This window comes from Achromobacter sp. FW305-C-30-7, assembly GCF_058783105.1.
In genome coordinates this window covers 165,964-223,257 of sequence record NZ_JBYSYI010000008.1, presented here as the reverse complement: position 1 = coordinate 223,257, position 57,294 = coordinate 165,964, and the positions used below count along the sequence as shown (strand labels likewise).

46 protein-coding genes (1 of these 46 only partly in view) are annotated in these 57,294 nt (G+C 67.4%); 25 read left to right on the top strand and 21 right to left on the bottom strand.

What is annotated here, in order from left to right:
• Positions 1-114: 114 nt before the first annotated feature.
• The 4 genes from AC3WOB_RS24420 to AC3WOB_RS24405 all read left to right on the top strand — a co-directional run bounded on the left by AC3WOB_RS24420 (position 115) and on the right by AC3WOB_RS24405 (position 5,166).
• A complete protein-coding gene (locus AC3WOB_RS24420) occupies positions 115-1,506 on the top strand; it encodes an FAD-binding oxidoreductase (protein ID WP_492276421.1) in 1,392 nt (463 codons plus the stop codon).
• 123 nt (positions 1,507-1,629) lie between these two features.
• Complete coding sequence (locus AC3WOB_RS24415; RefSeq protein WP_492276420.1) at positions 1,630-2,547, top strand: polysaccharide deacetylase family protein; 918 nt, start codon at positions 1,630-1,632, stop codon at positions 2,545-2,547.
• A gap of 138 nt (positions 2,548-2,685) precedes the next feature.
• Positions 2,686-4,083, top strand: coding sequence for an HdeD family acid-resistance protein (locus AC3WOB_RS24410; RefSeq protein ID WP_492276419.1), 1,398 nt, complete (start codon positions 2,686-2,688; stop codon positions 4,081-4,083).
• Between the two features lie 33 nt (positions 4,084-4,116).
• Positions 4,117-5,166, top strand: coding sequence for an Lnb N-terminal periplasmic domain-containing protein (locus AC3WOB_RS24405; protein ID WP_492276418.1), 1,050 nt, complete (start codon positions 4,117-4,119; stop codon positions 5,164-5,166).
• On the opposite strand, the gene AC3WOB_RS24400 is transcribed toward AC3WOB_RS24405, so the two are convergent.
• Together AC3WOB_RS24400 and AC3WOB_RS24395 are read right to left on the bottom strand one after the other, a co-directional pair.
• Positions 5,115-6,710, bottom strand: a complete 1,596-nt coding sequence (locus tag AC3WOB_RS24400) for an FAD-dependent monooxygenase (RefSeq protein WP_492276417.1) — start codon at positions 6,708-6,710, stop codon at positions 5,115-5,117. The genes AC3WOB_RS24405 and AC3WOB_RS24400 overlap by 52 nt on opposite strands.
• Before the next feature lie 159 nt (positions 6,711-6,869).
• Positions 6,870-7,775 carry a LysR family transcriptional regulator gene (locus AC3WOB_RS24395; RefSeq protein ID WP_492276416.1) on the bottom strand — a complete coding sequence of 302 codons (906 nt, stop codon included), beginning with the start codon at positions 7,773-7,775 and terminating at the stop codon, positions 6,870-6,872.
• A 112-nt stretch (positions 7,776-7,887) separates the two neighbouring features.
• On the opposite strand from AC3WOB_RS24395, the gene AC3WOB_RS24390 reads away from it, so the two are divergent.
• Genes AC3WOB_RS24390 through AC3WOB_RS24380 form a run of 3 tightly spaced genes read left to right on the top strand, consistent with a single transcriptional unit; the run spans position 7,888 to position 11,008 of the window.
• Entirely contained in the window at positions 7,888-9,570 is a 1,683-nt protein-coding gene (locus AC3WOB_RS24390) for an alkaline phosphatase family protein (RefSeq protein ID WP_492276415.1), read from the top strand.
• Between the two features lie 10 nt (positions 9,571-9,580).
• On the top strand, positions 9,581-10,033 hold the full coding sequence (locus AC3WOB_RS24385; protein ID WP_054456254.1) for a cupin domain-containing protein: 453 nt from the start codon (positions 9,581-9,583) through the stop codon (positions 10,031-10,033).
• A 3-nt stretch (positions 10,034-10,036) separates the two neighbouring features.
• Positions 10,037-11,008 (top strand): Bug family tripartite tricarboxylate transporter substrate binding protein, encoded by a 972-nt coding sequence (locus AC3WOB_RS24380; RefSeq protein ID WP_492276414.1) that lies wholly within the window; start codon positions 10,037-10,039, stop codon positions 11,006-11,008.
• A gap of 116 nt (positions 11,009-11,124) precedes the next feature.
• Here AC3WOB_RS24380 and AC3WOB_RS24375 read toward each other — a convergent pair whose 3' ends face one another.
• The 6 genes from AC3WOB_RS24375 to purL all read right to left on the bottom strand — a co-directional run bounded on the left by AC3WOB_RS24375 (position 11,125) and on the right by purL (position 21,897).
• Positions 11,125-12,423 (bottom strand): acyl-CoA thioester hydrolase/BAAT C-terminal domain-containing protein, encoded by a 1,299-nt coding sequence (locus AC3WOB_RS24375; protein ID WP_492276413.1) that lies wholly within the window; start codon positions 12,421-12,423, stop codon positions 11,125-11,127.
• A gap of 9 nt (positions 12,424-12,432) precedes the next feature.
• Entirely contained in the window at positions 12,433-13,419 is a 987-nt protein-coding gene (locus AC3WOB_RS24370; protein WP_013394472.1) for a Bug family tripartite tricarboxylate transporter substrate binding protein, read from the bottom strand.
• 239 nt (positions 13,420-13,658) lie between these two features.
• Complete coding sequence (locus AC3WOB_RS24365; RefSeq protein ID WP_013394473.1) at positions 13,659-14,216, bottom strand: DUF1415 domain-containing protein; 558 nt, start codon at positions 14,214-14,216, stop codon at positions 13,659-13,661.
• 71 nt (positions 14,217-14,287) lie between these two features.
• The gene (locus AC3WOB_RS24360) at positions 14,288-15,760 is read right to left on the bottom strand and encodes a M20 family metallopeptidase (protein ID WP_207464252.1); all 1,473 of its coding nucleotides are present in this window, start codon (positions 15,758-15,760) and stop codon (positions 14,288-14,290) included.
• Positions 15,761-16,014: 254 nt separating this feature from the next.
• Positions 16,015-17,640 (bottom strand): methyl-accepting chemotaxis protein, encoded by a 1,626-nt coding sequence (locus AC3WOB_RS24355; RefSeq protein ID WP_013394475.1) that lies wholly within the window; start codon positions 17,638-17,640, stop codon positions 16,015-16,017.
• 207 nt (positions 17,641-17,847) lie between these two features.
• Complete coding sequence (gene purL, locus AC3WOB_RS24350) at positions 17,848-21,897, bottom strand: phosphoribosylformylglycinamidine synthase (protein WP_492276412.1); 4,050 nt, start codon at positions 21,895-21,897, stop codon at positions 17,848-17,850.
• A 355-nt stretch (positions 21,898-22,252) separates the two neighbouring features.
• On the opposite strand from purL, the gene AC3WOB_RS24345 reads away from it, so the two are divergent.
• The 3 genes from AC3WOB_RS24345 (at position 22,253) to AC3WOB_RS24335 (ending at position 25,201) form a co-directional block, all read left to right on the top strand.
• Positions 22,253-22,792 carry a TRAP transporter small permease gene (locus AC3WOB_RS24345; protein WP_492276411.1) on the top strand — a complete coding sequence of 180 codons (540 nt, stop codon included), beginning with the start codon at positions 22,253-22,255 and terminating at the stop codon, positions 22,790-22,792.
• A complete protein-coding gene (locus AC3WOB_RS24340) occupies positions 22,789-24,087 on the top strand; it encodes a TRAP transporter large permease (RefSeq protein WP_013394481.1) in 1,299 nt (432 codons plus the stop codon). Before AC3WOB_RS24345 ends, AC3WOB_RS24340 begins: the two co-directional genes overlap by 4 nt.
• An 85-nt stretch (positions 24,088-24,172) precedes the next feature.
• Positions 24,173-25,201, top strand: coding sequence for a DctP family TRAP transporter solute-binding subunit (locus AC3WOB_RS24335; RefSeq protein ID WP_013394482.1), 1,029 nt, complete (start codon positions 24,173-24,175; stop codon positions 25,199-25,201).
• Between the two features lie 162 nt (positions 25,202-25,363).
• Here AC3WOB_RS24335 and greB read toward each other — a convergent pair whose 3' ends face one another.
• From greB to AC3WOB_RS24320, 3 genes are all read right to left on the bottom strand, one after another.
• Positions 25,364-25,915 carry a transcription elongation factor GreB gene (gene greB, locus AC3WOB_RS24330; protein ID WP_492276410.1) on the bottom strand — a complete coding sequence of 184 codons (552 nt, stop codon included), beginning with the start codon at positions 25,913-25,915 and terminating at the stop codon, positions 25,364-25,366.
• A 71-nt stretch (positions 25,916-25,986) separates the two neighbouring features.
• Positions 25,987-26,832, bottom strand: a complete 846-nt coding sequence (locus AC3WOB_RS24325; protein ID WP_013394484.1) for a 3',5'-nucleoside bisphosphate phosphatase — start codon at positions 26,830-26,832, stop codon at positions 25,987-25,989.
• A 66-nt stretch (positions 26,833-26,898) separates the two neighbouring features.
• Positions 26,899-27,834, bottom strand: a complete 936-nt coding sequence (locus AC3WOB_RS24320) for an alpha/beta fold hydrolase (RefSeq protein WP_492276409.1) — start codon at positions 27,832-27,834, stop codon at positions 26,899-26,901.
• A 295-nt stretch (positions 27,835-28,129) separates the two neighbouring features.
• On the opposite strand from AC3WOB_RS24320, the gene cfa reads away from it, so the two are divergent.
• The gene (gene cfa, locus AC3WOB_RS24315) at positions 28,130-29,311 is read left to right on the top strand and encodes a cyclopropane fatty acyl phospholipid synthase (RefSeq protein WP_492276408.1); all 1,182 of its coding nucleotides are present in this window, start codon (positions 28,130-28,132) and stop codon (positions 29,309-29,311) included.
• 69 nt (positions 29,312-29,380) lie between these two features.
• On the opposite strand, the gene AC3WOB_RS24310 is transcribed toward cfa, so the two are convergent.
• Complete coding sequence (locus AC3WOB_RS24310; RefSeq protein ID WP_492276407.1) at positions 29,381-30,985, bottom strand: GMC family oxidoreductase; 1,605 nt, start codon at positions 30,983-30,985, stop codon at positions 29,381-29,383.
• 223 nt (positions 30,986-31,208) lie between these two features.
• On the opposite strand from AC3WOB_RS24310, the gene AC3WOB_RS24305 reads away from it, so the two are divergent.
• The 3 genes from AC3WOB_RS24305 to nirD all read left to right on the top strand — a co-directional run bounded on the left by AC3WOB_RS24305 (position 31,209) and on the right by nirD (position 35,325).
• Positions 31,209-32,096 (top strand): LysR family transcriptional regulator, encoded by an 888-nt coding sequence (locus tag AC3WOB_RS24305; protein WP_492276406.1) that lies wholly within the window; start codon positions 31,209-31,211, stop codon positions 32,094-32,096.
• 329 nt (positions 32,097-32,425) lie between these two features.
• A complete protein-coding gene (nirB, locus tag AC3WOB_RS24300; RefSeq protein ID WP_492276405.1) occupies positions 32,426-34,975 on the top strand; it encodes a nitrite reductase large subunit NirB in 2,550 nt (849 codons plus the stop codon).
• Entirely contained in the window at positions 34,975-35,325 is a 351-nt protein-coding gene (nirD, locus tag AC3WOB_RS24295) for a nitrite reductase small subunit NirD (protein ID WP_013394490.1), read from the top strand. Before nirB ends, nirD begins: the two co-directional genes overlap by 1 nt.
• Positions 35,326-35,342: 17 nt before the next feature.
• On the opposite strand, the gene AC3WOB_RS24290 is transcribed toward nirD, so the two are convergent.
• Positions 35,343-37,403: a transcriptional regulator gene (locus tag AC3WOB_RS24290; protein WP_492276404.1), complete on the bottom strand. Its 2,061-nt coding sequence runs from the start codon at positions 37,401-37,403 to the stop codon at positions 35,343-35,345.
• 125 nt (positions 37,404-37,528) lie between these two features.
• Between AC3WOB_RS24290 and AC3WOB_RS24285 the strand changes: the two genes are divergently transcribed.
• Positions 37,529-38,377, top strand: a complete 849-nt coding sequence (locus tag AC3WOB_RS24285) for a class I SAM-dependent methyltransferase (RefSeq protein WP_207464267.1) — start codon at positions 37,529-37,531, stop codon at positions 38,375-38,377.
• A 219-nt stretch (positions 38,378-38,596) separates the two neighbouring features.
• Here the strand turns inward: AC3WOB_RS24285 and AC3WOB_RS24280 are convergent, their stop codons facing one another.
• The 7 genes from AC3WOB_RS24280 to AC3WOB_RS24250 form a co-directional block, all read right to left on the bottom strand.
• Entirely contained in the window at positions 38,597-39,457 is an 861-nt protein-coding gene (locus tag AC3WOB_RS24280) for a D-amino acid aminotransferase (RefSeq protein ID WP_492276403.1), read from the bottom strand.
• Between the two features lie 24 nt (positions 39,458-39,481).
• Positions 39,482-40,210: an amino acid ABC transporter ATP-binding protein gene (locus AC3WOB_RS24275; protein ID WP_013394494.1), complete on the bottom strand. Its 729-nt coding sequence runs from the start codon at positions 40,208-40,210 to the stop codon at positions 39,482-39,484.
• Between the two features lie 33 nt (positions 40,211-40,243).
• On the bottom strand, positions 40,244-40,927 hold the full coding sequence (locus AC3WOB_RS24270; RefSeq protein ID WP_013394495.1) for an amino acid ABC transporter permease: 684 nt from the start codon (positions 40,925-40,927) through the stop codon (positions 40,244-40,246).
• Complete coding sequence (locus tag AC3WOB_RS24265; RefSeq protein ID WP_492276402.1) at positions 40,924-41,679, bottom strand: amino acid ABC transporter permease; 756 nt, start codon at positions 41,677-41,679, stop codon at positions 40,924-40,926. The genes AC3WOB_RS24270 and AC3WOB_RS24265 overlap by 4 nt, the downstream gene beginning before the upstream one ends.
• Positions 41,680-41,760: 81 nt before the next feature.
• Positions 41,761-42,669, bottom strand: coding sequence for a transporter substrate-binding domain-containing protein (locus AC3WOB_RS24260; RefSeq protein WP_492276401.1), 909 nt, complete (start codon positions 42,667-42,669; stop codon positions 41,761-41,763).
• 22 nt (positions 42,670-42,691) lie between these two features.
• The gene (locus AC3WOB_RS24255) at positions 42,692-43,591 is read right to left on the bottom strand and encodes a LysR family transcriptional regulator (RefSeq protein WP_492276400.1); all 900 of its coding nucleotides are present in this window, start codon (positions 43,589-43,591) and stop codon (positions 42,692-42,694) included.
• A 114-nt stretch (positions 43,592-43,705) separates the two neighbouring features.
• Positions 43,706-44,767: a LacI family DNA-binding transcriptional regulator gene (locus AC3WOB_RS24250; protein ID WP_013394499.1), complete on the bottom strand. Its 1,062-nt coding sequence runs from the start codon at positions 44,765-44,767 to the stop codon at positions 43,706-43,708.
• Positions 44,768-44,879: 112 nt separating this feature from the next.
• Between AC3WOB_RS24250 and AC3WOB_RS24245 the strand changes: the two genes are divergently transcribed.
• From AC3WOB_RS24245 to AC3WOB_RS24220, 6 genes are all read left to right on the top strand, one after another.
• On the top strand, positions 44,880-45,899 hold the full coding sequence (locus AC3WOB_RS24245) for a TRAP transporter substrate-binding protein (RefSeq protein ID WP_013394500.1): 1,020 nt from the start codon (positions 44,880-44,882) through the stop codon (positions 45,897-45,899).
• 9 nt (positions 45,900-45,908) lie between these two features.
• On the top strand, positions 45,909-47,789 hold the full coding sequence (locus AC3WOB_RS24240; protein WP_013394501.1) for a TRAP transporter large permease: 1,881 nt from the start codon (positions 45,909-45,911) through the stop codon (positions 47,787-47,789).
• A 68-nt stretch (positions 47,790-47,857) separates the two neighbouring features.
• Positions 47,858-48,397 (top strand): VOC family protein, encoded by a 540-nt coding sequence (locus tag AC3WOB_RS24235; RefSeq protein WP_013394502.1) that lies wholly within the window; start codon positions 47,858-47,860, stop codon positions 48,395-48,397.
• Between the two features lie 21 nt (positions 48,398-48,418).
• On the top strand, positions 48,419-49,696 hold the full coding sequence (locus AC3WOB_RS24230; protein WP_492276399.1) for a ribulose-bisphosphate carboxylase large subunit family protein: 1,278 nt from the start codon (positions 48,419-48,421) through the stop codon (positions 49,694-49,696).
• Positions 49,693-51,054 (top strand): four-carbon acid sugar kinase family protein, encoded by a 1,362-nt coding sequence (locus tag AC3WOB_RS24225; RefSeq protein ID WP_492276398.1) that lies wholly within the window; start codon positions 49,693-49,695, stop codon positions 51,052-51,054. The genes AC3WOB_RS24230 and AC3WOB_RS24225 overlap by 4 nt, the downstream gene beginning before the upstream one ends.
• 75 nt (positions 51,055-51,129) lie before the next feature.
• A complete protein-coding gene (locus tag AC3WOB_RS24220) occupies positions 51,130-52,029 on the top strand; it encodes a TonB family protein (protein ID WP_492276397.1) in 900 nt (299 codons plus the stop codon).
• A gap of 77 nt (positions 52,030-52,106) precedes the next feature.
• Here AC3WOB_RS24220 and AC3WOB_RS24215 read toward each other — a convergent pair whose 3' ends face one another.
• Positions 52,107-52,829 (bottom strand): GntR family transcriptional regulator, encoded by a 723-nt coding sequence (locus AC3WOB_RS24215; protein WP_492276396.1) that lies wholly within the window; start codon positions 52,827-52,829, stop codon positions 52,107-52,109.
• Between the two features lie 111 nt (positions 52,830-52,940).
• Between AC3WOB_RS24215 and AC3WOB_RS24210 the strand changes: the two genes are divergently transcribed.
• The 4 genes from AC3WOB_RS24210 to AC3WOB_RS24195 all read left to right on the top strand — a co-directional run.
• The gene (locus AC3WOB_RS24210) at positions 52,941-53,954 is read left to right on the top strand and encodes an Ldh family oxidoreductase (RefSeq protein WP_492276395.1); all 1,014 of its coding nucleotides are present in this window, start codon (positions 52,941-52,943) and stop codon (positions 53,952-53,954) included.
• Between the two features lie 30 nt (positions 53,955-53,984).
• Positions 53,985-55,211, top strand: coding sequence for an iron-containing alcohol dehydrogenase (locus AC3WOB_RS24205; protein ID WP_492276394.1), 1,227 nt, complete (start codon positions 53,985-53,987; stop codon positions 55,209-55,211).
• 31 nt (positions 55,212-55,242) lie between these two features.
• Positions 55,243-56,691, top strand: a complete 1,449-nt coding sequence (locus tag AC3WOB_RS24200; RefSeq protein WP_492276393.1) for an NAD-dependent succinate-semialdehyde dehydrogenase — start codon at positions 55,243-55,245, stop codon at positions 56,689-56,691.
• Between the two features lie 70 nt (positions 56,692-56,761).
• Positions 56,762-57,294, top strand: the 5' portion of a protein-coding gene (locus AC3WOB_RS24195) for an isocitrate/isopropylmalate dehydrogenase family protein (RefSeq protein WP_492276392.1). 556 nt of this gene lie beyond the right edge of the window; 533 of the gene's 1,089 nt are visible here — the first part of the coding sequence; the start codon lies at positions 56,762-56,764; the stop codon falls past the right edge of the window.

The following is a 57,294-nucleotide window of genomic DNA, read 5'->3' as shown; positions in this document are numbered from 1 at the left end:
CTCATGCAGGAGGCATATCCATGCCGCGCCCGAACCCCTAGGCGGCCAGGGCCTGCTCCGCAGGCCCCAGTTTCAGAGGTTGTTCACGAAGCTGCACCTTCAAGGAGGTGTGTGATGAGCAAACTTTCCGATAGCGCCCTGGATGATCTGAAAGCCTCAGCCCGAGGCCAGGTCCTCAGCCCGGGCGACCCCGGCTACGACGACGCCCGAAAAATCTGGAATGCGATGATAGACCGCCGGCCGGCGGTGATCTTCCGCTGCGCGGGCGCGGCCGACGTGCGGCGCGCCGTGGATTTCGCGCGCGACAACGGCCTGGCCCTGTCCGTGCGCGGCGGCGGCCACAATATCGCAGGCACCGCCGTGTGCGATGACGGGATGATGATCGACCTGTCGCCGATGAAGTCGGTGCGCGTCGATCCCCTGCGGGCCCGGGCCTATGTGGAGCCCGGCGCCACCCTGGCCGATTTCGACCACGAAGCCCAGGCTTACGGCCTGGCGACGCCGCTGGGCGTTAATTCCACCACTGGCGTCGCGGGCCTGACGCTGGGCGGCGGCTTCGGCTGGCTGACCCGCAGGTTCGGCATGAGCATCGACAATCTGCTCTCGGCCGACGTTGTCACCGCGGACGGCAAACTGCTGCACGCCAGCGAGCAGGACAACCCGGACCTGTTCTGGGCGATCCGGGGCGGCGGTGGCAATTTCGGCGTGGTCACCATGTTCGAATTCCAGCTGCATCCCGTCGGCCCCGAAGTCTATGGCGGCCTGGTAGTGCTGCCGCTGGAACAGGGCAAGGAAGCGCTGTCGAAGTACCGCGATGCGCTGGCATCCATGCCGCAGGAGCTGACGGTCTGGGCGGTGCTGCGGCTGGCGCCCCCGTTGCCCTTCCTGCCGCAAGCCGTGCACGGCAAGCCCATGGTCGCCTTCGCCCTGTGCTATTCGGGCGATCCAGCCCAGGGGCCGGCCGCGGTCGAAGTGGTGCGCGGCTTCGGCACGCCCTATGGCGAGCATCTGGGTCCGATGCCGTACTCGGCCTGGCAAAAGGCCTTCGATCCGCTGCTGACGCCCGGAGCTCGCAACTACTGGAAGTCGCACAACCTGGGCGGCCTGGAAGACGGGCTGATAGACGCCATCGTCGCAGCGGTGGAAAACCTGCCGTCGCCGCAATGCGAGATCTTCCTGGGCTACATCGGCGGCGTGGCCGGTGGGGTGCCTGTGTCCGCCATGGCCTATCCGCACCGCTCGGCGCAATTCGCCATGAACGTGCACGGCCGCTGGGACTTCCCGGAAGAGGACGAGCGCTGCGTCGCGTGGGCTCGGACGCTGTTCCGCACCACCGAGCCCTATGCGCAGGAAGGGGTGTACGTGAACTTCCTGACGCAGGATGAACCCGAACGTCTGGGCGCCGCCTACGGGCCGAACTTCGACCGGCTGGTCCAGGTGAAGACCCGCTACGACCCACACAATCTGTTCCGGCATAACCAGAACATCAGGCCGGCCGCGCCTTGAACTGACCGGATCGCCAGCCTGGCATGGCTGCTATCCTGTTGCCCCGGCATCCGCCGGGGCACGGGCTGTCCTGGTCCGACTCCTGGCGCGCGTGGCAACTACACCTGAGGTTTGATTCGCTGCATGGCTTTCCGCTACTCCCTTCCCCGCATTTTCACTGTCTGCTTCTCTCTCTGGGCGTCGTGGTGCTCTGCGCAGACCGTGGCCCTGACCTTCGATGATGGACTCAACCCGGATAAACAGCCCAAGGCCGCCGAATGGAACGCTCAACTGCTGGGGGCCCTGCAAAAGCACGGCATCCAGTCCGCGCTGTTTCCGGCGCTGAGCAGCATAGGCGGCGCCAACGGACTCGGGCTGGTGGAGGAATGGTCGCGGGCGGGGCACTGGGTCGGAAACCATACGGCCAGCCACCCCAGCCTGGACGATCCCAAGCTGTCGCTGGAAGCGTTCATTGCCGATGTCGAAACGGCCGATGCCGCCCTCAAGCGCTTGCCTGGATTCGTGCCCATGCTGCGGTTCCCCTACCTGAGAGAAGGCGATACGCAAGCCAAGCGCGACGGCATGCGGGACTGGATGGCCCGCAACGGCTACAGGAACGGACTGGTATCCATAGACGCCAGCGACTGGTACTACAGCCGCGTCTACGCCGATCATCTGAAGGCGGGCGATGCGGCCAAGGCCCAGGACGTGAAGCAGCGTTACGTCCGCCATCTGCTCGACCGCGCGGCCTATTACGACGGGCTGGCCCGCCAGCTGCTGGGCCGCAGCCCCAAGCATGTCATGCTGCTGCACACCAACCCGCTCAATGCCGAAGCCCTGCCAGACGTAATTGCCGCCCTGACCGAACAAGGCTGGACCATCACCTCGGCGAGCGCCGCGTTTGAAGATCCGCTGTATGCGCAGGCGCCCGCTACGCTTCCTGCCGGCGAAAGCATCGTCTGGGCGCTGGCCAAGGCCCGCAACCTGTCAGACCTGCGCTATCCGGCAGAAGGCTCCGAGTATGAGGAGCCGCTGTTGCGGGACGCCGGACTGCTGCCCTGAGCGGGATAGACCGGAGACTATTTTTTCGCGGCGGCGGACCTCGCCGCCGCATTCGACGCCGGAAAATTTGTTAACGTGGTCAGCAAACCAAAAAACTAAGCGCTGTCGCTTGTACGCGGGAGAGGAGAATCAAGGGCAATGGCTAATCTTGTTTTGTTGCTGCTGGGCGTGGACTATCTGCGCAAACGCGCTCGCGGCCTGTACGTCATCGGCGGCCTGCTCTTGCTGACAGGCGTCACGCTGTTCATCGACGCGCTCGACAATGCCGTCTACTTCCCGCTGAACTTCTTCGCGGCGCTGATGGTCATCGAGGCCCTGGCCACGCTGATGATCGCCAAGTCCGGGGTGGGCGGGCAGCGGGTGCTGCGCTACGCCAAGGGCGCCATCGTGCTGACCGCCGGCACCCTGGTCCTGGTCGGCCACCATCACGGGCATTTCGTGCTGTCCATGCTGTTCGGCCTGATGTTCCTGGTGGACGGACTGATCCAGTGCATGGCCGCCTATGTGGTGCGCTACGAGCGCTGGCGCTACGTGTTCGCCTCGGGCGTGGCGGAAATCCTGCTGGCCGTCTTCTTCTTCCAGCCCTACCCCACCCATTACGTCGGCACGGTGCCGTACTGCCTGGGGCTGTTCCTGGCGTTCACGGGCCTGCGGCTGCTGTCGCTGGCGCGGCGCGTCCGTCACCTGGATTCCAACCCGGCGCTGGACGTCAATCCACACCCAGACTTCATGCCCACGCGCGCCGATGTCCACGCGCAGAAGGTATTCGACGGCCCGCCCCTGGAATCCGAGCGCGCGCTGACCGTGCACGTCTGGACGCCCTCGGGGTCCGCCAAGAACGAAACGCGCAACTACCCCGTGGTGAACCGCTACATCGCCGCCGTCGACATCAATGGCGTGGTGTCCACCGGCCACGCGGCGCTGGAATCGCCGGAAGGCGTGTACATCAGCCTGTATCCGGCCCAGGAGATCGACCACTCTCCGGAACAGTTCGGCACCTTGCTGCGCGCCACGGCCGAGAACAACGTGCCGGGCGTGTTCCAGCCCGACTACGCCACCGAGTCCAAGGCCTGGACGCCGTCGACGATGCGGGTGCGCATCCGCAACTACGACGCGGCCAAGCTACAGGCATTCTGGGACGAGTACCGCAAGACCACGACCTACAACCTGACCCACCGGAACTGCTCCAGCTCCGTGTCCAGCGCGCTGGAAGCGGCGCTGGACGGCGTGGTCGGCCGCCTGCATGGCCCAAACGCCGGATGGCGGGTGCTGCTGCGCCTGCTGCTGACGCCGGAACTGTGGGTGGCGGCGCAGATCCGCAAGCGCGCGTTGACCATGGCCTGGACCCCGGGCCTGACGCTGGACTATGCGCGCGCGCTAAGCATGCTGGCCGACCCGCGCCCGTTCGGCTGGTGGAAGATGTCGCAGGACGCGCTGCGCCAGATCGCCCGCATGCGCGCCGGCTGGCGCAAGCAGGACCGCAACGCGCATGCCCGCAACGCCGAGCAGGCCGAATCTTCGCAAGGGGCGCAATGAGAGGCGCGGCCCCGCCTTGCGCATGAAGACGCCATGATTCCGCAGATCGTGATCGGGCTGGTCATACTGGCCAGCGCTGCCTGGGGCGCGGCAGCCCTCTGGTTCCAGTCGCCGTTCGCCGGCCGCGCGCGCGCCGTCTTGCCAACGGCCTGGCTGGCGCTCGCGGTGGCGGCGCTGATCGGCCTGTTTACCGGACAGCCCTGGCCCGCCTGGCTGTACGGCGTTTTGCTGCTGGCCCTGCTGGCGTGGTGGCGCCTGGGCGTGCGCGCGTCGAACGAACGCCAGTGGATGCCGGAAGTGGCGCGCCAGACCGAGGGAACTGTCGAAGGCCACATCGTCACCCTGCGCAACGTGCGCAACTTCGACTGGCGCACGCGCAGCGACTACGACGTACGCTGGGAAACCCGTTCCTACGACCTGTCGCGCCTGGACGCGGTGGACCTGGCGCTGTCGTATTGGGGCCGCCCGGCCATCGCCCACGCCATGGTGTCGTTCGGCTTTGCCGACGGCCAGCACGTGGTGTTCTCGGTAGAGATCCGCCGCAAGCTGCATGACGTGTTCTCGGAAATCGGCGGCTTCTTCCGCCAGTACGAACTGTCGGTGCTGGCCTCGACCGAGGAAGACAGCCTGCGCGTGCGCACCAATGTGCGCGGCGAGGAAGGCTATCTGTACCGCGTGCACATGCCGGAAGGCGCGGCCCGCAAGCTGTTCCTGTCCTATGTGGACACGGCCACGCGGCTGGTGAAGAAGCCGCGCTTCTACAACACGCTGACGGGCAACTGCACCACCATCGTGTACCGGCTGGCCGACCAGATCGTGCCGGGCCTGCCGCTGGATTACCGCGTGCTGTTCTCGGGCTATCTGCCCGAATACCTGTACCGCCTGGACGCGCTGGAAGGCGCGGACAGCCCTCAGGCCTACCGGCAGGCCGGCCACTACACGCAACGCGCCCGCGCGACGCTCGATGCGGCGCAGTTCTCGCGCAATATCCGGCGCGGCGTGCCGGGCGTACCGCAGGCGGCCGGCCCCGGTCAGGATGACGCGGGCGTACCCGGCGCGGGCGCGCGCAACAGTGCTACGTAAGCCCCCAGGGTCTCCACGTGACGTTCTTCCGCGCGCAGCCCGATGTGGCCGTCCGCCCTGACGACCAGCAACAGGACATGCCTCACGCCCAGCCGTCCGGCCATCGAGGGATCCAGGTAGCCGTCCACGCCGTCGACATCCGCGTTCGCCGTCAGCGCCATCACGGCTTCGACGATAGCGCCATCGGATAAGGGCTCTACGGCGGCGCGCAGCTGATCGAGCACCTCCCTGGGCGTGCGCGGACCGCCAAGAATGAAGACCGTGTGGCCTTTGCGGTTGGTGTGGTCGTGCAACATCCCCTCGCCTCCCGCCGCAAGACGGATCGGGATCTGGTCCGGTAGCCGCTGCCCCGGCGAAACGGGGTCGTGCCGGTCTCCCATGACGATGGGAGAATTGGCGTAGTCGATGTCCAGCTCGGCCTCGGCCACCGCCTCGTGATGCTGCGAAGCGCCGTCCTCGAAGGCCTTGCGGATGGCGGCATTGCGCTCGCGCAACACGTCCGGATCGGTGGCCAACTGCGCGCTTTCGGCCTCGTCGCCCGATGCCAGCACGCGCTGCGCGGCGGGACGGCGCTCCGCCTGGTAGCTGTCGAGCAGCCAGTCCGAGCACTGCCCGCCGCACACCAGCGCCAGCTTCCAGGCCAGATTGACGGCGTCGTGCAGGCCGGTGTTCATACCGTGGCCCTGGGCCGGACTGCAGGTATGCGCGGCGTCTCCGGCCAACAGGACGCGGCCGGCCCGGAACTGCCGCGCGACTTTCGTGTAGCAGCGGAAGCGCGCCGGATGGGCAACGTCCTCGAAGCGGGCTTCGGGCAGATAGCGCCGCAGCGTGGACAAGGCATCGGCCACCAGATCGGAGTCTTCGGCGCTGGGCCGCAGATACACGCGCCAACGCTGGCCGGGCAGCGCCGTCAGGATGACCGGGATGCGGTCCAGGTACGCATAGTTGGCTTCAAAAATCTCGGGCCAGCCGCTGACCGCGGCATCGAACACGGCCCACGGCTGGCTGATGTCGTGGCCGTCCTGTTCGATGCCGGCCAGTGTGCGCACCGTGCTTTGGTGGCCGTCGCAACCTATCACCCATTGGGCCAGGACTTCGATCTCGCCGGCCGGCTGTTCGATCCTGGCCAGCATGCCGTCCGGCCGTTCCTGCAAGTCCACCAGCTTGCTTGCCCGCTGCACGCCGCCGCCGTGGCTGGCCAGGTAGTCGGCAAGAATGGTCTCGGTGACCTCTTCCGAAATCCCGATGTTGTAGGGATAGCGGCTACCGCAAAGGTCCAGATCGATTTCGCCCAGCACCTTGCCGTCGGCGTGGATGCGCGCGCCGCGCTGCTTCACGCCTGCCCTCAGCAGGGGTTCCACGATGCCCAGCGAATCGAATATCTCCAGCGAACGGGGATGGACCACCGTTGCGCGGTCCCATTCCAACGGCCGTTCGTGCGCATCGATCAGCAGGCATTGCACGCCGCGCCGTTGCAGCTCGGCGGCGGTGAGCAGGCCCGCCGGACCGGCGCCAACCACCAGGACTGTCGTTGCGATCACCATGATGAGGCCTCTGGAAACGTCGAGGCGGCCCGGATTGCGCCTCGGCACGAATCCAAAAAAATAAAACCGCGCATGGCCAACCGTCAAAGATATTGAGGCTTACGCCGCTGGCATGGATTGCCGGGCCGGCCTCAACCTTTTGGACCGATCCGTCGCGTTTCAGGGATGGCCGGCCAGCTGCGCGGCCTCGCCCAGCAGCGCGTCCAGCAGGCGGCGCGCCGGCACGGTCAGCGGCGCGTCGGCTCGGTGCGTCACGTAGATGACGGTCTTGGGCAAGGGATCGGCGAGGTCGAGCCGGACCAGTCCTAGCGCCGGGCCGTAACGGTCCAGAAACCCCTGCGGCATGATGCCGATCAGGTCCAGCTGCGGCATCAGCGCCAGCAGCGTGGAGAAGGACTCGCATTCGAGCTGCAGATGCAGGGCGCGCGCCTGCGCTTCATCGGCATAGAGCGCCCTAGGGTCGCCTGGCCCCTGCGCCGGCCCGGTCAGTACCCACGCCGCCCCGGCCAGTTCGCTCAGCCGCCGCGCGCCTGCCAGCGGATGTGCGGCGCGCGCGACGATGACAGACTGGCTTTCGAACAGCGGCTGCACGGCGAGGTCGCCGCCGCCGCCCGCCTCGGGCAGCGGCCCCAGCGCCATGTCCAGTTCGCCGGAACGGATGCGTTCCAGCGCCTGCGGATACAGCGTGTCGCGCACCCGCAGCCGCACCTGCGGCCAGCGCGCGCCATAGCGCGCCACCGCGCCCGGTGCCAGCAGGATGGCAGCTGCGGGCGACACGCCCAGCGTTACCTGGGCTTCGGCGCCGCGCAGATGCCAGGCCAGGTCTTCGCGGGCCTTTTCGATTTCGCGCATGACCACGGCGGCGCGCGCCGCGAGGATCTCGCCGGCCTGCGCCAGGCGCACGCCCTTGGGCGTGCGCACCACGAGTTCCGCGCCGACCTCTTCTTCCAGCTGGCGCAGCGATTTGGTCAACGCCGGCTGCGACACGTTGAGGACTTGCGCGGCGGCGCGCATGCTGCCGGTCCGGGCCAAGGTAAGCAACAGGTTCAGATGCTGGAGTCGCAAGCCGGCTCTCCGGCCGATTACCTGGGGTAATCGACATCAAAACAATTCAAGGGATGCGCGCGCAGGCCGTCGATAGAATTCCTGCATACCCCATCGGAGACAGGAGCCTAGCATGACCCGAGGCGTGAAGAACATTCTCTTCATCATGTGCGACCAGCTGCGCTACGACCACCTTTCCTGTTTTGGCCACCCCAGGCTGAAGACGCCGAATCTGGACGCGCTGGCCGCGCGCGGCATGATCTTCGACCGGGCCTATGTGCAGTCGCCCGTGTGCGGCCCCTCGCGCATGAGCTACTACACCGGACGCTATGTGCATGCGCATGGCGCCAGCTGGAACTTCGTGCCGCTGAAGGCCGGCGAGATGACCATAGGCGACCATCTGCGGCCGCTGGGCGTGCGTTCCGTGCTGGTGGGCAAGACGCATATGCGCGCCGACGCGGCAGGCATGTCGCGGCTGGGCATAGACCCGGCCTCCGTCATCGGCCGCCGCATCGCCGAATGCGGCTTCGACGCCTACGAGCGCGACGATGGCATCCATCCGTATTCGGGCCACGATCCGGACCCGCGCTACAACGACTATCTGCGCGCGCAGGGCTATGGCGGCGACAACCCCTGGGAGAGCTGGGCCAATTCCGCCGAGGACGCGGACGGCACGGTACGGTCGGGCTGGTTCCTGAAGTACTCCAACCTGCCGGCGCGCGTGCCTGACGAGCATTCGGAAACGCCGTACATCACGCGCCGGGCGATGGACTTCATCAGCGAGACCGGCGAACAGCCCTGGTGCCTGCACCTGTCCTACATCAAGCCGCACTGGCCCTATCTGGCGCCGGCGCCCTACGCCGGCATGTATGGCGCGGAAGACGCGCTGCCGGTAGTGCGCAGCGAAGCCGAACGCGCCGATCCGCATCCGGTGTACGCGGCGATGATGCGGCATCGCGTGTCGGCGACCTTCTCGGAGCCCGGCGTGCGCGAGGCGGTCATGCCCGGCTATATGGGACTGATCAAGCAGATCGACGACCAGCTCGGCGTGCTGTTCCGCTTCATGGAGGCGCGCGGCCTGTTCGATAACACCATGATCGTGTTCACCTCCGATCACGGCGACTATCTGGGCGACCATTGGATGGGCGAAAAAGACCTGTTCCATGAACCCGTCATCCGCATGCCGCTGATCGTCTACGACCCGGACCCGCGCGCCGATGCGGCCCGCGGCACGCGCTGCGCGGCCATGGTCGAAGCGATAGACCTGGCGCCGACCTTCCTGGAGGCCTGCGGCGGCGTGCCGGTGCCGCACATCATGGACGGCCGCTCACTGCGCCCCCTGCTGTTCGGCCAGAAACCACAGGATTGGCGCGACCACGTCATCTGCGAATACGACTACGCCTTCCAGGATTCGCGCATCGCGCTGGGCACGCCGGCGCGCCAGGCCTGGCTGCGCATGGTGCGCGACGAACGCTGGAAGTACGTGCTGGCCGAAGGCTACCGGCCGATGCTGTACGACCTGCAGGAAGACCCCAATGAATTCGTCGACCTGGGCGCGTCGCCCGCGCACGAGGCGGTGCGCAAGCACATGGAGGACCTGCTGTTCCGCTGGGCGCGCCAGCCGCGCCAGCGCGCCACAGTGGCCGACGGCACCATCGAGTCCATCGAAGTCCAGCCGCGCATATCCGAGGGCGGCATCCTGATCGGCTATTGGGACGAAGCCGACCTGGCCCGCGCCCGGCAGACCTTCAAGCCCCGCTTCGCATCATCCAACCCGCTCGTGAAGCCGACGCTGGATCGGCTCTCGCAATCCTGAGGAGTGCAGCATGATTCTCGAAACCCCCGACATCACCCGCGCCCAGGCCGGCCTGGACGGCGTCTCCTGGAACATCCTGGGCCAGGTGTACGTGCCCAAGCAGGTCAGCCTGGACAGCATTTCCTGGCACGCCACTTTCCCGGAAGAATCCTTCGTGCCGCCGCACGTGCATCCCAACCAGGACGAGTACATCTTCGTGCTGGACGGCCGTATCGACCTGCTGCTGGACGGCAAGAAGACTTCGGCCGGTCCGGGCGACCTGGTGCGCATGCCCCGCGGCGTGCCGCATGCGTTCTTCAACAATTCGGGCGTCGCCGCCACCGCGCTGTTCTGGGCCGCGCCCGCGGGCAAGCTGCTGGAGCTGTACCGGCGCATCCACAACATGTCGAGTCCGGCGGAGGTGGTGGCGGTGGCGCCGGAATACGACGTGATCTTCATGCCGCCTGTCTCCTCCGCGGCCTGAGCCATGCGCCGCCGCACGCTACTGAAGGGCCTGTCCGGGGCCCTCGCCTGTACCCTGCCTTGGTCCGCCCGGGCCGCGTACCCGGACAAGCCCGTACGCATCATCGTGCCGCTGCCCGCGGCGAGCCCGCCCGACGTGCTGGCGCGCGTGATCGGCGAAAGGCTGCAGCGCCTGTGGGGCCAGCCTGTGGTGGTCGAGAACCGGCCCGGCGCGACCGGTATGATAGGGCTGGACGCAGTCGCCCGCAGCGCCCCCGACGGCTACACCGTGGGCATCATGTTCCTGACCCACACCGTGCTGCCCGCGTTGTTCGGCAAGGTGTCCTATCGCACGGACGGCGATTTTGCTCCGATCGCCAATCTGGTCTGGCTATACAACGTGTTGATGGTCCCGCCAGACAGCGAGTACACCGACGTCCGCGGCCTGGTTGAACAGGCCAAGCGCCAGCCCGGCAAGCTCAGCTATGGGTCGGGCGGCAACGGTTCGCCCGCCCATTTATTGGGCGCGGCCTTCTGCCAGGCGGCGGGCATAGACATGCTGCACGTGCCATTCAAGGGCCCTGCGGAAGCCGCGCAGGCGCTCATGGGCGGCTACGTGCAGACCATGTTCGCCACTGCCTCCGTCGCCGTGCCGTTGGCGCAATCGGGCAAGCTGCGCGCGCTGGCGGTCACGCGCGATGGCGGCATCGACGCCCTGCCCGGCGTGCCCACGCTGGCCGCGGCTGGCGTGCCGGCCTACAACCTGAAGGAATGGGAGGGCATCGTCGCGCCTGCGGGCACGCCGCCGGACCTGATCGCCAAATGGAACGGCGCCATGCAGGCCATCCTGGCCGACGCCGGGGTGCGCGACAAACTGGCCGGCCTGGGCATGGAAGCCGCCCAGCCCAATACGCCGGCCGAGTTCGCGGGGCTGATACGGGGTGAGCTGCAGCGCTGGTCGGCGTTCGTGTCGGAGCAGAAGCTGCGCAACGGATAGGTCGCCGCGTCCTCGGGGCAGGCGCGCGTGCGCGCTCGCCTGCCCGCCTCGTTGTCGCGCCGCCGGCATGCCCGCCGGGCTGGAGCCGGCGGCTTGTGCGGCCACTTGGCTGCCGCTTACCGGGCGACGCCTCCCACGCGCCCCAGAAACTCCAGCACCGCCAGATAGGACCCTTCGTTGCCTGCCGCATTGGCGCTGGGCGTGCCGCCCGCGTCCAGCAGCAGGCCGGACATCGCGTGCGGCTTGCTGATCAGGGTGGCGGGCAGGCAGGGATAGTGCACGTGATGGCCAGCGCCCATGCAGACATGGTGGAAAGTCGGCAGGCCGTGTTCCTGGCGCCGCCGCATGACGATTTCCGAGTACGCGGTGCTGGGCCAGAAGCCGTCATCGGAAGCGCTGACCAGCAGGACCGGACCGGGATAGTTCTCGACCGGAATGCGGGCGCGCTCGAACGCGGCGCTGTCGCGCGTGGCGCTGAGGAAGGCGTGGGTCTGGCGGTATGGCGGCTGCGAGGCGTAGGCCGCGTCCCAGTTGGCGCTGGCGTTGTCCTGCCACAGATGCGGCAGCGGCTCGCCGGCCTTGGTCCAGACCTGCGCGTCGCGGCCAGTGCCAGGCGCGCCGGCGCTGACCACGCCGTGCATGACGGGCGACGGCACGTAGGCGACCACCGCGCTGACCAGCTCCGGATAATGCGAGGCCACCAGCAACGAAGTCTCGCCGCCGCGGCTGATGCCGGACAAGGCCACGAAGCCGTCGCGCGGCGCCAGTTCGGCGCGGGCCCAGCGCAACACGTGCTGGAAGTACTCCAGCGGCATGTCGTTCAGATACTTGGGACGGCCCTCGTAGTTGAAGATGGCCAGCGCCAGGCACTGGTAGCCGCGCGACGCGAACAACGCGGCGCGCGGCGCGTTGACGCCGCCCGACGAGCCGTTCATGTAGATCACCAGCGGGTGCGGGCCGGGACCTGCGGGCGTGTAAAGCTCGCCCGACAAGGTCATGCCGCCGACCTGCTCGCGCACCGCGCGGTGCGTCACGCCTTCGGCCAGGAACTCCTGCACCAGGGTGGCCGTAGCGGTGTGGCGTCCATCGCTGGCTTCGATGCGGATGGCGAGCGGCTCGGTCCGGTCGGGCGGGAACACCACGCTGGCGATGTCCTCGCACGCCATGGACCAGACGACGCCCATGGCCGAGGGTTCGGCATAGCTGCCGGACACGGGGCAATCGCGCGCCAGGTCCAGGCTGCCGTCGTGGCCGGCCACGAATACGGCTTGCGAGCGCCACGGCGCGCCGCACATCGTCATGCTGGCCGTGATGGTGATGAAGGCATAGGCCGGAAAGCCGCTCACGCGGATCTCGCGCGCCACGTCGATCAGCGCGCGTTCCGGGGTGACGGTGATGCTGGGTTGTTCTGCCACGGTGGCTCCTTAGCTCTTCAGGTCGGTCTTGGGCACGCCATTGGCCTTGATGACCTGGGCCCACATGGCGGATTCGTCGGCAATGACCTTGTCCAGGTCGGCCGAGGACGTGAATTCCACGGTCACGCCCTGGTCGGCGAACTGCTGCACCAGGCCGGGATCGCGCGTGCCTTCGCGCACGGCGTTCTCCAGCGCGGCGACCACCGGAGCGGGCATGGCGGCCGGGCCGGAAATCATCATGCGGGTATAGAGCTCGAAGCCGTCCACGCCCGCTTCCTTCATGGTGGGCACATCCGGCAGGCTGGAGAGGCGCTTGTCGGAAGTGACCGCCAGCACCTGCAGCTTGCCCGACTTGATGTTGGGCAGCGCCGAGGTCGGGAAGTCGAAGGTGCTCTGCACAGTGCCGGCCATCAGGTCCAGCAGCGCGGGACCGCTGCCCTTATAGGGCACGTCCTGGAACTGGGTGCCGGTCTTGGACTGGAAATGCAGCAGCGCCAGATGATTGATCACGCCGCGTCCGGCGTGCGCGCACGTGATGTCGCCGGGCTTTTTCTTGGCCAGCGCGATGAACTCCTGCACGTTCTTCACCCCCAGATCGGGGTGCACGATCAGCAGCATCGGCGACTTGCCCATGGAGCCCAGCTGCTTGAAGTCCGATGGCTGGTAAGGCAGGTTGTTGTAGAGCAAGGGGTTCAGGATCATGCCGTTGGTGCCGGCAAAGCCCAAGGTGTAGCCGTCCGGTTCGGCGCGCGCCACGGCCACCGTGGCGATGATGGCCTGGCCGCCGGGGCGGTTTTCCACCACCACGCTCTGTTTCAAGGTCTTGCCCATGCGCTCGGCGAGGGCGCGCGCCGCGATGTCGGTCAGTCCGCCGGGGGCAAAGCCCACCAGCAGCCGCACTGGGCGGGTAGGAAAGGTGTTCTGCGCCCAGGCGGGGCGCGAGATCAGGGGCAGCGCGGCAAGCGCGCCCAGGGCATGGCGGCGGGTGAATCGCATACAACTCTCCAGGCAAGGACAACGCCCCCGCGCCCGGGAGAGGCCGCGGGGCAAAGCAATCGAAGGGAAAGGACGCGCGGACGGCCCGCCTTACGGCAAGCTGTCACGGCGTCAGTATGTTGTATGCAATACCGCGGGCGGGCTATCTAGGGATATCCCGAGGCTCCCCGGAGGAAGCAAGGCTTGTATTCCGCAATGCGGTATTTGGTATGCGATCTGATAAACCGTCGGGCCTGGGCCTAAGCCTTGGTCATCAGCTTCTTCCAGCCTTCCAGGCCCAGCCGCTTCATCGTGTCGATGTTCTTCTCGTAAATCTCCGCGGCGTCCGGGAAGGATTCCACCGCGCGGTCGATGCTGTCTTCGCGCAGCAGATGAAGGATCGGATACGGCGAACGGTTGGTGTAGTTCTCGATGTCGTCCGGCTGCGTGTCGGCGAACTGGAACTGCGGATGGAAGGTGGCCACCTGCAGTTCGCCCACCAGGCGCATGCGCTTGAGCAGGCGGTCCGACAGTTCCTCGAAGTCGTTGAAATCCAGGAAGTCGTCCAGCGCGTCCGGGATGATCAGCAGCGTGGTGTCGATCTGCTCGGGATCGGTCTCGGCCAGCAGCGCCAGCTCGTCCTGCAGGTCGGTGAGGACGCCTTCGGCGTCGGTGGCGTCGCTGACGGCAAAGCGGATCTGGTCCTTGACCTGTACCGCCTTGGCGAAGGGACAGAGGTTCAGGCCGATGACGGCCTGGTTCAGCCAGTGCTTGGTCTCGGCGACCACGTTGGCGTAGGCGTCGGAAGTGGAAATCATGGGGGGGTCCATCCTGGAAAAAAGAAAAGCGCGGGCGTTGCGGCCCGCGCTAAGGACAGCGTCGCCGCCGCTTACGCAGTGGGCATGGCCGCCATGGTCTGGGCCACGGCCGCGGTCAGTTTCTTGCCGTACGGCACGTGCAGGAATTCATTGGGGCCGTGGGCGTTGGACTTGGGGCCCAGCACGCCGCAGACCATGAACTGGGCCTTGGGGAAGCCCTTCTGCAGGATGCTCATCAGCGGAATGGTGCCGCCCTGGCCGATATAGCCGCAGGATGCGCCATAGTATTGCTGCGAGGCGGCGTCCAGCGCCTGGGTCAGCCAGGGCGCGGAAGCCGGGGCGTTCCAGCCGGTGGCGGCGCCTTCGTTGGCCTTGAACAGCACCTTGGCGTTGTAGGGCGCGTCGGCTTCCAGCAAAGCCTTGATCTCTTGCGAGGCGGCCACGGCGTCCACCAGCGGCGGCAAACGCAGCGACAGCTTGAAGGCCGTGCGCGGACGCAGCACGTTGCCAGCGCTGGACAGCGGCGGCAGGCCTTCGGCGCCGGTCACCGACAGGGTCGGGCGCCAGGTGCGGTTCAGCAGGGCCTGTTCGGGTTCGGTCGTCATGGGCAGCACGAAGCCGCCGTCGGCGCCGCAGCTCCAGGGGAAACGGCGCCAGACTTCGTCGCCCAGGATGCGCGCGGTGGCGTGCACTTGTTCCACGCGATCGGCGGGAATCTCGCAATGCAGGCTCTGCGGCAGCAGGCGGCCGGTGCCGCTGTCTTCAAGGCGGTCCAGCAGATGGCGCAGGATGCGGAACGAGGACGGCACCACGCCGCTGGAGTCGCCCGAGTGCACGCCTTCGTCCAGCACCTGCACTTCCAGCGTGCCCGACACCATGCCGCGCAGCGAGGTCGTCATCCAGAGCTGGTCGTAGTTGCCGGCGCCCGAGTCCAGGCACACCACCAGGGCCACGTTGCCCAGGCGGTCGCGCAGCGCGTCCACATAGGGCAGCAGGTCGTAGCTGCCGGATTCCTCACAGGTTTCGACGATGCCGACGCAGCGCGGACGCGGAATGCCCTGCTTGTCCAGCGCCATGATCGCGGTGAGCGAGGCGTACACGGCATAGCCGTCGTCGGCGCCGCCGCGGCCATACAGCTTGCCGTCTTCGAGCTTGGGGGTCCAGGGGCCGAGGCCCGCGCGCCAGCCGGAGAATTCGGGCTGCTTGTCCAGGTGGCCGTACAGCAGCACGGTGTCGCCGTTGTCGCTGCGGGTGGCGGGCGCGTCAAAGAAGATGACGGGCGTGCGGCCCGGCAGGCGCACCACTTCCAGCTTCAGGCCGGAGACCTTCTGCGCCTCGACCCACTGCGCGGCGTCGCGCACCACGCGTTCGATGAACGCGTTCTTTTCCCAGTCCGCGTCGAACGCCGGGCTCTTGGCCGGGATGGCGATGTAGTCGGTCAGCGCCGGGATGATCTCGTTGTCCCATTTGTCGTCCACGAAAGCCTGCAAGGCCTTCGGGTCCAGGGTGGGAGGAAGAGCGTCTTCGGGGATGCGTGCGTTCATGGCGCGGGATCCTGTGTGCGGAGGGGGTAGGCAATCCGCTATTTTATGCCTGCGCGGCGCGGCTGGCATCTTTTGTCCCTGATTGTTGTCGGCGCGGGGAAATGGTGCCGCTATCCGGCCCTGGTTTCGCCGCTGCGGTTTCTGCCGGCGCGTCGGTCCCGGCTCAAAAACGGCAAAGCCCCCAGACGCGATGCGCTGGGGGCTATGGCGGTACTCATGGCCGGCCATCCTGGATGGCCGGCCATGCAAGGACTTCAGGCGCCGAGCAAGGCCGGTTCGCCGCTGCGGCCCACGGCCGGCGCGTCGGCGTCGATCACGCGGCCGGTCTGCAGCTTGAACACCGCCACCGCTTCGCGCAGGCGCTGCGCCTGAGTCTCCAGCGAGGCTGCGGACGCCGCGGCCTCTTCGACCAGCGCGGCGTTCTGCTGCGTCACGCTGTCCATCTGCGACACGGCCTGGTTGACCTGCTGAATGCCCTGCGACTGCTCCTCAGAAGCACTGGAAATCTCGTTGATGATGTCCGTCACGCGGCGCACCGAGGTCACGATTTCCTGCATGGTGGCGCCCGCGGCTTCCACCTGGTCCGAACCGATGGACACCTTCTGCACCGAGTCGTCGATCAGGCCCTTGATTTCCTTGGCGGCGGCGGCGCTGCGCTGCGCCAGGGCGCGCACTTCGCTGGCGACGACCGCGAAGCCCTTGCCCTGCTCGCCCGCGCGCGCCGCTTCCACGGCCGCGTTCAGCGCCAGGATGTTGGTCTGGAAGGCGATGCCATCGATCACGCCGACGATGTCGGCGATGCGGTTGGAGCTGTCGGCGATGCCGCGCATCGTGCCGACCACGTCGCCCACCGCCCGACCGCCGCGCGAGGCCACCTCGGACGCCGCCACAGCCAGTTCTGAAGCGCTGCGCGAGCTTTCCGCGTTGTTCTTCACGGTGGAAGACAGCTCGTCCATGCTGGCGGCGGTTTCTTCCAGCGAAGCGGCTTGCTGCTCGGTGCGCGAAGACAGGTCGATGTTGCCGGCGGCGATCTCGCGCGCGCCGGTGTGGATCTCTTCCACGCCCAGGCGTACGGCGGATACCGTGCGGGCCAGGCTGTCCTGCATGCGCTTGACGGCGCCGTACAGCACGCCGATTTCGTTGTTGCCGCGTTGCTCGATGCGGTTGGTCAGGTCGCCGGCGGCGATGCGGTCGAACAGGCGTCCGGCTTCATGCAGCGGACGGAACACCGAGCGGCCGAACACCGCATACAGGCCCACCACCAGCGCGGCCACCACGACCAGCAGGCCGACCAACACCGCGATCGCTGCGTTGATGCGGGAGGAAGCCTCGCGCGCCACGCGCTGGCCGACTTCGTCGGCGTAGTCCAGGTACTTCTGGATGGCCGCGGTGAAGGTGAGGCCCAGCGGCGTCACTTTCTCCAGATTCAGTCGACCGGATTCCTGAGCGTTCCCGGCGCGGATGGCCGCGATCATCGGCACGATCGCATCGCGGTGATAGACGTCGTAGGCCGCCAGGGCAGCGTCCAGCAGCGGCTTGCCCTGGGCCGAGGTTTCCGGCGTCTTGCGCACCAGATCGATCAGTTCGCCCGCCTTCTTGGTATAGCCGTCCAAGCGCTGCATGCTGGCCAGGTTGTCCAGGCTCTTGCCTTCCATCAGGGCGGTCTGGGCGGACAGCAGCACCAGGCGGGCCCGCAGCAGTTCAGTGCCGGCGCCGTTCACGGCATTGGCGCGGACCAGGTTGGTGTCCAGCAGGACTTCGATGGAATTGCGATTGGAGGTCAGCTGCTGATGCACGGCGATGCCGGTTAGCAGGAAAAGCGCGAAGAAAACGGCTAAAGCGGTCGTCAAGACCGCGCGAATACTGAGATTCTTGAACATTGGGGTCACTCCGGGTTGCGTATAGCGGCTACCTATGCTTTACGACAGGTTGCAATGAAAAGTTAAATATCTCATTGCGTTGCACGCCTCGAATCCAGAGCAGGCTTGACGGAACATGAAAAACGCCCCGCCATTCGGACCCAAGAGGTCCAAATGGCGGGGCGTGTCGCACGCGCCGGGAGACAAGTCCCGGCGGCGGCTACTGCCTTACTTCAGCCAGACGCGCGCGTTGCGGAAGATGCGCATCCAGGGGCTAAACGCGCCGCCCGCATCCGCGCGGCCCCACTTTTCAGGCGCCCACGACATCATGACGTTGCGCGTCACGCGTTCCGGGTGCGGCATCATGACCGTGAAGCGGCCGTCGGCGGTGGTGACGGACGTCAGGCCGGCGGGGCTGCCGTTCGGGTTGAACGGGTAGGCTTCGGTGGCCTGGCCGCGGTTGTCGATGTAGCGCGCGCCAGCCAGCACGCGGCTGGCGTCGCCCTGCTGCGAGAAGTCGGCATAGCCTTCGCCGTGGGCCACGGCGACCGGGATGCGGGCGCCTTCCATGCCGGCGAAGAAGATCGACGGCGACTTGGCCACTTCGACCATGGACAGGCGGGCTTCGTACTTTTCCGACTGGTTGCGCGTGAAGCGCGGCCAGAATTCTGCGCCCGGGATCATGGGCGCCAGCGCGGCCATCATCTGGCAGCCGTTGCACACGCCCAGCGCGAAGGTGTCGGGACGCGCGAAGTAGGCAGCGAACTGGTCCGACAGCTTGCTGTTGAAGCGGATGGTGCGCGCCCAGCCTTCGCCGGCGCCCAGCACGTCGCCGTAGCTGAAGCCGCCCACGGCCACCAGGCCCTGCACTTGCGCCAGGTCCACGCGGCCGGACAGCAGGTCGGTCATGTGCACGTCGATGGCTTCGAAGCCGGCCGTGTCGAAAGCCCAGCCCATTTCCACCTGGCTGTTGCAGCCCTGCTCGCGCAGGATCGCCACGCGCGGACGCTTGCCGGTGTTGATGAACGGCGCGGCCACGTCTTCCTGCGGATCGAAGTCCACGTTGGGGCTCATGCCCGGATCCGTGGCGTCGTTCCAGACGTCCAGCTCGGCCTGGGCGCAGGCCGGGTTGTCGCGGCGCGACATGATGCGGTAGGACACTTCGCTCCAGGCGCGGCCGAGTTCGGCGCGCGGCTGGCCCCAGACCTTCTTGCCGTCGCGGTAGAACTCGACTTCGTCGGCGCCGTTCAGGCCGCCGATGACGTGCGAGTGGGCCGACAGGCCCGCGCCGCGCAGCACCTGCATGACGGCGTCGCGCTGGGCGGCGGGCACCTGGATGACGGCGCCGGCTTCTTCGGAGAACAGCGCCTTGAGCGTCAGTTCCTCGCGCTGCACCGCCACCTGTTCCGGGCGGATCTTGTAGTCGCCCCAATCCGCCGATTGCGGATCGAAGGTCAGCATGTCCAGATTGACCGAGATACCGGTGCGGCCGGCGAAGGCCATTTCGGTCAGGGCCGCGAACAGGCCGCCATCGGAACGGTCGTGGTAGGCCAGGATGGTGCCGGCTTCGGCCAGGGTGCGGATGGTGACGAAGAAGGCGCGCAGATCCTGCGGCGCATCGATGTCCGGCACGGTTTCGCCGACCTGGTTGTAGGTCTGCGCCAGGATCGAACCGCCCATGCGATGGCGGCCGCGGCCCAGGTCGATCAGAATCAGCACGCTGTCGCCGGCATCAGTGCGCAGCTGCGGGGTCAGGCTGGCGCGCACGTCGGCCACGGGCGCGAAGGCCGTGATGACCAGCGACACCGGCGCCACCACCTGGCGCTGCTCGCCGTCCTGTTCCCAGGACGTCTTCATGGACAGGGAATCCTTGCCCACCGGGATCGACAGGCCAGTGGCCTGGCACAGTTCGCTGACGGCGGACACGGTGTCGTACAGCGCGGCGTCCTGGCCGGCCACGCCGCAGGCGGCCATCCAGTTGGCCGACAGCTTGATGTCTTCCAGGCGCGCCACGTCGGCGGCGGCCAGGTTGGTCAGGGCTTCGGCCACGGCCATGCGGCCGGAAGCCGGCGCGTCCAGCATGGCGATCGGGGTGCGCTCGCCCATGGACATGGCTTCGCCGCGGAAGCCTTCGTAGTCAGCCAGGGTCACGGCGCAGTCGGCCACCGGCACCTGCCACGGGCCGACCATCTGGTCGCGGCTGGACAGCCCGCCCACGGTGCGGTCGCCGATGGTGATGAGGAAGGACTTGTTGGCCACCGTGGGGTGGCGCAACACGCGGTAGGCGGCTTCGGTCAGGTCAATGCCGGCCAGGTCCAGCGGCGCGGACACGCCGGGCAGGCGCGTAACGTCGCGGGTCATGCGCGGCGGCTTGCCCAGGATGACGTCGATCGGCACGTCCACCGGACGCACTTCGGCCTCGCCTTGCGGGCGGATCGTGTCCAGGCCCGGCAGGCCCTCGCCGTCCACCACGCGCAGTTGGCGCTCTTCGGTGGCCACCCCCACCACCGCGTAGGGGCAGCGTTCGCGGCGGGCGATGGCGTCGAAGCGTTCGAGGTCCTTGGGCAGGATCGACAGGACGTAGCGTTCCTGGGATTCGTTGCTCCAGATTTCGGCGGGCGACAGGCCCGATTCTTCGAGCGGCACGCGCTTCAGATCGAAGATGGCGCCGCGGCCGGCGTCGTTCACCAGTTCCGGGAAGGCGTTGGACAGGCCGCCCGCGCCGACGTCGTGGATCGCGATGATGGGGTTGTTCTCGGCCTGCTGCCAGCAGCGGTCGATCACTTCCTGGGCGCGGCGCTCGATTTCAGGGTTGCCGCGTTGGACGGAATCGAAGTCCAGTTCGGCCGAGTTGCTGCCCATGCTGATGCTGGAGGCGGCGCCGCCGCCCATGCCGATGCGGAAGCCCGGGCCGCCCAGCTGGATCAGCAGCGCGCCCGGAGGAATCACGTCCTTGTGCGTCAGGCCGGCGTCGATGCTGCCCAGGCCGCCCGCGATCATGATGGGCTTGTGGTAGCCCCAGCGCGTGCCGCCGGCGGTCTGCTCGAACGAACGGAAATAGCCCAGCAGATTGGGACGGCCGAATTCGTTGTTGAACGCCGCGCCGCCAATCGGGCCATCGATCATGATGGACAGCGGCGAGGCGATGCGCTCCGGCAGGCCGTGGTGGTCGGCTTCCCAGGGCTGCAAGGCGTCGTCGAAGCGCAGGTGCGACACGGTAAAGCCGGTCAGGCCGGCCTTGGGCTTGGAGCCGCGGCCAGTCGCGCCTTCGTCGCGGATCTCGCCGCCGTTGCCGGTCGAGGCACCGGGGAACGGCGCAATCGCGGTCGGGTGGTTGTGGGTTTCCACCTTCATCAGCGTGTGCACGGTGGTGTCGCGGCGGATGTACTTGGCGCCTTCGACACCCTCGCCCGTCACGCCCGGCACGCCGGCCTGGAAGCGCTGCGCGGGGCCGCCTTCCATGATGGCGGCGTTGTCCGAATAGGCCACCACGGTACCTGCGGGCTGCGCCTTGTGGGTGGCGCGGATCATGCCGAACAGCGTGTTGGGCTGTTCCTGGCCGTCGATCACCCATTGGGCGTTGAAGATCTTGTGGCGGCAGTGTTCGCTGTTGGCCTGCGCGAACATCATCAATTCCACGTCGGTGGGATCGCGGCCCAGGTCGGTGAAGGACTTGGCCAGGTATTCGATTTCGTCGTCCGACAGCGCCAGGCCCAGCGAGGTGTTGGCTTCGGCCAAGGCTTCGGCGCCGCGCGCCTGCACGCCGACCGTGCGCATGGGCTTGCCGGCCAGCGGCTGGAACAGCGCCTGGCCGTCGAAGCTGGCGTCCACCACGGTTTCGGTCATGCGGTCGTGCAGGCAGTCGGCCGCGCGCGCCAGCATGGCGTCGTCGAAGGTCTTGGCGCCCAGCAGGCCGCGCTCGGGCGTGATCACGTAGCGCACGCCGCGTTCGATGCGGTGCACCGAGGCCAGGCCACAGTTGTGGGCGATGTCGGTGGCCTTGCTGGCCCAGGGCGAAATGGTGCCCAGGCGCGGGATCACCAGCAGGGACAGGCTCTTGGCCGGCGCGTCGCCGGTGGCGGGGGTGCCGTAGTCCAGCAGTTGGGTCAGGTGTTGCTGCTGCTCGGCCGTCAGGGCCGCGTCGGTGCTGACGAAGTGCTCGTAGCGGGCGGATATGTCGGCCACCGGCAAGCCGGCTTCCTTCAATTGCGCCAAAAGACGATCACGACGGAAGGAGGACAGGACGGAGGAACCAGGCAGATGCTGAACTAGGGACACGATGCGGGCGCCGTATAAAGAGAGGAGAGCAAAAAGAGATTTTACCTGTTTAGGGGGTTTTCCCGGAGCGGTTGTTCGATCAACGCCCGACAGCTCCGTTTCGACCATTGTTACAAAAGAATTCCAACCGCCGCACAGCGGGATGTTGCGTAGCAGCATTCGCGCCAAGAGCCCGCTGCTGCAAAACTTTCCCGATATCGGCGGCCTTCAAGGCACAAAATTTATGCTGCATCGCAACATGTTGCAGCTATCCCGCACCACGGGAAAACACGAACTTCCGGTCCCACGGCGCGACGGTAGGATGCAGCGACCCCATAAATGAATAGCGCCTACCCGGCGCTGGCCGTTGCCTCACATGTCCCGCCCCGAAGCCCCCGCCGAGCCTGTAGAACCGATCATTCCCGCCGAATCAGATCCCGCAGTCAAAGTGCCGCTGGCCATCGAGGACTGGCTGGCCGTGATCCTGCTGGCGACCCTGGCCATCATCACCTTCCTGAACGTGCTGGTGCGCTACTTCACCGACCAGTCCTTCGCCTGGACGGAAGAAATCTCGGTGTTCCTGCTGATCGTGCTGACCATGGCCGGCGGCAGCGTCGCCTTCGTGCGCAACCACCATATCCGCATCGAGATCCTGGCGGACTCCGGCTCGCCCCGCCGCCAGCGCATCATGGCGCTGATCTCCAACGGCTGCGTGCTGGCGTTCTTCCTGCTGCTGACCGTGCTGTCGGTCAAGCTGGTGGCCGACGAATACATCTACGAAGAGACTTCGCCCGCCATCGGCGTGCCGACCTGGTGGTATTCGATCTGGCTGCCGGTGATGGCGGCGGCGATTTCGCTGCGCACCATCGGCACCCTGCGCCGCATCGCCAAAAGCCCCGGCCGGGAACAGCAATGATCGCGGCCATCCTCTTTACCGTCTTCATCGTCCTGATGCTGATCGGCGTGCCGGTCGGCGTGGCCCTGGGCCTGGGCGGGACCGTGGCCATCGTGCTGTCCAACCTGGACACGCCCTGGTATGGCTTGTTGACCGTGCCGCAGAACTTCTATGCCGGCCTGGCCAAGTATCCGCTGCTGGCCATTCCCATGTTTGTGTTGGTGGGCTCGATCTTCGACCGCTCCGGCGTGGCCAAGCGGCTGGTGGACTTCGCCATCGCCATCGTCGGGCGCGGCCCGGGCATGCTGCCGCTGGTGTCGATCGCGGTGGCCATGTTCCTGGGCGGCATCTCCGGCTCGGGTCCGGCCTGCGCGGCGGCTGTGGGCGCGGTGATGATCACGGCCATGTCGCGCGCCGGCTACCCGGGCTCGTTCTCGGCCGCAGTGGTGGCGGCCGGCGCCGCCACCGACATCCTGATCCCGCCGTCCGTGGCCTTCATCATCTACTCGGTGCTGGTGCCCGGCGCCTCGGTGCCCGCGCTGTTCGCCGCCGGCATGATCCCCGGCATCCTGGCCGGCATCGCCCTTATCGTTCCGGCGGTCTGGCTGTCGCGCAAGCACAAGATGGGCGCGCTGGAAGCCCACCTGCCCCGCCCGCCCTTCTGGGCCAGCCTGCGCGAAGCCTCATGGGGCCTGGCCGCGCCGGTGCTGATCCTGGGCGGCATGCGCATGGGCTGGTTCACGCCCACCGAAGCCGCCGTGGTCGCGGTGTTCTACGGCCTGTTCGTAGGCATGTTCATCCACCGCACCATCAAGCTGCGCGACCTGTACACCATCCTGCGCGAAGCCGCCGAACTGTCCGCCGTCATCATGCTGGTGGTGACGCTGGCCGGCATCTTCGCCTGGGCCCTGTCCACGCTGAGCGTGATTGATCCCATCACCCATGCCATCGTCAATTCCGGCCTGGGCGAATGGGGCGTGCTGGCGCTGCTGATCCTGCTGCTGATGACCGTGGGCATGTTCCTGGACGGCATCTCCATCTTCCTGATCTTCGTGCCGCTGCTCATGCCCATCGCCAACGCCTATGGCTGGGATCCGGTGTGGTTCGGCGTGATCCTGACCTTGAAGGTGGCGTTGGGTCAGTTCACCCCGCCGCTGGCCGTCAACCTGATGGTGTCCTGCCGCATCGCGCGCGTGCCGATGGAGTCCACGGTGCGCTGGGTGGTGTGGCTGCTGGGCGCGATGTTCCTGGTGCTGGTCGCGGTGCTGGTGTTCCCGCAGTTGGCGCTGTGGCTGCCGCACAAGCTGGGTTATTGAAAGGGCCGGTCGGGGCGACCCCAAGGCCGGCGATACCGGTGTTCATTACAACAACAGACAGACTCGCAAAGAGAGGAGACGCAACATGAAATTCCGCAACCTGATCGGAGCCGCCCTGTGCGCGGCGGCCGTCGTCGGCATGGCGCCCGCGCACGCGCAAACCTACAAGCCCGAGTACAAGCTCTCCATCGTCGTCGGCACCACCTTCCCCTGGGGCCAGGGCGCCGAAATCTGGTCCAACCTGGTGCGCGAGCGTACCCAGGGCCGCATCAATATCAAGGTCTATCCCGGCACCTCGCTGGTCCAGGGCGACCAGACCCGCGAATTCACCGCCATCCGCCAAGGCGTGATCGACATGGCCGTGGGCTCGACCATCAACTGGTCGCCGCAGGTCAAGCAGCTGAACCTGTTCTCCCTGCCCTTCCTGATGCCCGACTACGCCGCCATCGACTCGCTGGTGCAAGGCGATGTGGGCAAGGAAATGTTCAAGCTCATCGAGAAAGCCGGCGTGGTGCCGCTGGCCTGGGGCGAAAACGGCTATCGCCAGCTCAGCAACTCCAAGCACGAGATCAAGAAGCCCGAGGACATGAAGGGCCTGAAGCTGCGCGTGGTGGGTTCGCCGCTGTACATCGACACGTTCACCGCGCTGGGCGCCAACCCCACGCAGATGAGCTGGGCCGACGCCCAGCCGGCGCTGGCCAGCGGCGCGGTCGACGGCCAGGAAAACCCCCTGTCGATCTACACCGGCTCCAAGCTCTACACCGTGGGCCAGAAGTACCTGACGCTGTGGAACTACGTGGCCGATCCGCTGATCTTCGTGGTCAACCGCGAGGTCTGGAATTCCTGGTCCGAGAAGGACCGCGACATCGTGCGCCAGGCCGCGCTGGACGCCGGCAAGCAGCAGATCGTGATCGCGCGCAAGGGCGTGACGCCGGAAGATCCGTCGCTGCTGAAGGAAATCGCCGGCCACGGCGTGACCGTGACCTCGCTGTCGCAGGCCGACCACGAGGCCTTCGTCAAGGTCACCAAGCCCGTCTATGAAAAGTGGAAGAAGCAGATCGGCGAAGACCTGGTCAACCTGGCCGAGAAGTCGATCGCCAACCGCAAGAAGTAAGCCGCAAAGAACAAGCAGCAAGCCCCAGGGGAACGGCGGCGCAAGCCGCCAACCGAGGCAGGGACGTCAGATCCCGCCCACCAACGGGCGCCGGCCACAAGCTGGCGCCCGTTTTCTTTTATGCGTCAGGATTCGGTTGCTGGCGCCGGCCAGATCGGGCAGCTAGGCCGGATAACTGACGTCCAGGATGTCCAGTTCCTCGATCCCGCCTGGCGTGCGCAACACCACGGTATCGCCTTCCTTGGCCTTGATCAGCGCCCGTGCCACCGGCGAGATCCAGCTGATCTTGCCGGCCAGCGGCTCGGCCTCGTCGACGCCCACGATGGTGACGTGGTGTTCCTCGCCGGCCTTGTCCGAATACAGCACCGTGGCGCCGAAGAAGACCTGGTCGCGGTTGGGTTGGGCGGCCGGATCGACCACTTCGGCGATGTCCAGCCGCTTGGTCAGGAAGCGCATGCGGCGGTCGATCTCGCGCAGGCGCTTCTTGCCGTACAGGTAGTCGCCGTTCTCGGAACGGTCGCCGTTGGACGCGGCCCACGACACCACCTGCACCACCGACGGGCGCTCCACGTTCATCAGGTGCGTGAGTTCGCTGCGCAGGCGCTCGTAGCCGCCCGGCGTCATGTAGTTCTTGGTGCCGGCAGGCAGGGCCTGGGCTTGCGGCAGATCGTCGTCGTCCTCGTTGTCCGACTCTTTGACAAAGGCTTTGTTCATGGCGGTTGCGCCGTTTGGGCGCGGTCACAGTCGATAGCATGCAGGGCAAGGCGGCCTGGCCGCCGCCCGCGTCAGAACCAGTCGTGCCAGACTGGCTTAAGGTCGGGCGGCAGCGCCGGCAAGCGGCCCAGGTCCACCCGGCTTTCCTTGGGACTATGGAAGTCCGAGCCGCGCGACGCCAGAAAGCCGTAGCGGCGCGCCACGTCCGCATAATAGCGGGCCTCTTCCGAGGTATGGCTGCCGGTGTTGACCTCGATGCCGAGGCCGCCCAGTTGCAGGAATTCGTCGAACAGCGCGGCGAATTGCAGCGGCGTGTACTTGTAGCGGCCCGGATGCGCGATGACCGCGGTACCGCCCGCCCCGCGTATCCAGCCCACCGCCTCCGCCAGCGTGGCCCATTGCATGGGCACGTGGCCGGGCCGGTCGTCGCCCAGGTGCTTGGTGAACACGGTCTGCACATCGGGGCAATAACCCGCTTCGACCAGATAGCGGGCAAAGTGCGTGCGGCTGATGAGTTCGGGGTTGCCGGCAAAAGGCAGCGCGCCCTCGTAGGCGCCGGGCATGCCCATGTCGGCCAGGCGTTCGCCGATGCGCTTGGCGCGTTCGGCGCGGCCGGAGCGGGTCTTGCGCAGACCTTCGACCAAGGCAGTGTTCTCGGGGTCGAAGCGCAGGCCCACGATATGCACCGTGACGCCCGCCCAGGTCACCGAGATCTCGACCCCGGTGGCGAAGTCCATGTCCAGGTCGCGCGCGGCGCGGGCCGCTTCGGCCAGGCCGCCGACTTCGTCGTGGTCGGTCAAGGCCCACACGTCCACGCCGTTGGCATGCGCGCGCTGCGCCACGTCGCGCGGCGCGAGTGCGCCGTCCGAGACGGTGGAATGGCAATGCAGATCGATGTTCAGTGTGCGCGCGTTCATCCAGCTATTGTAGAGAAGGCCCGGCAGCGTGGATAGCGCCGTGCCGTCCCCGGTTTGCTGGCGTACTCAGGACAGCAGGAACGCCGCGACCGGATCGACCTGCTCGTCCGACATCAAGGTGGGTGCGTGGCCCACGCCGCGCACCTCGTGAGCCTGCGCGCGCGGATTGCGCTTGAGCATTTCCTCGACGGTGGCGCGCGTCAGCAGATCCGATTCGGCGCCGCGCACGATCAGCACGGGGCACGGCAGGGAATCATACGAACGCCACAGGATCTGTTCGCCCGCCGCCAGTTCCTCCGGGGTCTGCGCGGCCAGGGCCTGGGACAGGGCCAGGTCGTAATGCTTGACCCATTTGTCGCCCTGCCGGGGATACAGATAGCGCGCCAGTTCCGCCCACTGCGCATCGGTATGCGGGCCGAAGGTCGTGGAGTTGGCGCGCATGGTGGCCACGGCCTCTTCGAAGCTCGCGAATTCGCCGGGCTCGCCCACGTACTGGCCGATGCGCGCCAGGGCGCCGGTTTCCAGGCGCGGCCCCACGTCGTTGAGCACCAGCTTGTCCAGATGGAAACCCTGCTCGGGTGGCAGCATGCCCGCGTGCGGACGCATGGCCAGCATGGCGCGCGCAAAGACGGCCGCGCCCGACAGCGCCAGGCCGATCAGCCCGCCCATCGACGTGCCCACCCAGGCCAGGCGCGCCGGCTTCAGCCGCGCCAGCAGGGTCACCATGTCCGAGACGTATTGCGGCACGGTGTAGAAGGCGGGATTGGCCAGCCAATCGGAACGGCCGCGCCCCACGACGTCCGGGCAGACCACCCGGTAGCGTCCGGCCAGTCGCCGGGCCAGTGTATCGAAGTCGCGCCCGCTGCGGGTCAGGCCGTGCACGCATACCAGTACCTGGTCATTGGCCGGGTCGCCCCATTCCCAGTAGGCCATGCGGTGCAGGCCCGCCGGGCTGGCGCAAGTGACGAAATCCAAACGGGGTTCCAGGCTGGCGTCCACCATCGATACACTCCACAAGTCGTTGCGCGCCGCGGCTGGAGGCGCGCCAGGCCGGTATCTTATCGGACTGCGGGCGGCGGCGGCGCAACACCCAGGCCGCCTGGTTCTGGACTATCAGGCCGGTCGTCGCTACGATCCTGGCATCCGGATCGCCAACCCCGCTCCACGACACAGCGGGATTGCCATTGCCTATCGAGGCGATCCAATCATTAAATTGGAGTTGCGGACCTGTTAGGATCAGAGTCGGAAGTTTCAAGCATTGCCAGATCAGTCATCCCAAAATTGATATGGAGTCCGTATGCAGCAGAGCAGTCCTTCCTCGCCGCTGGCCACCGGCCATCAATCCGTCAGTCCCCCTCCCCCCGAACCTCCCAAAGTGCTCCAGGACGTCCTGGCTCGCGCCGATGTGCGCATCAACGGCACGCGCCCCTGGGACATCCAGGTTCACGACAAGCATATGTATGACCGCGTCTTCGCCAGCTGGTCGCTGGGGCTGGGCGAATCGTATATGGACGGCGAGTGGGACTGCGACCAGCTCGACGAACTGTTCACCCGCCTGCTGCGCGCGGACATGGGATCGGCGGCGTTGGGCCTGGCCCGCGTCAAGCTGATCGCCGAGCACCTGCGCCACAAGCTGTTCAACCTGCAATCCAAGAACCGCGCCTTCGAGGTCGGCGAACAGCATTACGACGCGGGCAACGACGTGTTCGAAGCCATGCTGGACAGCCGCATGATCTATTCCTGCGCCTACTGGGAAAACGCCCAGACGCTGGAAGAAGCGCAACTGGCCAAGCTGGAAATGATCTGCCGCAAATTGCAGCTGCGCGAAGGCGAGACGCTGCTGGACATCGGCTGCGGCTGGGGCGGCCTGGCGCGCTTTGCCGCCGAGCGCTATGGCGTCAAGGTCACCGGCGTCACCGTGTCCAAGGAGCAACTGGCGCTGGCGCAGGAAAGGGTCAAGGGCCTGCCCGTGCAACTGCTGCTGCAGGACTACCGCGACCTGCAGGGCAGCTTCGACAAGGTGGTCTCGGTAGGCATGTTCGAGCACGTCGGCCCCAAGAACTACGACACCTACTTCAGCAACGTGCAGCGCCTGATGGCCCCGGACGGCGTGTTCCTGCTGCACACCATCGGCATCGCCTCCACCAGCCAGAGCACCGACCCCTGGATCGACCGCTACGTCTTCCCCAACGGCAAGCTGCCGTCCGCCCGCGAGATCGCCACGGCGGTGGAAGGCCGCTTCATCATCGAAGACTGGCACAACTTCGGCGCCGACTACGACCGCACGCTGATGGCCTGGTGGGACAGGTTCGACCACGCCTGGCCCGAGCTGGAACCGCGCTACGGCAAGCGCTTCTACCGCATGTGGAAGTACTACCTCATGTGCTGCGCCGGCTTCTTCCGGTCACGCGAGGGCCAGCTCTGGCAAGTCATGCTGACCCATCCGCAGCGGCAGGAGACGTACCGCTCGCTGCGCTGAACGCGGCCTCGCCATCACAAGAAAGCCGCCCACATGGGCGGCTTTTTTTCCGGGATGCAGCACGTCGATTCAACGGCCTGCAGCGTCCTCGCGAATCATATCGGCCGCCCGCTCCGCGATCATGATGGTCGGCGAGTTGGTATTGCCGGAGGTGATCAGCGGCATCACCGACGCATCGGCGATGCGCAAGCCCTCCAGCCCGTGGACGCGCAGCCGCGCGTCCACCACCGCCCCGCCGTCCGCATCACGCCCCATGGCGCAGGTGCCCACTGGATGGAAGATGGTGGTGCCGATCTTGCCGGCCGCTTCCCGCAGTTCGGCATCGGTCTGGAACGCCGGCCCCGGCAGCCATTCCTGCGGCTGGTAGCGCTGCAAGGCCGGCGCCGCCGCGATCCGCCGCACCAGGCGGATCGAGTCCGCCGCCACGCGCAGGTCTTCCTCGGTGCTCAGATAGTTGGGGCTAATGGCGGGCTTCCCTTGCGGCCCCTGCGCGTGCACGCTGCCGCGCGAGGTAGGCCGCAAGTTGCACACGCTGGCGGTGAAAGCGTCAAAGCCATGCAGGGGTTCGCCAAAAGCGCCCAGCGACAGCGGCTGCACATGAAATTCCACGTTGGCGCGCGCCTGCTTCGGATCCGACTTGGCGAACGCGCCCAGCTGCGACGGCGCCATGCTCATGGGGCCGCTGCGCTTAAGCAGGTACTCCAATCCAATGCCCGCCTTGCCCAACCAGGTGGAGGCGATGCGGTTCAGCGTCTTCACGCCCTGCACCTGGATGATGACGCGCAGCTGTAGGTGATCCTGCAGGTTCTCGCCCACCCCCGGCAGGGCGTGGCGCAGTGCGATACCGCTTTCGCGCAGGCGCGCCGGCTCCCCCACGCCGGAGGTCTCCAGCAACACCGGCGTATTCACGGCCCCCGCCGCCAGCACCACCTCGCGGCGCGCGCGCAAGGTGACGCTCTGGCCGCCCTGGCGCAACTGCACGCCCACGCAGCGTTTGCCTTCGAACACCAGCTGCTCGGCCTGCGCGCCTGTCATCACCCGCAGGTTCGCACGCCTGCGCACCGGGCGCAGGAACGCCTTAGAGGTATTCCAGCGCCAGCCGCCGCGCTGGTTCACTTCGAAGTAGCCGCAGCCGAAGTTGTCGCCCCGATTGAAGTCCTGCACCCGCGGGATGCCCTCCTGCTCGGCCGCGCCGGCAAAGGCTTCCAGGATGTCCCAGCGCAGGCGCTGCGACTCCACGCGCCATTCGCCGCCGGCGCCGTGGAACTCGTCCGCGCCGCGGTGGTAGTCCTCGCTGCGCTTGAACACGGGCAGCACCTGGTCCCAGCCCCAGGCCGGATCGCCGGACAGCTCGGCCCAGTCCTCGTAGTCCTGGCGCTGGCCGCGCATGTAGATCATGCCGTTGATCGATGAACTGCCGCCCAGCACGCGGCCGCGCGGATAGATCAGCGAACGGCCGCCCAGGCCCGGTTCCGCCGCGGTGCGGTACATCCAGTCCGTCCGGGGGTTGCCGATGCAATGCAGATAACCCACCGGGATATGGATCCAGTGGTAGTTGTCGCTGCCGCCGGCCTCCAGCAGCAGCACCTGCACAGCGGGGTCGCGGCTCAGGCGGTTGGCCAGCACGCAACCGGCAGAACCCGCGCCCACGATGATGTAGTCGTATGTCTCCATAAGCTCTTCTTATCTTTTTGCCGGGCGGAGCGCCCGCCGACGACGTTGAGCCGACCCGGCTGCGACCGCATTCCGCGCCCCGGGCACTAGCGTGACTCTCGCGCAGCCAGGCGGAACTGTCCAATGAATTGTTGAAAAACGGTTTATAAGCAATTTAAATAATGCTCTAGCCTTTTGACGGCTTTCAGTCGTGCCGCTCGCCACTCACTCCGGGAACCGCCCCATGGACCTGAAGCACATCCGCACCTTTGCCGCCGTGGCCCGCGAGGGCAACCTGACGCGCGCGGCCGAGCATCTGCACCTGACCCAGCCCGCGCTCAGCCTGCAGCTGAAGAACTTCCAGGAATCACTGGACTTGAGCTTGTTCTCGCGCACGGCGCAGGGCCTGGCGCCCAACGCCGACGGCCGCGCCCTGCTGCCCTCGGCGCAACGCATCCTGGACGCGCTCGACGACTTCCAGCGCGCCATCGGCGCCTTGCGCGACACCGTCCAGGGCGATCTGCGCATCGGCACGATTCTTGATCCGGAGTTCCTGCGCCTGGGCGCCACGCTGCAATACCTGGTGGAGCGCTATCCCAAGATCCGCCCCACCCTGCGCCATGGCATGTCCGGATCGGTGGCGAAGCAGGTGCGCGCGGGCGAACTGGACGTGGGCTTTGCGCTCGGCCCCCAAGGGCGGGACCCGGGGCCCGCCGGACTGCAGGCGCTGCCGCTCGCGTCATTCACCTATTTCGTCGTGGCTCCCAAGGGTTGGGGCGCGCAGGTGGCCGCCCGCGACTGGGCCGCGATCGCCGCCCTGCCCTGGATCTGGACGCCGCCGGACTCGGTCCATCACCGGCTGCTGTCGGAAAAATTCGACACGCTGGGCATTGCACCCAACGCCGTGGCCGAGGTGGACCAGGAAGCTTCGATGCTGGACCTGGTGCGCTCCGGCGTGGGCCTGTCGCTGGCGCGCGACTCCATCGCGCTGCGCGAGTCCCAGGCCAGCGGGCTGGTGCTGGTCAAGGGCTTGGCCATCCAGGCCGAACTCTCCTTCATCACCCTGGCATCCCGCCGCGACGATCCGCTGGTCGCCGCGGCCTTTGCCGCCGTCCAGGCGGCGTTTGCGTAGCGGCGTTTCCCTGTCCGCCCGGCTGCGCCAAACGGGTGCAAATCCGCACAGGGATATGCACCGCCTTGACGCATCGGCACCTTGGGGCGTCCGCAGGCAGATCGCGCCGCCCGCCCCGCTCCCACTCTGTTTCCCCTATGAATCCGCGGACGGCTCCCGCTCGCGGATGCACTACGGCATCCCTGGCACGGACTTTGCTTGATGGTTCATGCGCGGGCCGCAAGGCCGGCGAGACAACTTGAGCAGCAACGGCAATGGCGCCCCGACCGCAAGGTCCAGGGCGCCTTTGCGTTTTCTGAAAACCGAATACCCAAGCCCGGGGATATCCCATGAACGTAGCGGCCTCATCCGATTCTCTGCAGACTCTCGTTGTCATCGGCAACGGCATGGTGGGCCACCATTGCGTCGAGCAACTCATCGCCCGCGGCGCGCTTGCGCGCTACCGCATCCACGTCTACGGCGAGGAAAGCCGCCGCGCCTACGATCGCGTGCACCTGTCCGAATACCTGAACGGGCGCGACGCGGAATCAATGGCGCTGGGCGACGCGGCGCTGTATGAACAGGAAGGCGTCACCTTGCACCTGGGCTCGCCCGTGCTGGAGATCGACCGCCGCCATCGCGAGATCGTGACCGCCAGCGGCCGCAGCGCCTACGACAAACTGATACTGGCCACGGGTTCCTACCCCTTCGTGCCGCCGATCGTGGGCGCGGAAGGCGCATCGCGCCTGGTGTACCGCACGCTCGACGACCTGGACCTGATCCGCGAGGCCGCCCACGGCGCGCGCCGCGGCGTGGTGGTAGGCGGCGGCCTGCTGGGGCTGGAAGCCGCCCACGCGCTGAAGTCGCTGAACCTGGAGGCGCACGTGGTCGAGTTTGCGCCGCGCCTGATGCCGGTGCAGCTGGACGAGCAAGGCGGCTCGGCGCTCAAGGCGCGCATCGAGGCGCTGGGCGTGGGCGTGCACCTGTCGCGCGCCACGCAGGACATCAAGCCCGGCACGCAATACCGCTACCGCATGCGCTTTGCCGAGGGCGCGCCGCTGGAAACCGACCTGATCGTGTTCTCGGCGGGCATCCGGCCGCAAGTAACGCTGGCGCGCAAAACCGGACTGACGCTGGCCGAACGCGGCGGCGTGGCCATCGACGACCACTGCCGCAGCAGCGACGAACACATCTACGCCATCGGCGAATGCGCGGCCTGGAATGGCAGCGTGTTCGGGCTGGTGGCACCCGGCTACCAGATGGCGCGCACGGTGGCGGCAGCGCTTTGCGACGACGCCGCGCAGGCGTTCAGCGGCGCCGACATGTCGACCAAGCTCAAGCTGCTGGGCGTGGACGTGGGCTCGATCGGCGACGCCCATGGCGCCACGCCCGGTTCGCGCAGCTACCGCTACATCGACGAAGCCGGCGCCGGCTACCGCCGCCTGGTGGTGTCGGCCGACGGCAAGCGCGTGCTGGGCGCGGTGCTGGTGGGCGACAACAGCTACTACGACACGCTGCTGCAATACGTGCAAAACGGCATCGCGCCGCCGGCGGACTCGGCCAGCCTGATCCTGCCGCAGGGCCAGGGCGCGCCGCTGCTGGGCGTGGACGCGCTGCCGGCCGGCGCCACCCTCTGTTCCTGCCACAACGTAAGCAAGGGCGCGGTATGCGCCGCGATCGACGGCGGCTGCGCGGACCTGGCCGCGGTCAAGGCCAGCACCAAGGCGGCCTCCGGCTGTGGCGGCTGCGCCAGCCTGCTCAAGCAGGTGGTCGAACACGAACTGGCCAGCCGCGGCGTGGCAGTCGACAAGAGCCTGTGCGAGCACTTCCCGCACACCCGCCAGGAGCTGTACGCCATCGTGCGCGTCAACGGCATCGAATCCTTCGAGGAACTCCTGGCCAGCCACGGGCGCGGCCAGCAGGGTTGCGACATCTGCAAGCCCGCCGTGGGCTCCATCCTGGCCTCGTGCTGGAACCGCCCGATCCAGGACCCGCAACTGGTGCCGCTGCAAGACACCAACGACACCTTCATGGCGAACATGCAGAAGAACGGCACCTACTCGGTGGTGCCGCGCATCCCCGCCGGCGAGATCACGCCCGACGGCCTGATCGCGATCGGCGCCGTGGCCAAGAAGTACCAGCTGTACACCAAGATCACGGGAGGCCAGCGCATCGACCTGTTCGGCGCGCAGCTACATGAGCTGCCGGACATCTGGGCGGAACTGATCGCCGCCGGCTTCGAGACCGGCCACGCCTACGGCAAGTCCACCCGCACGGTGAAGTCCTGCGTGGGCAGCACCTGGTGCCGCTACGGCGTGCAGGATAGCGTCAAGATGGCGCTGGACATCGAGCACCGCTACAAGGGCCTGCGTTCGCCCCACAAATTGAAATTCGCCGTATCCGGCTGCACCCGCGAATGCGCCGAGGCGCAAAGCAAGGACATCGGCGTCATCGCCACCGAGAACGGCTGGAACCTCTACGTCTGCGGCAACGGCGGCATGCGCCCGCGCCACGCGGAACTGTTCGCGACCGACCTGGACGACGCCGCCCTCATCCGCACCATAGACCGCCTGCTGATGTTCTACATCCGCACCGCCGACAAGCTGCAGCGCACCTCGGTCTGGCGCGAATCGCTGGAGGGCGGCCTGGACTACCTGAAGCAGGTGGTGCTGGAGGACAGCCTGGGCTTGTGCGCCGAGCTGGAAGCGCAGATGCAGCTGGTGGTGGACCGCTACGAATGCGAGTGGGCCAACGCGCTGAACGACCCGGAAAAGCTCAAGCGCTTCCGCACCTTCGTCAATGATCGCGGCGCCGATCCCGACATCCAGTTCGTGCAGGAACGCGGCCAGCCCCGGCCCGCTCCCGCGCGCGTCATCCCCATCGCCGAGGAGATTGCCTGATGGACGCCCTGATCCGCGAACCCCAAGACTGGCTACCGGTGTGCCGCCGCCAGGACCTGGTGCCCAACTCCGGCGTGGTGGCGCTGGTGGATGGCGCCCAGATCGCCCTCTTCTACGTGCCGCAGCCCGCGGGCGGCGGCGTCTACGCCCTGGAAAACCGCGACCCCCGATCCGGCGCCAACGTCATCGGCCGCGGCCTCGTCGGCCACGTCGGCGGCGAACTCGTGGTGGCCTCGCCGCTCTACAAGCAACACTTCCGGCTGGAGGACGGCGTGTGCGTGCAGTACCCGGAACAGCGCCTGCGGACCTGGCAGGCGCGCTTGAACGGCGATGCGGTGGAGATCGCCTGAGGCGCGCCGCCTCCGGCTTAGCCCAGCCCGATGCGGCTGGCGCCTTGCCGGAACAAAGCCTCGGCGTCGCCGGTCAGGCGGAATGCCGCCAGGAAATCGTCCACGCGATACGAAGGATGCGTCTTGCGGATCGCGGCCAGCAGGCCGGACGTTTCATCGCCCTTGCCGGCTATCGCAAGACAGCAGGCCGCGATCGCCAGGATGTGCACATGGGCATTGGGACGCGCCGCGGCCTTCAGGGCCCAGTCGGCGGCCTCCTCGAACCGGCCCAGGCGGACCAGCGCCAGCGCGCGCACGGCCAGCATGCCGAACAGCAGCGGGTCGTAGGGGCTCAGGTCGCGCGAATGGTCGGACGAGCCTATCGCGGCTTCGGCGTCGCCGGATTGGCAGTTGACGAAGCCCAGGGTGTAGTGCGCCAGGGCGAAGTTCGGGCTCAGGTCCACGGCGCGCCTCAACTCCGCCAGCGACTGGTCCTGGCCGCCGCGCAGCCATAGCGCCCGGCCCATGGCCCAGTGCGCCGCCGGGTCGCGGTCATCGGCGATCAGGCCCTGCCCGGCGGCTTCGAAGGCCAGGTCGATGGCCGGTGCCGGCTCGCCCCAACGCTGGAACGCGTCCTGCCAATGGGTGAACGACAGGCCGGCGTAGGCGCGTGAAAACGTCGGATCGAGGCGCAAGGCCATCTCGAAGAAATGCCGCGCCTGCGCGTTGTCGGCCCGGTTGAAGCGGTACATGTGCCACAGGCCGCGATGATGCGCCTGCCAGGCGTCCAGGGAGTTCGGCGGCCTCAGAATGGCCCGGTTGCGCTCGGCGGATTCGATCTCGATGTCCACGGCGGCCACGATCCGGTTGCCGATCTCGTCCAGGGCCAGGAATGCGTCATCCAGCTCGCGGTCGAAGACGTCCGCCCACACGATGCGGGCGGTTCGCGATTCCACGAGTTCCACGGCCACGCTTATGCGCTTTTCGCGCCGTTGCAGCGCACCGCTGACGACATAGTCCACATTGAGCGTACGGCCAGCCTCGTCCGGCCCCACATTGCGCTGGTCCAGCGCAAAAACCGTGCCTTGGGCGATGACGAACAGACTGCGCAGCTTGGCCAGCCGGGTGATGATGTCATAGGCCAGGCCGTCCGCCAGCCCTCCCCGCACGCCGGCCTGCGCCGAGCGGTCCACGAACGGCATCACCGCGATCGAAGCGCGGCCCGCGCGGTCGCCGGCGTCCGCGACCGGGCTCTCGGCTTCCTCCCTCCGGGCCGCGTCCGGCCGTGGCGTCTGGCTGGCTCGCCCCCTGAGTTCCCGCCATGCGTCGCGCAGGGGCCGCCCGTCCAGGCCATCCGCTTCGAAGGCCCGCATGGCCGCGGCCAGATGCTCCTCGCCTTCACGCCACTGGCCGCGCTGCGCCAGCAGTTCCAGCAGCAGCTCGTGGGCGCGCCGGTCGAACGGGGCAAGCTGCAGCCACTTATCCAGGCAGGCGAAGACCTCGCCGGACCCTGCGGGCAGACCGGCCGCCAGATGCTCCAGGACTGCCGCATGGCAGGCCCTCAAGCGCCGGCGCTGCGCGGTCAGCCAGTTGTTGAAAAAGGGATTGCGATCGATCCCCAACCCTTCGAGAAAATCGCCCGCAAACAGACCGGCCAGCGCGCGCAGCCGCTCGCTGTCCAGCCGGACGATGCCCTGCTGCATCGCGCTGCCGATCTCGATGGCGTCCACCTGGCAGTCGGCCAGGTCCAGCCTCACCGTGTCCTGCGCCGTCTCGACCCGGCGGCGGCCCGGATCGTCCAGCAGGGTTCTGGCCTTGCTGAGACACCAGCGCAGCTCGCCGCGCGGATCGTTCGGCACGTCCCATAACAACTCGCAGAGATGCGCGCGCTGCACGGGATGCGGAGCCAGCGCGAGGTAGGCGATGAGCGCGCGCAGCTTGCGCGATGGCGGCAGCGCCACGGCTGCGCCCCCCCGGCTGATCGCCATGGCTCCGAGCAGCCGCAACTGGAGAACCGCGCCGGGGACGGAACCACCCGGCGGATCGCGGTCCGCCGAACCCTCGGCCGATTCCACGCCGGCTACCACGCCCGCCTCCATGGCCGGCTCTTAACTTGGATCTCGGGAAGCACGGTGCGCGCAAGCCTGCGCGGCGCCGGTTGCGATTCCCCGGCAGGCTGGCTTCGCCCGCTGCCGCATACACAGCGCTTTAACGGAGACAGACCATGTCCATTTCCTCCCTCGCCACCAGCCCCGTGCGCGACACCGCGCAGCCCGACCTGGCCGCCTTGAAGACACGCCAGCAGGGCACCTGGGCTTCCGGGGACTATGCCGTTGTCGGCACCACGTTGCAGATCGTAGGAGAACAGCTGTGCGAATCGCTGGACGTCCGCGCCGGACAGAAGGTGCTCGATGTGGCCGCCGGCAACGGCAATGCCTCGCTGGCCGCCGCACGCCGCTGGTGCGATGTCGTCTCGACCGACTACGTGCCGGCGCTGCTGGGACGCGCCCGCGAACGCGCCGCCGCCGAACACTTGCAGATCGAGTTCCAGGAGGCCGATGCCGAAGCCCTGCCCTTCCCGGATGGGAGATTCGACGCGGTGGTCTCGACCTTCGGCGTGATGTTCACCCCCGACCAGGACCAGGCGGCAGCCGAAATGGTCCGCGTGTGCCGCTCCGGCGGCAAGATCGGCCTGGCCAATTGGACGCCTGACGGCTTCATCGGCCAGGTCTTCAAGACCATCGGCAAGCATCTGCCGCCGCCCGCCGGGATCAAATCGCCCGCGCTGTGGGGCACCCGAGCGCGGATCGATGAAATGTTCGGCCCGCATGCGTCCTCGATCCAGGCCGAACCCCGCCACTTCGTGTTCCGTTACCGCTCGCCGGAGCACTGGCTGCAGGTCTTCAAGACCTACTATGGTCCGCTGCTCAAGGCCTTTGGCGCGCTGGAACCTGCGGCGCAGTCCGCGCTGACCAACGATCTCATGGTGCAGATAGACCGGTACAACCGCTCTGGCGATAGCGCGATGGTCGTACCCAGCGAATACCTGGAGATCGTGGTGACCCGCCGGTGACCGGGTCTTGATGCCAGCCTTGGCGCGGTCCGGGCCATCCACGCGGACAGCGGACAGGAAATGATCCATGGCGCAACGCCTTCACGGTCACCCGACGATAGGCCCGGGTGACCGAGGTTGAGCAACCCTGCGATGAAGGAGGCAATGGCGTGCCGGCCATTGCCGGACGGGGTGCGAGCCCTTATCGGGAATCATACGCCCGCCGCGGCTCGCGCAGCGCTATAGCGCGGACGCCAGCACGTACTCCATATAGAGTTGCCGCAGCTCCCGGCATACCGGTCCCGGCCGTCCCGTGCCGACGGGCTGGCCGTCCAGCTCGATCACCGGCAGCACGAAGTGCAAGGCGGACGTCAACACCAGTTCCGTCGCCCGCCGGCACTCGTCCAGCGTGAACTTGCGCTCCTCCACGGCCACCCCGCGCTTGGCGGCCAGCGCCAGCACGGCGGCGCGGGTGCAGCCCGGCAGTATCTCGCGCGACAAGGGCCGCACCACGATCCGCCCCTGCGCGTCGACCAGCAGCGCGCTCGACGACGCTCCTTCCGTCACCACGCCGTCGGGGTCGACCATCAGCGCCTCGAACGCGCCCGAGGCCTGCGCGGCCTGCTTGGCCAGCACCTGGGCGATCAGCGACACGCTCTTGATGTCGCGCCGCTGCCAGCGCATGTCCGGCACGCTTGCCACTCGCACGCCAGATTCAGCCAGCGGATTCACCCGCAAGGACTTCTCGCTGACGTACATCATCACGGTGGGCTCGACCTCGACGGGAAAGGCGAAATCGCGCTTGCTGTCCGCGCCGCGCGTGACCTGCACATAGACAGAGCCTTCGCGCAGGCCGTTGCGCCGCACCAGTTCGCGGCAACGCTCCAGCAGCGTGTCGCGCGGCAGCGGATTGCGGATGCCGACCTCGGTCAGGCTGCGCGCCAGGCGGGCGGCATGCCGTTCGAACTCCAGCAACAGGCCGTCGATCACCGCAATCACTTCGTAGACGCCGTCGCCGAATAGAAACCCCCGGTCCAGCGCCGGGATGACGGCCTGTTCGGCCGGAACGAGATTGCCGTTGATATGAAAAATGGAGGACATGGAAGCTTATGAAGGTGAGAGAAATCAGTGGCTGATGATGCGGGACAGGAAAGCGCGCGAGCGCGCCGAGGCGGCGTTGCCGAAGAATGCCTCGGCACTGGCGTCGTCGACGATCTCTCCGGACTCCATGAACACGACGCGGTCGGCCACGCGGCGCGCGAATCCCATCTCGTGCGTGACGACCATCATGGTCATGCCGTCGCGCGCCAGCCCCGTCATCACATCCAGCACTTCGCCGATCATTTCCGGGTCGAGCGCCGAGGTCGGCTCGTCGAACAGCATCACCACCGGGTCCATGGCCAGCGCCCGCGCAATCGCGACCCGCTGCTGCTGGCCGCCCGAAAGCTGCCCCGGATGCTTGTCGCCATGCGCCGCCACGCCGACCCGTTCCAGCAGCGCGGCGGCCTTCTCCATCGCCTGCGCGCGGCTACGACCCAGCACGCTGACCTGTCCCAGGCAGACGTTCTCCCGCACCGTCAGATGGGGAAACAACTCGAAGTGCTGGAACACCATGCCGACGCGTGCGCGTAGCTTGGGCAGGTCCGTGCCCGGCGCACCGACGTCGGTGCCGTCGACCACGATGCGGCCCGCATCGAACGGTTCCAGCCGGTTCACGCATTTGATCAGCGTCGACTTGCCCGACCCGGACGGCCCGCAGACCACCACCACTTCGCCGCGCTGCACGCGCAGCGAGCACTGCTTGAGTACCGGCAAGTCGCCGTAGCGCTTGCCGACCTGTTGAATTTCGATCATGAATGTAGACTCCGAATGGAAACGCCCGGGCGCTCAGGCGCCGATCCGGGCGCGCAGCGCCCGCACGCCGCGCGAGGCGGTGAACGAGATCACGAAGAACACCAGCGCCACCAGCATGTACATCTCGACCAGCCGGTTGTCGCGCTGCGCGATCTTGGTCGCCGCCCCCAGGAAATCCGTGAGCGACAGGACATAGACCAGCGCGGTTTCCTGGAAGATGACGATCACCTGGGTCAGCAGCACCGGCAGCATGTTGCGAAACGCCTGCGGCAGGATCACCTTGCGCAGCACCTGGCCGTGTCGCAGGCCCAGGGCGCTGCCCGCGGCATACTGGCCGGGCCCGACGCTGCCTACCCCTGCCCGGATGATTTCCGAGAAGTACGCGGCCTCGAACAGAATGAAGGTAATGAAGGCCGACCCCATGGCGCCCAGCACGATGGGCCGCTCGGATCCCGTGATCGCTTGCAAGGCATAGGGCAGGATGAAATAGATCAGGAAGATCACCAGCACCAGCGGCAAGGAGCGGAACAGGTTCACGTATACCGTCGCAGGCCACGCCGCCAGGCGTCCGCCGTAAAGCCGGGCAACGGCCAGCAAGGTGCCCAGCAGCACGCCGCCCACGGTCGACGTCAAGGTCAGCAGCAGGGTGAAGCGCAAGCCGGACAGGATCAGGTACGGCAAGGCGTCAATAATCGATTGCAGATCGAAATCGGTCATGCCCGGCTCCCTTTCGCCATGCGCCCGCCAGCGGCCCGGCCCGGAATCCGCAGCTTGTATTCCAGCGCGCGCATCACCACGATGACGATGAGATTGAGCGCCAGGTAGGCCATGGTGGCGGTCAGAAAAGCCTCGAATACCTGGAACGAGAATTCCTGCATCGCATGGGCCTGGGCAGTCAGCTCCGCCAGCCCGATGGTCAGCGCCACCGAGGTGTTCTTGATGGTGTTCAGGCAGTCAGACGTCATGGTCGGCAGGACCGTGCGCAATGCGTTGGGCAAGAGCACGTGCCGGTACAGCTGCGGCAAGGTCAGGCCCAGCGCCAGGCCCGCGTTGCGTTGGCCCTGCGGCAAGGCCTCGATCCCGGCGCGCAGCTGTTCCACGATGCGCGCCGACATGTACATGCCGATAGCCAGCGCCGCCGTATAGAAGGACGCGTCGGGCAATTGCTTGATCCAGTCGCCGGCCGCCGTCGGCAGCAGCTCCGGCAAGACGAAGTACCACAGGAACATCTGCACGATCAGCGGGATGTTCCTGAACACTTCCACATAAACGGCTGCCGCCGCGCGCACCCCGCGGGACGGCAGCGTGCGCGCCACGCCGACCGCCAGACCCAGCACCAGCGCGATCAGCCACGCCAGCGCCGCCGTTTTCACGGTCACGCTCAGCCCGTCCAGCAGGGTTTGCAGATACGTCTGCCCGCCGTCGGGCGACGGGGCGAACAACACGCCCCAGTTCCATTGATATGCCATGCTTTTCTCGATGATCTGGCCGCGCGCGGTCCCGGCCCCTCGCCGGGGCCGCGCATCGGCGTATTGCGGCTAAGCCTGGGCCTAGCGGTAGGCGGCGGGATCGCCCGAATCGGTGGGCGTGGCGACCACGCGCTTGAGCGCCTCGCTCATGGCCACGTTCAGGTTGATGCCCTTGGGCGGCAGCGGGCTGCGGTACCAGCGGTCGTACAGCGCCTGGAACTCGCCGCTGGCGTAGAGGGCCTTGATGGCGTCATCCACCAGCGCCTTGAACTGCGGATCGTCGCGGCGCAGCATGATGGCGTAGGGTTCGATCGACAGGGACGCGTCGGAGACCTCGTAGCGGTCGGGCTGCTTGGCGTTGGCGATCAGGCCATACAGCAGGATGTCGTCCATGACGAAGGCGGCGGCGCGGCCGGTCTCCACCATCAGGAAGCCTTCGGCATGCTCCTTCACGGGCACGATGCGCATGCCCAGTCCACGCGTTTCGTTCAACTCATTGATCTGGCGGATGTTCGCGGTGCCGGAAGTCGAGGCCACGACCTTGCCCTTCAGGTCGTCGACGGTGCGCAACTTGGAAGACTTCTGGCTGAGAAACCGATTGCCGGTCACGAAGGTGGTGACCGAGAACGCCACCTGCTGCTGGCGGTCCAGGGTATTGGAGGTCGAGGCGCATTCCAGGTCGATGGTGCCGTTGCCCATCAGGGGAATGCGCGTCGCGGAGGTGACCGGCAGGTACTTCACCTGGATGTCGCTGCGCTTGAGCCGGGTCTGCACCGCGCGGACGATGCGCTCGCAGATGTCGATCGAGTAGCCCACGGGCTTCTGGTTGCCGTCATAGTAGGAAAACGGGATCGAGGTCTCGCGATGGCCGATGGTGATGGTGCCAGTGTCGGCGACCTTCTTCAGCGTGCCGTCCAGTTGCTGGGCCGAGGCGGCGCCCGCCATAAAGATCGCCAACGCCGCGACCGATGCCTTGATGCAAAGTGCCATGCTTTTCTCCTTGGGGTTTATGTCAGCGCTTGGTATAGAGGTTGAATACGCGTTCCACGGGCTCCTGGGCCGGCCCCTGGCGACGGGCATACATGCAGATCTGCATCGGGATCGCGCAGCGGCGGTCCTTGATCGCGACGATCTCCCCGGCGTCCACCGACACCCGGGCGCTGGATTCGGGCAGCCATGCCAGCCCGACGCCGGCGCTGACCAGCGTGCGCGCGCCATCCACGAAATCGGTTTCGCAAACGCGTCGCAGGACGGGGCGCTGCAGCAGGTCGCCGCAAGACAGGTCGACCAGCCGCCTGAAGTAGGCGCCCTGGGCATGCGACACATAGGGATAGCGCGCCGGGGAATCCACGGCGTACAGCGCGGTCTCGTCCACCGGCATGGCGGCGGGGCGGAACAGGCGCAGGAAGTCCGGCTCCATGCCGGTCCGCATATAGGCTTGCGGATCCAGTTGTATGTCTTCGGCGGCGTGGCGGAAGCACACCAGCAGGTCGACCACGCCGGCGGCCAACCACTCGACCGAGTCGTGCACATTGCCCACATGCAGCCGCAGCGACTCGACTCCACTCTCGTCCTTCCAACGGACGCACCAACCCGGAAAGTGCGAGGTCGCCAGGCAATGCGGCATCGCCACCCTCAGGACTGCGCCGTCATGGCCGGTGACGCCGGCCTCGCCGCGCGCATCCACCACCTTGCGCACGATCTCGGCGGCATTGGATCGGAATTGCTCGCCCGCCGCGGTCAGACGCAAGGGGAAACAGCCCCGGTCGATCAGCGCGGCGCCAGCCCAGGTTTCCAGGGACTGGATGCGCCGGCTGAACGCCGATTGCGAGACATGCCGCAATTCGGCGGCCGTGGTGAACTGCCCGCATTCCGCCAGGGTCAGAAAATCCTGGAACCAACGTAGATCCATAACAACCGCCGCGCCGTCAGATTGAATGCGAGGCAGTATAGGGACCGCGTCCGGGGGCCTTATGCATAGTTTGCATAACGCCCCCGCAGTCAGGGTTACTCCGGACCCGCCCGTCTACGGCAGGTTTTCGCGGAAGATCACCTGGCTGCGCGCCAGTTCCACCCCGTTCATCGGACTGCGCTTGTCGCGCAGGTTGCAGAAGATGCGCACGCAGCTCATCAGCGCTTCCATCGGGCTTTGCGTGATGACCGCGTCCATGGTGCCGTCTATCAGCAGCGCGCGGGTGTCGGGCGTGAGGCCGTGACCGATGAAGACAACGCGGTGCTGCAAGCCGGCTTCCTTCAACGCGCGCGCCACGCCGTCGGATGCGCCGCCGATGTTGTAGATGCCGGCAAGCTGCGGGTACTGCTCCAGCAACTGGCGGGCCTGCTCGTAGTTGCGCTGCGCATCGTCATAGCCCTCGCGCAGATCCACCACCTGCATGGCCTGGAACTGTTCGGCGTACAGCTGCAGGAAGCCGCCTTCGCGCTCTTCATGGGCGCGGTAGTGACGCGATCCGGCGATTAGCGCCACATGCGCCGCGCGCGAGCCGATGAAACGGGCAATCAGGTAGCCCGCGGTGCGTCCGGCCGCGCGGTTGTCCAGGCCCACGTAGGCCACGCGGGCGCTGTTGGCCAGGTCGGAAATCAGCGTCACCGCCGGCACGCCCTGCTGCGCCAGCAGGTTGACGGCCTCGCGCACGGCGGGATGCTCCAGCGCCATGAACGCGATGCCGTCGGCGCGCTTGCCGTGCCTGGCCAGCGCCTGCGCGAGCGCGTCGGGATTGAAGCTTTCCACATACTCGACCTGGCACTTGGCGTTGAGCGGCGCGAAGTGCTCCTGGGCGTAGCTGACGGTGTCGCCCAGCATGCGCAGGTAGCGGTTGCTGCCGCGCGGCAGCAGGAACACCAGCCGCAGGGGCTCGGGCGCGGCGGCCGCAAGCACCTCCTGTTCCGGCAGATAGTCCAGTTCGATGGCCGCCTTGAAGACTTTCTGGGCGGTGCTGGCGCGCACGCCGGGCCGGCGATTCAGGACCCGGTCGGCCGTGGCGGTGGACACTCCGGCGCGCTCCGCCACATCGGCCAGGCGCGCCAGCTTGCGTTCGGGAGGCGTTCGATTCACATCAAAATCCATCATTAATCAGGTTTGACGATGATAGCGTTGATTCACTATTGTCCATTCTGCCGCATGGTACTGGCGCTGTTGTGGCACATCAAAAAACATCATAACCAGAATTATGGAGACAACCATGAAGCTGCTGACACGCCGCAGTGCCCTACGCCGCCTTTGCGCGGTTCCCGCCGTCGCCCTGAGCTCGGGCTTCCCGCTGATCGCCCGCGCGGCCGACTACACGCTCAAGTACGGCAACAACCTGCCGGTCACGCACCCGCTGAATATCCGCGCCCAGGAAGCCGCCGAACGCATCCTCAAGGAAAGCAACGGCCGCGTGGACATCAAGATCTTCCCGAACAACCAGTTGGGCGGCGACACCGACATGCTGGCCCAGGTGCGCTCGGGCGGCATCGATTTCTTCACCCCGTCCGCCCTGGTCATCGCCACCCTGGTGCCGGTCGCGGCCATCAACGCCGTGGGCTTCGCCTTCAAGGACTACAACCAGGTCTGGAGCGCCATGGACGGCGCGCTCGGCGCCCACGTGCGCGCCGCCATCGCGCAGCGCCGCCTCTACGCCTTCGAGAAAATGTGGGACAACGGCTTTCGCCAGACCACCAGCAGCAAGGCGCCGGTCAAGTCCGCCGCCGACATGGACGGCCTGAAGATCCGCGTGCCGGTCAGCTCGCTGCCGATCTCCATGTTCAAGGGCCTGGGCGCCGCGCCCGCCAGCCTGCAGTTCAGCGAGGTGTATTCCTCGCTGCAGACCAAGGTGGTGGACGCCCAGGAAAATCCCCTGCCCATCATTCAGGTGGCCAAGCTGTACGAAGTGCAGAAGTACTGCTCGCTCACCAACCACATCTGGGATGGCTACTGGTTCATCGCCAACGGCCGCATGTGGGAAGGCCTGCCGCAGGACCTGAAGGCCATCGTGGCGCGCGGCATCAACGAGGCCGGTCTGGCCCAGCGCGAAGACATCAAGAAGCTCAATGCCTCGGTGCAATCGGATCTGGAAGGCAAGGGTCTGCTGTTCAACCAGCCGTCGGCCGACAGCTTCCGCGAACAATTGCGCACCGCCGGCTTCTACAAGGAATGGCAGGGCCGCTTCGGCAACGAGGCCTGGACCCTGCTGGAGCAGGCCGTCGGCAAGCTGGTCTGAGGACGCGCCATGTCCTCCTTGTCCGCTCCCCATCCCGCACCGCAAGCGCTGCCGGCCCATCCCCTGCGCCGTGCCGCCGGGGCCTTCGACGCGCTGCTGGGCAGCGTGGTCGAACACGTGGCGGCGGCCCTCGTGCTGGTCGAGATCGCCGTGCTGTTCGCGGGCGTGGTGGCGCGCTACGCCTTCCACAGCCCGCTGGTCTGGTCCGACGAACTCGCCTCCATCCTGTTCCTGTGGCTGTCAATGCTGGGCGCGGTGGTCGCCCTGCGGCGCGGCGAGCACATGCGGATGACAGCCTTGGTTAACAACGTCAGCCCGGCGCGCCGCGCCCAGCTGGAAACGCTGGCGCTGGCCGCGTCGCTGGCCTTCCTGGCGCTGATCCTGGCGCCCGCCGTGGAATACGCGCATGAAGAACACTTCATCGTCACGCCCGCGCTGGAACTGAGCAACGCCTGGCGCGCCGCCGCGATTCCGGTGGGCATGGGGCTGATGGCGGTGGTAGCCCTGCTGCGGCTCCTGCGCACGCAGACCGCTCCGCAGATGCTGGCGGCGCTGGCCGGGGCGGCCGCGGTGGTCGCGCTGTTCTGGCTAGCGCAGCCGCTGTTTTCCACATTGGGCAAGCTGAACCTGCTGATCTTCTTCGTGGGCATCGTGGCCGCCACGGTGTTCTCGGGCGTGCCGATTGCGTTCTCGTTCGCCCTGGCCACATTCTCCTACCTGGCCTTGACCACCAACACCCCGATGGTGGTAATGGTCGGCCGGCTGGACGAAGGCATGTCGCACCTGATGCTGCTGGCGGTGCCGCTCTTCATCTTCCTGGGCTCGCTGATCGAGATGACCGGCATGGCGCGCGCCATGATCCAGTTCCTGGCCAGCCTGCTGGGACACGTGCGCGGCGGGCTGTCCTATGTGCTGATCGGCGCCATGTACCTGGTGTCCGGCATCTCGGGGTCCAAGATCGCCGACATGGCGGCCATTGCGCCCGTGCTGTTCCCGGAAATGCAGAAGCGCGGCGCCAAGCCGGGCGATCTGGTGGCCTTGCTATCGGCCACTGGCGCGCAGACCGAGACCATTCCGCCGTCCATCGTGCTCATCACCATCGGCTCGGTCACGGGCGTGTCCATCGCCGCGCTCTTCACGGGCGGGCTGCTGCCGGCCGTGGTGCTGGGCCTGGCGCTGTGCTCGGTGGTGTGGTGGCGCTACCGCAAGGAAGACCTGAGCCTGGCGCAGCGCTTCAGCGCCCGCGAAATCGGCCGCTTCTTCGTCATCGCCCTGCCCGCCGTGGCCCTGCCCTTCGTGATCCGCGCCGCGGTGGTCGAAGGCGTGGCCACCGCCACCGAAGTCTCGACCATCGGCATCGTGTATTCGGCCGTGGTCGGCCTGCTGATCTACCGGCGCTTCGACTGGGCCCGGCTCAAGCCCATGCTGATCGAGACCGCCTCGCTGTCGGGCGCCATCATGCTGATCGTGGGCTGCGCCACCGCCATGGCCTGGGCGCTGACGCAGTCCGGCTTCTCGGGCGACCTGGCCAAGCTGATGGCCGGCATGCCCGGCGGCAGCTACGGTTTCTTGGCCGTGTCCATCGTCGCCTTCATCATCCTGGGCAGCGTGCTGGAAGGCATACCCGCCATCGTGCTGTTCGGCCCGCTGCTGTTCCCGATCGCGGCGCAGGCCGGCGTGCACGAGGTGCACTACGCCATGGTGGTGATCTTCGCCATGGGCATAGGCCTGTTCGCGCCGCCCTTCGGCGTGGGCTACTACGGCGCCTGCGCCATCAGCCGCGTCGATCCCAACGAAGGCATCGGCCCGATCTGGGGCTACATCGCCGCGCTGCTGGTGGGCCTGGTCATCGTCGCCGCCTTCCCCTGGTTCTCCATCGGTTTCCTGTGAGGCCTGCGGCCCGGGTCCGGGCCGCGTCCTCCCGACATCCTCAAACCTCTTCCCGCAAAGAATCCATCATGAGTCGTTTCCTGGGCGAAATCCGCCAACTCGGTTATGTGGTGCACGACATCGAAGCCGCCATGGACTACTGGAGCGCCACGCTGGGCGTCGGCCCCTGGTACTACAACCCGCGCGTGCCCATCGTGAACTATCAATACGACGGCGCTAGCCACCAACCGCACAACTCGGTGGCGCTGGCCAACTCCGGCTTCGTGCAGGTCGAGCTGATCCAGACCCGCAACGACGTGCCCTCCATGTACCGCGACTTCCTGCAGGCCGGCCGCACCGGGCTGCAGCACGTGGCCTACTGGACCGAAAGCTACGACGCCGACCTGGAGCGCCTGCTGGCCCAGGGCTTCAAGCCCAAGATGAGCGGCGAAGTCGGCGAGAAAGGCCGCTTCATCTACTTCGACACCGAGTACCACCCCGGCACCGTGATCGAGCTGTCCGAAGTCGCCGGCCCCAAGGGCCGCCTGTTCGACCTGATCCGCGACAGCGCCCGCGACTGGGACGGCAAGGATCCCGTGCGCCCCTTCCCCGACCTGAACCGGATCTGACCTTTTTCTGCCACCGCCGCCATGAATTCCCAATCGTTTACCGCCACCTACCTGATCGAAACCCCGCTGGACCCCGCAAAGGTCGCGGAGGTCATGGCCGGCGAGCAATCCTGCGGCACCTTCACGCGGGTGCAGGGCGAAACCGACGAGCTTCGCGCCCGCGCCCGCGCGCGCATCGAATCGATCGAAACGCTGGAATCCGCTGCCGCGCCCAGCCTGCCCAACGCCTGGCTGGCGCGGCAGCCCGGCGGCATGCCGGGCCTCTGCCGGCGCGCCCGGGTGCGCATCGCCTTTCCCGTCGCCAACGTCGGCGCCAACCTGCCTACGCTGGCCGCCACCGTAGGCGGCAATCTGTACGATCTGGGCGAAGTCACCGGGCTGCGCCTGGAAAGCATGGAACTGCCGGCCAATTACCGCGCCCAGTTCGACATGCCGCGCGTGGGCATCGCCGGCACGCGGCAACTGACTGGCGTGGCGCACGGTCCGCTCGTAGGCACCATCATCAAGCCCAACGTCGGCCTGTCGCCCGAACAGACCGCGCATCTGGCAGCGCAGCTGTGCGCCGCGGGCGTGGACTTCATCAAGGACGACGAAGTCTGCGCCAACCCCGCCCACGCGCCGCTGGCGCAGCGCGTCGCCGCCGTCATGGCGGTGGTGCGCGCGCACCGCGAACGTACCGGACGGCAGGTCATGGTGGCCTTCAACATCAGCGACGAGACCGACGCCATGCGCCGCCACGCCGACCTGATCGAACGCGAAGGCGGCACCTGCGTCATGGCCAGCCTGAACCATTGCGGCTACTCGGCCATCCAGACCCTGCGCCGCAGCACCCCGCTGGCGCTGCACGGCCACCGCAACGGCTACGGCGCGCTGTCGCGCCACCCCTTGCTGGGCCTGGGCTTCCAGGCCTACCAGACGCTGTGGCGGCTGGCCGGCGTGGACCATATGCACGTGCACGGCCTGCAGGGCAAATTTGCCCAGGAAGACGCCGAGGTGGTCGAATCCGCGCGCGACTGCCTGGCCTCGCTGACCCTGGGCATCGATGACCCCGTCATGCCGGCGTTTTCTTCCGGCCAATGGGCCGGCACGGTGCCCGCCACCTGGGCAGCGGTGCGCAGCGACGACCTGCTGTTCATGTCCGGCGGCGGCATCCTCGCCCACCCCGACGGCCCCGCCGCGGGCGTGCTCAGCATCCGCCAGGCCTGGCAGGCCATGCGCGACGGCGAGCGCCTGGAAGACTACGCGCGCAACGCGCCCGAACTGCGGCGCGCCATCGAATGCTTCGGCCACCGCGCATGAGCGCAACCGCGCACTCGGACACGCCGCCGGAAACGCGGCCGCGGCTGGGCTGGTACGGCGACGACTTCACCGGCGCCACCGACACGCTGGCGGAAACCGCCCGCGCCGGCCTGCGCAGCCTGCTGTTCCTGGGCGTACCGACGCGGGAACAGTTGCGCCGCGCCGGGCCGCTGGACGCCATCGGCATCGCTGGCGCGGCACGCGGCATGGCCCCGGCGGAAATGCAGGCCGAGCTGCGCGCCGTGGGCCGCTACATGGCGGGCGCGGGCATCCGCGTGCTGCACTACAAGTGCTGCTCCACCTTCGACAGCGCGCCGCAAGTGGGCAGCATCGGCGCCGCCGTGCTTGAACTGCGCCGCCATATGCCCAACCCCCTGGTGCCCATCGTCGGCGGACAGCCCAGCATCGGCCGCTATTGCAGCTTCGCCCAATTGTTCGCGCGCGCGGGTGCCGCGCCCGAGATCCACCGCATCGACCGCCATCCGGTCATGCGTGCGCATCCCGTCACCCCGATGCACGAGGCCGACCTGCGCCTGCATCTGGCGGCCCAAGGCCTGCCGGACATCCGCTCCTTGCCGCACACGGCCTACCCGCGCCTGCGCCGGGCAGCCGACGCGCCGCTGCTGGACGACTGGATAGACCAGGTCATCGAGACCACCGACGGGCCGCTGCTGCTGGACCTGGTCGACGAGGAACAACTGGCCGTCATCGGCCGCCTGATCTGGCGCGCGGCGTCCTGCCTGCCCTTGCTGGCCGTGGGTCCCAGCAGCGTGCAGCAAGCGCTGGCCCGCGCCGCCCCGGCAGGCGGCGCAAACGCCACGGCCGCGCCGCTGCAGGCCGCCAGCGGCCCCGTGCTGGTGGTGGCCGGCAGCCTGTCTCCCGTCACCGCCAGACAGATCGACGCTTGCCGCCAGTACCAGCGCCAGCCGCTGCAAGCGGAACGGCTGCAGCGGGATCCGGCCTATGCGGCGGAACAGGTCCGGCAAGCCGCGGCCATGCTGGCCCAGGGACGTAACGTACTGGCGCACACAGACCGGCCGGCACAGGCGCTCAGCGCCCACCAGACCGCCGCCACCGCCCGCGCCACCGGCCAACTGGTGGCGGACATCGTGCGCGCCAGCGCGCAAGCCGGCACGCGCCTGTCGCGCATCGGCATTGCCGGCGGCGACACCTCCAGCCAGGCCACCCTGGCCCTGGGCCTGTGGGGCCTGGCGTTCCGCTGCGTGCTGGCGCCCGGCGTGACGGTCAGCCTGACGCGCAGCGACGACCCAGTGACCGACGGCATCGAACTGATGCTCAAGGGCGGGCAGATGGGCGGCGATCTGCTGTTCGACGAGCTAGCGCTGGGGCAGGACTAGGGCGGAACGCGCCCGGGTTATGCTGCGCCCTTGCGCCCGGCCGTCAGGCGGCGCTTACCCAGGAGACTTGCCGACATGAACTGGCCGCTGCGCGCTTCGACAATCGCCGCGATCACGCTGTGCGCATCCACCACCGTCTTGGCCGCCGCGCCGGCCGATCGGGCCGAATGGACCAGCGGCGTCATGCGCAAGCTGCATCGCGACCTGTCGATGCCCAAGGAAGCGCAAGGTCTGGATGGCTCGCTGAGCCTGCGCCTGCGGCTGACGGTGATGCGGGACGGCAGGATCGCTGCGGTGGAACTGGCCAGGTCCTCGGGTCATGTCGCCGTGGACATAGCGGTCACCCGCATGATCCAACGCGCCAGTCCGCTGCCGGCCTTTTCCGCCGACATGCCGGCCGACAAGGAAATCTTGATGGTGCCGGTGCGCTTCGAGATCGAAGACCAGCCCTCGCGGCCCACACGCAATGTGCAGCTCCGCTACGCCGACCCGGCGCGCGGCTTCGGCGTGACCGTGCCCGCCCCCTACGAGATCGCGCGGGTCGGCAAGTCCGAGGAATTCGACGTGCTGGTGCAGATCGCCAGCACCGCCAGTACTCCGCAAGCAGCGGGTGCGGCGGGCTATCTGTGCGGGGTCGGCTTCAGCACACCGCGCAAGGCGCTGAAGACCCACCCCGGCGCCGAAGCCCCGCTCTCGGCCGCTTCCCGGCTGGCGGCCGCCGTAGCCATTCTGGCCGCGCAAAACGAGTCGCCCGGACAGCGGAGCGGCTTTGAATTGCAGGGCGTCAAGGGCATCGACTACCTCGCCCCGGCCGGCAGTAGAGCGGATGGCGTGCCCCTGCTGGAGTACAACGCGTTGCTGGACAGCCCCACGCTGCGTGTCGCCATGCGCTGCACCACGACGAGCCGCGACATGCCAGGCGCCCTGTCCGCATTCCGCCAGATACGGGACGGAATCAGCCTGGGCAAGCAATAGGGCGGGCTCCCCGCCCCGCCCTGGCCGAGAGACTCCCGCAGCGCACGGCGGCGGGAATCGAAACCCGACGCCTCGACTCAGTCCAGCATTTCAAAGAACGGCGCCATGCGCTCGCGCGACCTCAGGATGTGGTCGCGCATGGCGGCCTGCGCGCCGTCGGCGTCACGCGCCTCCAGCGCCTGCACGATGCGCGCGTGTTCAGTCACGGCTTCCTCGGTGACCCGCGAGTGGAAGCGCAGCCGGAACAGATGGGTATGCGCATACAGCCGCGCCAGCGCTTCGGCCAGCAGCTCGTTGCCGCTCTGCTGCGCAATCCAGGAATGGAACTGCGCGTCCAGCACGGCGAACTTGCCGTAGGCCACGCGCGCGTCGTCGGCGCTTGGGGCGCTCATCGCAGCAGACAGCGCGGCCAATTCCTGGCGCGCCGCGTCCGTCATGTGCTGCGCGGCCAGGCTCGCCCCGAACGGCTCCAGTTGCAGGCGCAGTTCATACATCTGCTCGAAGCGCCGGCGCGTGGGCATGGGCGCCGCACTGTATCCCACGTGGTGGGTCTTGACGACGAGGCCTTCCGTTTCAAGCCGGATCAGCGCAGCGCGTATTGGCGTCTGCGACACGCCCAATTCGCGCACCAGCGCATCGACCGCGATACGCATGCCGGGCGCGATCTTCAAGGAAATGAGCTGCGACAGCAACGTCTCATAGACCTCATCGCCCAAGGAGCGCACGCGCTCGCCCAGGCGCTGGCCGCTCGCCGGCGCGGTTGATGGCGCGGCTCCGGAACCGAGAGAGAGAGTCGTCATGGTTGTTTCACCCAGGTTTGCCAACAATGTGTTGACGTCCAATTTGTTACGAGGTTAGCATAAATCAGATCGTATTTCGGATCCGATCGGATTTAACAATTTAACGAGACTATGACGACAACGATAAAAACTGGGGAGGCAAGGCTGGCTTGCATGCGCGCGCTGGAACTGGCGGGGACCCCCACGAGCCACGCCGCGACGCAGACCAACCTGCTGCTTGAAGCCGAATTGCGAGGCCGGGCTTCCCACGGCCTGCTACGGCTTCCGCGCATCATCGAACGGATCCACAACGGCGTGGCCGACCCCAAAACCCGCGGCGCCGCCGTTTGGCGCTCCCCCGCCTTCCTGGACATGGATGGCGAACGAGGCCTGGGCCCGGTCATCGCGTTGGCGGCCCTTGACCAGATCTGCGACCGGGCCCGCGACACGGGTATCGCGATCGCGGCGGTCAGCAACAACAACCACATCGGCATGCTGGCGTTGTATGCGGAACAGGTGGCCCGTGCAGGCCAGATCCTGCTGGCCCTGTCGACCAGCGAAGCCCTGGTACATCCCTGGGGCGGCCGCCGCGCCCTGATCGGCACCAATCCCATCGCGATCGGCGTGCCTACCGAGGACGAACCCTTCGTGCTGGACATGGCCACCAGCCAGGTCGCCATGGGCAAAATCCACGACTACGCCAACCATGACCGGCCGCTGGACCCGGGATGGGCGCTGGACGGCGCGGGCAATCCCACCACGGACGCCACGGCCGCCAAGGCAGGCGCACTGGCGCCCTTTGGCGAAGCCAAGGGCTACGCGCTGGGGCTGGCGTTTGAACTGCTGGTGGCCAGCCTGACGACATCCGCGCTCGGCACGGCGGTCAAGGGCACGCTGGATTCCACCGAGGTTTGCAACAAGGGCGACGTCTTCATTGTGGTCGAGGCGGGGTCGGGCGCGGTCGCCGACCGCATCACCCGCTACCTGGATGAAATCCGCGCATGCCCCGCCCTGCAGCCTGAGCGGCCCGTCGCGGTACCGGGAGACCGGGCTCGCGCAGAACGCCGGCAACGCCTGGACACCGGCATCGAGCTGGCCGACGAGGTCTGGCACCGCATTCTCGATCTGGCGCAATGCGCCGCCTGAACGCACTACGACTTCCCTCAAGGATCCACAATGACTGATTTGTTTGGAATCATGCGCGCGCCGCGCGCTGTCTTGTTCGGCAACGGCCAGCGCCTGGCATTGGGCCGCGTCGCGGCCGCCCTGGGCCAACGCGTGCTGATTTGCACCGACGAGCGTTTTGCCGGCACGGCCGAAATGTCCGCACTGCTGGCGTCGCTGGAAACCGCGGGCGTGCGCGTCCAGGTGTACGACCGCACCCAGCCCGACCTGCCGGTCGAAGGCGTCTACGAATGCGTGGCCGCGCACCGCGCCTTCCAGCCTGATGCCATTGTCGGGCTGGGCGGCGGCAGTTGCCTGGATATGGCCAAACTCGTCAGCCTGCTGCTGGCGCACGGCGGACAAGCGTCCGACTATTACGGCGAGTACAAGGTACCCGGCCCAACCATCCCAGTGATCGCGCTGCCCACCACCTCGGGCACGGGCTCCGAGGTCACGCCCGTGGCCGTGCTGGCCGACAGCGCCCGCGACCTGAAGGTCGGCGTATCCAGTCCGCACCTGATACCCCACACCGCCATCTGCGATCCCGAGTTGACCCTGACTTGTCCCAAGGGGCTGACCGCCATCGCCGGGGCCGACGCATTGACCCATGCCATCGAGGCCTTGACCGCCGTCCGGCGCAGCCCCGACGCCGACATCGCGCAGACGCGCGTGTTCGTCGGCAAGAACGCCTTCAGCGACCAGCAGGCGCTGGTCGCCATCCGCGCGCTCGCGTCGTATCTGCCTCGGGCGGTCGAGAACGGCGCCGACCTGCACGCCAGAGGGCAGGTCATGGCCGCGGCGCTGGCCGCGGGCCTGGCTTTCGGCGTGGCCGGCACCGCCGCCGCTCACGCCATCCAGTACCCCATCGGCGCCCTGACCCACACGGCGCACGGCGCGGGCGTGGCCACGCTGATGCCCTACGTCATGGACTTCAACGCGCCGGCCTGCGCCGCCGACTACGCAGCCATCTCGCAGGCGATGGGGGATACGGAAACCGATCCCGGACGCCTCGCTGCCAACGCGCCCCGCCATGTCTACGAACTGTTCGCGGGCATCGGCATCCCTGCAACGCTGGAAGGATTGGGCGTGCACGCCGACCAGTTGGACTGGATCGCCGAGCAATCCATGCTGGCCGCGCGCCTGGTCACGAACAATCCCCGCCCGCTGGACCAGACCGGCATCTCGACCATCGTGGCCGCTGCCCACGCAGGCCGCGGCTCGTTTCGCCCATCCCGATAACCCCTTCCCCATCCCTATCCGGAGCTGACACATGACCATCGAGGCCAGCAAGCTGTCCACTGACCTTTACATCGACGGCGCCTGGCGCGCCGCCACCTCGGGACGTCGCATCGACGTGTTCGACCCGTCCACCGAGCAGGTGATCGCAAGCGTGGCCGACGCCACGCTGGAAGACGCCGCCGCCGCCGTGGATGCCGCCGCGCGCGCCGCCGCCGGCTGGGCTGCAACCCCCGCCCGCCAGCGCGGCGAAATCCTGCGCAAATGCTATGAACTGATGGTGCGCGACGCCGACGACCTGGCCCGCCTGATCTCGATGGAGAACGGCAAGGCGCTGGCCGACGCGCGCGGCGAGGTCGCCTATGCCGCCGAGTTCTTCCGCTGGTTCTCCGAGGAAGCGGTGCGCATCAACGGCGACATCAGCGTGTCGCCTGGCGGCGCCAGCCGCATCATCGTCCAATACCAGCCCATAGGCATCGCCCTGCTGGTCACGCCGTGGAACTTCCCCGCCGCCATGGCCACCCGCAAGATCGCGCCCGCACTCGCGGCAGGCTGCACCTGCATCCTCAAGCCCGCCACCGAAACGCCCTTGACCGCGTATGCCGTCATGCGACTGCTCGAGGAAGCCGGCGTGCCTCCGGGCGTGGTCAACGTGTTGACGACGTCGTCGGCGGGCAAGTTCGCCAATGCCGTGCTGGACGATCCGCGCGTGCGCAAGCTCTCCTTCACGGGGTCGACGGAAGTGGGCCGCGTGTTGCTGCGCAAGGCCGCGGACTCGGTCATCAGCTGCTCGATGGAGCTGGGCGGCAACGCGCCGTTCCTGGTCTTCGACGACGCGGACATCGACGCCGCCGTGGAAGGCGCCATGATCGCCAAGATGCGCAACGGCGGCGAGGCCTGCACGGCGGCCAATCGCTTCTACGTGCAGCGTGGCGTCGTCGAGACGTTCAGCGCCAGGTTCGCCGCCCGCATGGCGGCGCTGAAAACCGGCGACGGCGTCAATCCGGACACGCAATGCGGCCCCCTGGTCAATGCCGGCGCGGTGGACAAGGTGGCCTCGCTGGTGGACGACGCCGTGGCCAAGGGCGCGCGCGTCAAGGCCGGCGGCAAGCGGCTGGACCGTTCCGGCTATTTCTATGAGCCCACCGTGCTGGTGGACGTGCCGGCCGACGCCGACCTGCTGACCGAAGAGATCTTCGGCCCCGTGGCGCCCATCGTGGCCTTCGATACCGAAGACGAAGCAGTGGCATTGGCCAACGCCACCGAGTACGGCCTGGTGGCCTACGTCTACACCCGTGACCTGGCCCGCGGCCTGCGGGTATCCGAGAGCATCGAAAGCGGCATGATCGCCCTGAACCGGGGCCTGGTGTCGGATCCGGCAGCGCCCTTCGGCGGCGTCAAGCAAAGCGGCCTGGGCCGCGAAGGCGCGCACCACGGCCTGCTGGAATTCATGGAAGCGAAATACATCTCGACCAACTGGTAACTCCGAGCGGCCGCGTCGCGCGCGCGGCCGCCCCTCCCATTTCGAACCCCAAACGAGGAGATAGCCAGACATGGCTAAATATGAAATTGCGACCATCGACGGCGATGGCATCGGTCCGGAGGTCTGCCAGTCGGCGATCACCGTGCTGAAGGAAGCCTGCGGCTCCGGCCTGCTCGCGTTCAGCAGCTACGACGGCGGCGCCGACCACTACGTCAGGTCGGGCCACGTGCTGCCCGACGACACCTATGCGGCCTGCAAGGCGGCCGACGCCATCTTGCACGGCGCGGCAGGCATGCCTGGCGTGACCTATCCCGACGGCACCGAGGTCGGCAACGACCTCCACTTGCGCCTGCGATTCCGGCTCGACCTGTACGCCAACGTGCGTCCCATCCGGCTGTACCAGGGCGTCGACTCGCCGCTCAAGCATTTCCAGCCGGGACAGATCGACTACGTGATCGTGCGCGAGAACACCGAGGGCCTCTACGCCAGCCGTGGCGGCGGCATCGTGCTGCGCGACGAAGTAGCCACCGACACCATCGTCGTCACCCGCAAGGGCATCGAACGCGTGGCGCGTTTTTCATTTGAACTCGCCCGCCAGCGCAA

Excerpts from the sequence above, each read along its gene's own strand:
- nirD (WP_013394490.1), top strand. The coding sequence starts at position 34,975 with ATGGACGCCCTGATCCGCGAACCCCAAGACTGGCTACCGGTGTGCCGC.
- AC3WOB_RS24255 (WP_492276400.1), bottom strand. The coding sequence starts at position 43,591 with ATGGATCTACGTTGGTTCCAGGATTTTCTGACCCTGGCGGAATGCGGG.
- AC3WOB_RS24310 (WP_492276407.1), bottom strand. The coding sequence starts at position 30,985 with ATGGAGACATACGACTACATCATCGTGGGCGCGGGTTCTGCCGGTTGC.
- AC3WOB_RS24305 (WP_492276406.1), top strand. The coding sequence starts at position 31,209 with ATGGACCTGAAGCACATCCGCACCTTTGCCGCCGTGGCCCGCGAGGGC.
- AC3WOB_RS24365 (WP_013394473.1), bottom strand. The coding sequence starts at position 14,216 with ATGATTTCCACTTCCGACGCCTACGCCAACGTGGTCGCCGAGACCAAG.
- AC3WOB_RS24360 (WP_207464252.1), bottom strand. The coding sequence starts at position 15,760 with ATGAACGCACGCATCCCCGAAGACGCTCTTCCTCCCACCCTGGACCCG.
- cfa (WP_492276408.1), top strand. The coding sequence starts at position 28,130 with ATGCAGCAGAGCAGTCCTTCCTCGCCGCTGGCCACCGGCCATCAATCC.
- AC3WOB_RS24215 (WP_492276396.1), bottom strand. The coding sequence starts at position 52,829 with ATGACGACTCTCTCTCTCGGTTCCGGAGCCGCGCCATCAACCGCGCCG.
- AC3WOB_RS24235 (WP_013394502.1), top strand. The coding sequence starts at position 47,858 with ATGAGTCGTTTCCTGGGCGAAATCCGCCAACTCGGTTATGTGGTGCAC.
- AC3WOB_RS24220 (WP_492276397.1), top strand. The coding sequence starts at position 51,130 with ATGAACTGGCCGCTGCGCGCTTCGACAATCGCCGCGATCACGCTGTGC.
- AC3WOB_RS24370 (WP_013394472.1), bottom strand. The coding sequence starts at position 13,419 with ATGCGATTCACCCGCCGCCATGCCCTGGGCGCGCTTGCCGCGCTGCCC.
- AC3WOB_RS24385 (WP_054456254.1), top strand. The coding sequence starts at position 9,581 with ATGATTCTCGAAACCCCCGACATCACCCGCGCCCAGGCCGGCCTGGAC.
- AC3WOB_RS24245 (WP_013394500.1), top strand. The coding sequence starts at position 44,880 with ATGAAGCTGCTGACACGCCGCAGTGCCCTACGCCGCCTTTGCGCGGTT.
- nirB (WP_492276405.1), top strand. The coding sequence starts at position 32,426 with ATGAACGTAGCGGCCTCATCCGATTCTCTGCAGACTCTCGTTGTCATC.
- AC3WOB_RS24415 (WP_492276420.1), top strand. The coding sequence starts at position 1,630 with ATGGCTTTCCGCTACTCCCTTCCCCGCATTTTCACTGTCTGCTTCTCT.
- greB (WP_492276410.1), bottom strand. The coding sequence starts at position 25,915 with ATGAACAAAGCCTTTGTCAAAGAGTCGGACAACGAGGACGACGACGAT.
- AC3WOB_RS24390 (WP_492276415.1), top strand. The coding sequence starts at position 7,888 with ATGACCCGAGGCGTGAAGAACATTCTCTTCATCATGTGCGACCAGCTG.
- AC3WOB_RS24260 (WP_492276401.1), bottom strand. The coding sequence starts at position 42,669 with ATGGCACTTTGCATCAAGGCATCGGTCGCGGCGTTGGCGATCTTTATG.
- AC3WOB_RS24400 (WP_492276417.1), bottom strand. The coding sequence starts at position 6,710 with ATGGTGATCGCAACGACAGTCCTGGTGGTTGGCGCCGGTCCGGCGGGC.
- AC3WOB_RS24320 (WP_492276409.1), bottom strand. The coding sequence starts at position 27,834 with ATGGTGGACGCCAGCCTGGAACCCCGTTTGGATTTCGTCACTTGCGCC.
- AC3WOB_RS24230 (WP_492276399.1), top strand. The coding sequence starts at position 48,419 with ATGAATTCCCAATCGTTTACCGCCACCTACCTGATCGAAACCCCGCTG.
- AC3WOB_RS24380 (WP_492276414.1), top strand. The coding sequence starts at position 10,037 with ATGCGCCGCCGCACGCTACTGAAGGGCCTGTCCGGGGCCCTCGCCTGT.
- AC3WOB_RS24325 (WP_013394484.1), bottom strand. The coding sequence starts at position 26,832 with ATGAACGCGCGCACACTGAACATCGATCTGCATTGCCATTCCACCGTC.
- AC3WOB_RS24335 (WP_013394482.1), top strand. The coding sequence starts at position 24,173 with ATGAAATTCCGCAACCTGATCGGAGCCGCCCTGTGCGCGGCGGCCGTC.
- AC3WOB_RS24200 (WP_492276393.1), top strand. The coding sequence starts at position 55,243 with ATGACCATCGAGGCCAGCAAGCTGTCCACTGACCTTTACATCGACGGC.
- AC3WOB_RS24290 (WP_492276404.1), bottom strand. The coding sequence starts at position 37,403 with ATGGAGGCGGGCGTGGTAGCCGGCGTGGAATCGGCCGAGGGTTCGGCG.
- AC3WOB_RS24210 (WP_492276395.1), top strand. The coding sequence starts at position 52,941 with ATGACGACAACGATAAAAACTGGGGAGGCAAGGCTGGCTTGCATGCGC.
- AC3WOB_RS24340 (WP_013394481.1), top strand. The coding sequence starts at position 22,789 with ATGATCGCGGCCATCCTCTTTACCGTCTTCATCGTCCTGATGCTGATC.
- AC3WOB_RS24240 (WP_013394501.1), top strand. The coding sequence starts at position 45,909 with ATGTCCTCCTTGTCCGCTCCCCATCCCGCACCGCAAGCGCTGCCGGCC.
- AC3WOB_RS24275 (WP_013394494.1), bottom strand. The coding sequence starts at position 40,210 with ATGATCGAAATTCAACAGGTCGGCAAGCGCTACGGCGACTTGCCGGTA.
- AC3WOB_RS24410 (WP_492276419.1), top strand. The coding sequence starts at position 2,686 with ATGGCTAATCTTGTTTTGTTGCTGCTGGGCGTGGACTATCTGCGCAAA.
- AC3WOB_RS24285 (WP_207464267.1), top strand. The coding sequence starts at position 37,529 with ATGTCCATTTCCTCCCTCGCCACCAGCCCCGTGCGCGACACCGCGCAG.
- AC3WOB_RS24345 (WP_492276411.1), top strand. The coding sequence starts at position 22,253 with ATGTCCCGCCCCGAAGCCCCCGCCGAGCCTGTAGAACCGATCATTCCC.
- AC3WOB_RS24225 (WP_492276398.1), top strand. The coding sequence starts at position 49,693 with ATGAGCGCAACCGCGCACTCGGACACGCCGCCGGAAACGCGGCCGCGG.
- AC3WOB_RS24205 (WP_492276394.1), top strand. The coding sequence starts at position 53,985 with ATGACTGATTTGTTTGGAATCATGCGCGCGCCGCGCGCTGTCTTGTTC.
- AC3WOB_RS24270 (WP_013394495.1), bottom strand. The coding sequence starts at position 40,927 with ATGACCGATTTCGATCTGCAATCGATTATTGACGCCTTGCCGTACCTG.
- AC3WOB_RS24280 (WP_492276403.1), bottom strand. The coding sequence starts at position 39,457 with ATGTCCTCCATTTTTCATATCAACGGCAATCTCGTTCCGGCCGAACAG.
- AC3WOB_RS24250 (WP_013394499.1), bottom strand. The coding sequence starts at position 44,767 with ATGATGGATTTTGATGTGAATCGAACGCCTCCCGAACGCAAGCTGGCG.
- AC3WOB_RS24420 (WP_492276421.1), top strand. The coding sequence starts at position 115 with ATGAGCAAACTTTCCGATAGCGCCCTGGATGATCTGAAAGCCTCAGCC.
- AC3WOB_RS24265 (WP_492276402.1), bottom strand. The coding sequence starts at position 41,679 with ATGGCATATCAATGGAACTGGGGCGTGTTGTTCGCCCCGTCGCCCGAC.
- AC3WOB_RS24355 (WP_013394475.1), bottom strand. The coding sequence starts at position 17,640 with ATGTTCAAGAATCTCAGTATTCGCGCGGTCTTGACGACCGCTTTAGCC.
- AC3WOB_RS24405 (WP_492276418.1), top strand. The coding sequence starts at position 4,117 with ATGATTCCGCAGATCGTGATCGGGCTGGTCATACTGGCCAGCGCTGCC.